The following is a 55,897-nucleotide window of genomic DNA, read 5'->3' on the forward strand; positions in this document are numbered from 1 at the left end:
AGCGATGCACACCCCGTTCGACGTGCATTTCGGCCTCGCCGAACAGCTCCGCGAGATGCGCGCCGACGTCCTGGACGCCGTCTACGCCAAGCATCCCGAACGCTTCGTCCGCAAGGCCCCCGAGCCACCCAAGCTCCCCGGGGCCGCCTGGATCAACAAGCCCGACCAACCCCGACCGGACGAGCAAACAATCCCGGCACAGGGATAGAACCATCTACCTGCCTTGATCACGTTGACAGGTTCCGTGGCGGGTTCGGGCTGGGCTGACACAGCAGAAGCTGGGCTCGGCCACGAACTACGGGCGGTCGTACGTCGCCATGGTCGAGAACGGCGGACGGCTGGGCAGCGAGGAGTTCGCCGCAAGTCTGGACAGGGTCTGCGGTACGCCGGGTCGGTTCGAACGGCTGAGGGAACGGGCGGTCCGGCTCGGCTACCCGGCATGGTTCGTGCCGTATCTGAAAGCCGAGCGCGAGGCGACACAGATCTGCGACTACTCAACTAGCCTGATCATGGGAATGTTGCAGACCGAGGCGTATGCCCGTTCCGTCTTCCGCGCCGCCAATCCGCACGAAGACGAGGAGACCACCCGCAGCCGCATCGCAAGGCGCTTCCGGCGACGCCAAGTCATGGGGCGCGAGAACCCTCCGCTGCTGCGGGAGATCCTTCACGAGGCCTGCCTACATACGGTGGTGGGCGGCCCCGCAGACATGCGGGAACAGCTCGCTCACCTCCTTGAGGTGGCGCAGTCACCGCACGTTGTGATTCAGGTGATCCCCTTCAGCGCGGGCGCTGTCGCGACAGATCAGCCGTTCGTCGTGCTTGCAATCGGTGAAGCATCGTCGATTGTCTACTCGGAAGCCCTGAATGCTGGACGAGTGGACGAGTCGACGGCAGCTGTGGCAGAGGCGGCGGAGACCTATGATCGACTGCGGGCCGCCGCGCTGTCGCCGAACGACTCGCTGGTGCTGATTCGCAAGTTGATGGAGGAGTACACCCATGGAAACCGCCCCTGATCTCGCGCCAGTGAAGTGGGTCAAGTCCAGCCACAGCGGCGGCAACGACGGTAACTGCGTCGAGTTCAGCCGCACCCTCGCCCCGTCCGGCATGGTCCCCATACGCGACAGTAAGGGCCCAGAAGGTCCCGCCCTCGCCGTCTCCGCCCCGTCCTGGAGCGCCTTCGTGGACGCCGTCAAGGGCGGGAACTTTCCGGCGCTCTGAAGCGCGAGCAGGTGCCGTCGGCTGCCCGGTCAGGCGGTGGCAGGCCGCCGGAACACGTTGGCATTGCGCGCGCACCAGTCCGCGAAAGTCTGCGGCCTGCGCCCGAGTAGCCGCTCCACGGTGTCGGTCCGGAACCCGACGGTGTCGGCGCGCATGAGCGTGAAGCCCTCCGTGATGGCATCGGCGAGCGCCCGGGGCGCCCCGTGGGGGAAGCGGGACCGGACTGCCTCGGCCGGGGTGGCCGCTTCGCGGACCTCGATGTCGCGGCCGATCGACTCGGCGATGATCCGGACCTGTTCGGCGATGGTGAACATCTCGTCGCCGGTGAGGGCGTACTCCTTGCCCTGGTGGCCGTCCTCCGTCAGGGCGAGGGTGGCGACCGCGGCGATGTCCGCGGGGTCGATCGGTGCGTAGCGGCCCGGGCCGACCGGGTCGAGGACATAACCTCCTTCGCGGATGGTGGGCAGCCAGTCGAGGGCGTTGGTCATGAAGCCGCCGGGCCGCAGGAACGTGGCGGGTATGCCGGAGGCGCGGATGATCTCCTCGCGCTCGTGGTGCCAGCGGCCCATGGCGGGGATCGGGTCGAGGAGGACGTGGGAAGAGGACAGGTGCACGATGTGGCTCACCCCGGCGGCCTGAGCGGCGGCGACGGCGTGGATGGTGAAGTCGGTGCCGATGCCCTGCGTGAGCAGGAACAGCTTGTCGACGCCGCCGAAGGCGGGCGTCAGTGTCGCGGGCTCGCCCAGGTCGCCGACGGAGCGTTCGGCGCGGTCGGGCAGTCCGGCGGCGCGGGCGGGGTCGCGGACGAGGACGCGTAACTTGGCGCCCTTCGCGTCGAGTTCGCGGGCGAGTTCGCGGCCGATGTTCCCGGTGGCTCCGGTGACCAGTATCATCAGGACTCCTTAAGTCGTTTGCCGTCTAATGAGTTCCGGAGGGACGTTAGCCGGTAAATGATTAGCCGTCAATCGACTTGCCTGCGGCCTGATCGGCCGGTTCCGCACACCGCCGGAGGCCGTGATGCCCGAGTTCCTGGACCTGCACAGCAGAACGTCGAAGGTGCTCCGAGCCCTGGCTGACGGCGCAATGCGGCGCCATGGACTGCACCTCGGGCAGAACCATCTGCTCGCGGTGCTGTGGGAACGCGACGGCAGTACGCCCGGCGAGGTCGCCGCCGCGGCGAACGTCACGACGCCCACCGTCGTCAAGATGGCCGACCGGATGACCACGGCCGGGCTGCTCACCCGGCGCCGTGACGACCGGGACCACCGCCTCGTCCGGCTCTGGCTCACCGACGCGGGACGCGCACTGCAGGGGCCGGTCGAGGCGGACCGGCGGTTGATGGAGGAGAAGGTCACCGCGGACCTCACCGAGACCGAACGTGAGCACCTCTTGAGCGCGCTGGCGAAGATTCACCGGTCGGCGAGCGACCTGTTGGGCGGCCCCATCGACTACGGCGACCCGGCCACCACCTGACTGGCAGGCGACGCCGCGAACCAGGCCGTCGCCATCAGGAGCATCACCGCGATGCCCAGGCCCACCAGGACGCCCTCGCGGCGGGAGCGCGCTGTCGCTCGCGGAGGCCGTGAGCGACGTCAGCCGGGAGGTCCCGCGGGAATTTCCCCGTGCAAGGGTCTTGAACCGGTGTCTTGTTAACGTTAACGTCCACCGCAACACCCCAGAAACAAAGGGAACGATCTCCAAGTGATGCTCTGTGATGCCCTATGACGTCGTCCACTGACAGGGCCGGGCGCCCTGCGGTCCTCGGCGACGTGGCGCGGCTGGCGCAGGTCTCGGTGATGACCGTCTCGCGGGTGCTCAACGAGCACCACGGAGTCAAGGCCAGCACCCGGGCCCGGGTCCTCGCGGCGGTGACGGAGCTGGGCTACCGGCCCAACAGCGCGGCACGGGCGCTGGTGACCGGCAGGTCACGCGTGCTCGGCGTGGTCGGCTTCGACACCAGGCTGTACGGCCCCGCGACCACCCTGTTCAGCATCGAGCAGGCGGCCCGCGACGCCGGCTACACCGTGCGGGTCACCACGCTGGAGTCCACCGGCCAGAACTCCGGCGAAGAGGTGATGCGCAATCTGATGTCGGAGTCGCTCGCCGGCGTCATCCTCGCCGCTCCGCACGACTGGGCGGCGGAAGCCCTGCGGCATCTGACCAAGGGGACGCCCGTGGTCGTGGTGGACGTGGACATCGAGCAGGAGTCCGCCCCGGTGGTCGGCATCGCCCAGTACGCCGGGGCCCGGCAGGCCACGGAGCACCTGCTGTCCCTCGGCCACCAGACCGTCTGGCACGTCGCCGGTCCGGTGGACTGGCCGTCGGCGCAGGCCCGCGAAGCGGCCTGGCGCACGACGCTCACCGAGGCCGGACGGAAGGCGCCGCCCCCGCTGCGCGGGGACTGGACGGCACGGTCGGGCTACGAGCAGGGCCGGCGGCTCATCCGGCGGGGGAACGTCACCGCGGTCTTCGCCGCCAACGACCAGATGGCCCTCGGCGTGCTCCTCGCGCTGCGCGAGGCAGGCCTGGACGTGCCCGGCGATGTGAGCCTGGTCGGCTTTGACGACATCCCGGAGGCCGCGTACTTCTGGCCGCCGCTGACGACGGTGCGCCAGGACTTCGACGAGGCGGGACGGCTCGCCCTCGACCTGCTGGTGGAACAGATAGAGGGCACGGCGGAGCGGGACGGGCTGACCGTGGTCGAGCCCGAACTGGTCGTACGCAGCAGCACGGGCCTGGCGGCCCGGCACTGACATGGGGGAACCGATCGCATGAGCACGTCGCGGCAGCCGCACTCGCAGTCCAAGAATGTTAACGTTACCAACTTTCCCGGCCGGATCCTCTTCGGAGCCGCCTACTACGCCGAGTACCAGCCCTACGAACGCCTCACCACCGATCTCGACCTGATGGCACAGGCCGGATTCTCGGTGATCCGGGTCGGCGAGTCCGTGTGGTCGACCTGGGAGCCCGAAGACGGCCGGTTCGCCCTCGACTGGCTCCAGCCGGTCCTCGACGAGGCCCACGCCAGGGACATCTCGGTCATCATCGGAACGCCGACCTACGCCGTCCCGCCGTGGCTGCGCCGCAAGTACCCGGAGACGGCGGCGCAACGGGCCCCCGGACAAGCCATCCCCTACGGCGGCCGGCAGGACGCGGACTTCACCCACCCGGCCTTCCGGCATCTCGCTGAACGGGTCGTCAGGAAGATCGTCGCGCGCTACGCCGGACATCCGGCGGTCATCGGCTGGCAGGTCGACAACGAACCCGGCATCGAACTGCTGCACAACCCCGCCGTGTTCCAGGGCTTCGTGGACCATCTGCGTACGACCTACGGCGACGTCGAGACCCTCAACGACCGCTGGGGGCTGACCTACTGGTCCCATCGCATCGCCGACTGGTCGCAGCTGTGGACACCGGACGGCAACACCACCCCGTCCTACGACCTGGCGTGGCGCCGCTACCAGGCACAGCTGACCACCGACTTCATCGGCTGGCAGGCCGACATCGTGCGCGAACTCGCCGACCCCGGGCAGTTCGTCACGACCTGCATCGACATGGGCAGGAAGGCCCTCGACGAAGGGGCGCTGGGACAGCGGCTGGACGTCGCCGCCACCAACCTCTACTTCCCGATGCAGGACGGGCTGCGGCACCCGGCCCCCGCGGAGCCGCCGAGGGCGGGCCGCCCCTGGTGGCTGCCCTGGTCCGGAGCCTGGGCGCTGTACCTCAAGTCCGATCTCTCCTACGGGATACGCCGTGAGCCCTTCCTCGTCACCGAGACGCACGCCCAGTCCATCGGCGAGTCGCACGTCAACTACCCGGCCTACGACGGCCAGTGGCGCCAGGCCGTATGGGCGATGGTGGCCCGCGGCGCGGCGGCGGTCGAGTACTGGCACTGGCACACCCTGCACTTCGGCCTGGAGACCCACTGGGGCGGAGTCCTCGGGCACAACCTGGAACCGGGCCGCTGCTACGAGGAGCTGGCTCGCACCGGTGGCGAGCTCCAGCAGGCCGGGGATGTACTGGCCGGCCTGGAACCGGAGGCCGACGTCGCGATCCTGTACTCGCTGGAGAGCAAGTGGGCGCTGGAGTTCCAGCCGCCCATCGCGGCGGGAGCCGGCGGGGATCCGGACCGCGGGGCCTACGACCGCGTCGTCGCCACCCTCCACCAGGGCCTGTTCGACGCCGGCCTCCAGGCCGCCGTACTGAACCCGCGGCAGCTGGGGACGGACCCCGCGGCGCTCGCCGCCCGCTGGCCGGTGCTGGTGGTGCCCGCCCTGTACGTGGCGGGCGACGAACTCCTGAGCTTGCTGGAGCAGTACGCGCACCACGGCGGCCACCTCCTCCTCACGTTCCGCTCCGGGTACGCGGACGAAGACGCCAGGCCGCGCCCCCGGGTCATGCCCGGAGTCCTGCGGGAGGCCGTCGGGGCGCACTACCTGGAGTACACCAACCTCGCCGAGCCGGTGCCCGTCACAGGACTGGACGGGCGCGCGACGGCCTGGGCGGACGCCCTCGTGCCGGACACCGCCACGCCGCTGGCCTGGTACGAGCACCCGCACGTGGGGCGCTGGCCCGCCGTCGTCACGAACGAGCACGGAGCCGGCCGCGTCACCTATCTCGGCACCCTGCCCGACCCGGCCATGGCGCGGGGACTGGCCCGCTGGGTGGCGGAGACGACCCTGCCCGACGACCCGTGGGGCGACAGACCCGGCTCGGTGACTGTGACCGGGGCCCGCACGGCCGACGGACGCCGGCTGCGGTTCGTCAGCAACTGGTCGTGGGAGACGGCGCCACTGCGCCTGCCCGTGCCCGTCATGGATCTGCTGTCCGGCGAAACGCTCGACGCCGGAACGGAGTTTTCGCTCGGACCGTGGGATGTCCGGGTGCTCATCGAGCGAAACACCCAGAACGCCTAGAACGCCCAGAACACAAAAATATAGGAGGAGAGACGATGAGGTCTCCCATAACGGGAAGGCGTTCGCGCCTGCTCACCGCGGTCGCCGGCGGGCTCGCCCTGCTCACGCTGACCGCCGCCTGCTCCGGCGGCTCGTCGTCCGGGGCCGGGGCCGGCGGCACCACAAAGACCGTCGACATGGCCGCCGAGCTGAAGAAGCCGGCCACCATCGAGTTCTGGAGCTGGGTGGACGGCATCCAGTCCGAGGTCGCGCTCTTCGAGAAGAAGTACCCCAACATCAAGGTCAAGGTGGTCAACGCCGGCCAGCCCACCGCCGAGTACCCCAAACTCCGTACCGCCCTCAAGGCCGGCAGCGGGGCCCCCGACGTCGTCCAGCTCGAAGCCCACGAGGTCTCCTCCTTCACCATCACCAAGAGCCTGCTCGACCTGGCCCCGTACGGAGCCAATACGATCAAGAGCAAGTTCCAGCCATGGGTCTGGGGCCAGGTCGCGCAGGGCTCCTCCGTCTACGCCATCCCGCAGGACACCGGCCCGATGGGAATGCTGTACCGCAAGGACATCTTCGACAAGCACCACATCAAGGTCCCCACGACCTGGGCGGAGTTCCAGACCGCGGCCGACAAGCTCCACAAGGCCGACCCGGCGGCCTACCTGACCAACATGTCTCCGAGCAACGGCGCGGTCTTCAGCGGTCTGCTCTGGCAGGCGGGATCACGGCCGTTCAAGACCAACTCGGCGACGAGCTTCAACGTGAACATCGCCGACGCGCCCGCCAAGAAGGTGAGCGACTACTGGAGCGGCCTGGTGAAGTCGGGGACGGTCTCGACCGACGCCGACTTCACCGACCAGTGGTATCGCGGCCTGGCCGGCGGTAAGTACGCGACGTGGCTCACCGCCGCCTGGGGCCCGATGTTCCTCCAGGGGACCGCGAAGGGCACCTCCGGCAAGTGGCGCGTCGCCCCGCTTCCCCAGTGGAGCGCGGGGGAGTCCGTATCGGGCAACACCGGCGGCTCCACGAGCGCGGTCGTGCGCAGCAGCAAGTACCCGGCCGCGGCGGCGGCGTTCGCCGAGTTCCTGAACAGCGACCCCACGTCGGCGAAGATGCTGGCCTCCAAGCAGTCCCTCTTCCCCGCCACGACGGCGCTGCTCGACGACAAGACGTTCCTGGACCAGTCGCTGCCCTTCTTCGGCGGACAGAAGGTGAACCAGGTCTTCTCCGACATCTCCAAGACGGTCAAGACGGACTTCACCTGGAGCCCCGTCCAGGACTACGTCTTCAGCGACTTCAACGACACCGTCGGCAAGGCGATGACCAGCAAGGCTGATCTCACCACCGCACTCACCCAGTGGCAGGACTCGGTCACCACATACGCCAAGCAACAGGGCTTCACCGTCGGTGGCAGCTGACCGGAGCACACCGTGCCCCCGCGGACACCGCCTCCGGTGTCCGCGGGGGCAGGGGGAAGGTACGACATGAGCCAGACCATCCCACCGTCGGCGGCCGTACATCCCGGCCAGCCGCCGGCCATCCGCGCGCCCCGCCGCCCGTGGCGGCGCTCCACCCGAGAGGCGCTGACCGCGTACGCGTTCGTCGGCCCCTTCATGATCCTGTTCGCCCTGCTGCTCGTGGTCCCCCTGGGCTACGCCGGCTACCTCAGCCTGTTCCGGTCGCAACTGGTCGGCGGTAACGTCTTCGCCGGCCTGGGCAACTACCGACAGGCGCTGGACGATCCGCTGTTCCGGGAGGGCGTGCTGCGGATGGCGCGCTTCCTGGTCATCCAGGTGCCCGTCATGCTGGTCGCCGCGCTGCTCTTCGCCCTCGCCCTGGACAGCGGCCGGCTGCGCTTCCCGCGTCTCATCCGGCTCGGCATCTTCGTGCCGTACGCGATCCCCAGCGTCATCGCCGCGCTCATGTGGGGCTACCTGTACGGCCCGGACTTCGGCCCGTTCGCCCAACTGGCCAGGGATGTCGGCTTGGGCGCCCCCGGATTCCTCACCCCGCACTGGATTCTCGCCTCCCTCGCCAACATCGTGACCTGGGAGTTCATCGGCTACAACATGATCATCATGTTCGCCGCCCTCCAGTCGGTCTCGCCCACGCTGTACGAGGCGGCGGCCATGGACGGCGCCGGCGCCCTGCGCGTCGCCTGGTACATCAAGATCCCCGCGATCCGGCCGGCGCTGATGCTCAGCGTGATCTTCTCGGTGATCGGCACCTTCCAGCTCTTCAACGAGCCCAAGCTGCTGTCCGCGATCGCGCCGCAGGCCATCAGCACCTCGTACACCCCGAACATGTACGCCTACACGCTCGTCTTCACCAACCAGGAAGTGAACTACTCCTCGGCCGTCTCCTTCCTGCTCGGCGCGGTGATCGTCGTCGTCTCCTACGTCGTTCAACTCGCGTCCCAACGGAAGGCCCGCCGGTCATGACCAGCAAAACCACTCCCGCTCCCACCCCGGCTGCGACCCCCCGCCGCAGCAATCTGCTCACCCTGGTGATGCTGGCGTGCCTGGTGTACTTCCTGCTGCCGCTGTTCTGGCTCTTCGTCTCCGCCACCAAGGACAACGGCTCACTGTTCTCGACGTTCGGGCTGTGGTTCGGCGGCGGCTTCCACCTCTTCGGCAACCTCCACGACGTATTCACCTACGACGGTGGCATCTACGGCCGGTGGCTCCTCAACACCGCGCTCTACGCCGGGGTCAGCTCGGTCGGGTCGGCCCTGCTGGCGGCGCTGGGCGGCTACGCCTTCGCCAAGTTCCGCTTCCCGGGCCGCAATCTGCTCTTCTCCATCGTGCTGGGCTCGATCATGGTGCCCAGCACCGTGCTGACCATTCCGACGTATCTGCTGTTCAGCAAGATCGGCCTGGTCAACACTCCCTTCGCGGTCATCATCCCGATGCTGCTGAGTCCCTTCGGCATCTACCTGATGCGGGTGTACGCCGACGGCGCGGTACCGGACAGCCTCATCGACGCCGCACGGATGGACGGAGCCGGCGCGTTCCGCACCTTCCGGCAGGTGGGGTTCCGTCTGATGATGCCGGGATTCGTCACTGTCCTGCTCTTCCAGCTCGTGGGCAGCTGGAACAATTACTTCCTGCCACTGATCATGCTCAACGACCCGAAGCTGTACCCCGTGACCATCGGGCTCGCCCAGTGGCAGGCCCAGGCGAGCGGCCTTGGCGGCGCACAGGCCCTCTTCTCGATCGTCCTCACCGGATCACTCGTCTCGATCCTCCCGCTGATCGCGGCCTTCCTCCTTCTGCAGCGCTACTGGCAGGGCGGACTAGCCACCGGCTCCGTCAAGGACTGACCGTGCGCTCTGCCGGTCCCGGATCACGCGTCGCCTCCTTGGGCGGCGTCGGGTCAGCGGTCGGTCGGCAGGATGCGAAACGCGGTGAGCCCAGGGGTCAGGGGGATGATCGCGCGGTAGTCGCGCTGGTCAAGGGTGAAGATGCGGTTGGTCTTGTACCTGTCTGCGAGGACTACGCCGACTGCGTCCGCCAGGTCCAGCCGCAATCCTTCGTACTTCCTGCGCACGTCGTGAGCCACGACGAGGTCTGCGGGTTTCAGCTCTGCCAGTTTGTACTGGCCGTCTGCCATGCGAGAGTTCAGCGCTTCCATGACTTGCATCGCTGCCGGGAAGCCGAGATCTCTGTGCACCAGGTGGTCCAACTCGGTGAGGACCAGTGGGGAGATCGCGAGGATTTCTCGCTCGATGATCTCTGCGGCATCGCGGTGAACATGCTGTGCGGCGTCGAAGGCGGCGTAGAGGGCGGAAGTGTCGGCAACGATGATCAACGGCGGGCCGCGCGCTCTTTGATGTGCTCGTACAGCATGTCGTCCATTGCCTCGGCGGTGAGCGCGCGCCCGCTGTTGAAGACGGGCAACTGGTGGCTCTGCTTGGGCCGCGCCGAATTTTCGAGCAGCATCGCGATGCCCCGCCGTATGAGTTCAGCTTTGCTGACGCCTGTGGCGGAAGACTCGGCGTCCAAGCGCAGCTCGAGCTCTTCCGGAAGGTACACAGTCGTCTTTATCATGAACGTAGGGTACCACCTGCCATACATCTGCGCGGTTCCGTGCTGCTGCCGCTGGGCGGCGCGGGGGCCACAGGGCCGGGGCGCCCGGCACGGTCAGCGTGGTGATGCGTTGGGCGCCGTCGGCGGCCCCCGGGCTTGCCGAGGAGTTCTGGTGCCGGTAGAGCTGTGCGCCAGGTTCGGGATCAGCTGACCAGACATGCCGCCAGGAACGCCGCGAACTCCAGGTAGAACAGCTTCCAGATCAGCATGTAATAGCGCTTCACCGCCCGCTGGTCAGTGCCGTCCACACGGACGCCCACGATCCACAGTGCCAGCAGGGCCGCCGCATGGCACGCGGTGAAGACGGCGGGGTTCACGCCCCCCACACCGAGCCACACCGCTGCCGGCGCCCCCAGATAGCACAGGGTCAGGATGATCCGGCACAGGGTGAGGGTCCTGGCAGGGCCGAGCCTGATCGCGATGGTCGAGATGTCGTTCGTGCGGTCGCCGGCGACGTCGGGGATGTCCTTCATAAGCGCGATGACGACAACGAAACCGATCATGAACAGGACGAAGAGGACGAGGGAGCCCGGTAGCCGCGGGTGGCCCGTCAGGGCCGCGGAGAAGGTGAGCTGGATCCCGATGTTGCCCACGATCGCGCGGGCGATGATGATCGAGGAGGCCGCGTAGGAGGGGAACCGCTTCAGGCGGACGGGCGGCAGCGAATAGCAGGTTCCGATGACGAAGATCGTGGCGATCGTCGCGAACAGATAGGGACCCTGCAGGGCGGATGCGACGAGTGCCAGGGTGCCGGAGACGGTCACGATCAGGACCGCGGTGCGGTAGCGCATGCTGCCCGCCGCGAGCGGCAGGTAGGGCTTGTTGATCTGGTCGATCTCGATATCGGTGAGCTGGTTGAGACCGACGATGTAGAGGTTGACGGCCAGGCTCGCGAAGAGCGCGGTAGCCAGGACCGGCCAGCTCTGACGTCCCGCGCTGTGGGCCGCGAGGAGATACAGGACGCATACGGCGAGCGAGGTGCCGATGATGGTGTGGGGGCGGGTGAATTCCCACCAGGCCCGCAGGGTGGCCGGTGGTGCGTCAGCGGTGACGGATGAGGAGTCCGGGGTGACGAAGGATCTACGGTTCATCGGTGTCGTGCTCCTCCGCGGGTAGGACGCCGGCCTCCGGACTCCGCGGTGCTTGCACTGGAGGCGGCTGACGTGGTGTGAGTCTCCTCTGTCCTACCCGGAAGAGGAGCACCTTCACCCGGACGGGGTGTCAGGCCGCGCCCTGGACGTCTTCGTGCAGATGCACGATGAGCCATCCGTCGCCGCCGCGCCGCAGGACGGCCGTGTTGCGCACCAGCTCCGGCGGGAGGGCGTGGTAATCGACCCTCAGCCAGTACCGGGCCACGGCCAGGGCGCCGAAGACGTCGATGATGTGGCCGTACGGCGTCAGCCCGGATTCCCGGCGGCCCCCGTCGGCGGTGGGACGGTTGTCGCGGACGTGGTCCAGTTCGGCCTTCCCCTGCAGCAGTGCGGGGGTCGCGGAGTCCCAGATGGTGGACTCGGGGTCCAGGAAGAAGTCGATGCGCTCACGATCGCCTGTCGGGTAGGCCTGGTACATGCCGGTGATCACCGCCCAGACGGCCGCGAGGTCGGCGGGAGCGCCCCCCGGACGGGCGCCCTTGGGTACGGATGCGGCGCTGCTGGACGGTGAAGTGGGCATGACTGAGTCCTTGTTCATGGGTGCGGGGGGCGTGAGGGACGTCAGGCGCGTCAGGGGAGGAGGGGGAGTGCGGCCAGTCCGCGGGAGGTGCGGTTGAGCCGCTCACCGCCGTCCTCGGTACAGATCACGATGTCCTCGATCCGGGCCCCGTACCGGCCGGGGAGATAGATGCCCGGCTCGACGGAGAAGGCCATGCCCGGCTCCAGGGGCAGGCTGGATCCGGCGACGATGTACGGCTCCTCGTGGGTTTCCAGGCCGATTCCGTGGCCGGTGCGGTGGATGAAGTACGGGCCGTAGCCGGCGTCGCTGATGATGTCCCGGCCGATGGCGTCCAGGTCCGAGGCGGTGATGCCGGGCCGCACGGCATCGGTCTGGGCGATCTGGGCGCCCAGCAGCACCTTGTGCAGACGGCTGAACTCCTCCGGCGGCGTGCCCAGGGTGTAGACGCGGGTGGAGTCGGAGCAGTAGCCGTCCCGGGTGGTGCCGCCGATGTCGACGACGACGGGGTCGCCGGGGCGGATCACCCGGTCGGACAGCTCGTGGTGCGGGCTGGCGCTGTTGGGCCCGGAGCCGACGATCACGAAGTCGGCGCGGACATGACCCTCCGCGATCATCGCGTCGGCGATGTCGCGTCCGACCTCGCGCTCGGTGCGTCCGGCCCGCAGCCATTCGCCCATGCGCGAGTGCACCCGGTCGATGGCCGCCCCGGCCAGCCGCAGAGCCTGGATCTCCTGCGGGGTCTTGCGGATCCGCAGCTCATTCAGCACGCTTCCGGCGAGCTCCTGCCGGGCGCCCGGCAGAGCGTCGCGGAAGGTGAGCGACTTCTCGGCCCACATGTGGTTGTCGACGCCGACGCGGGCGAGCGAGGAGGGCAGCCGGGCGGCGACGACGGCGTAGGGGTCCTCGGTCTCGCTCCAGCCGGTGATCTCAAGGCCCAGACCGCCGGCCGGGGACGCCTGGGCGGCGGGCTGTTCCAGGGCGGGTACGAGCAGGAAGGGCTCCCCTTCGGCAGGCACAACCAGGCAGGTGAGCCGTTCCAGTGGGAGCGCGTCGTAGCCGGTCAGATAGCGCAGGTCGGCGCCCGGCGAGATCAGCAGGGCGTCGAGCCCTGCAGCGGCCGCGGCCTCGCGGGCCCGGCCGAGGCGGCCGTCCGGGGGCGGGGGAAAGGGATCGGTCATAGCACTGTTGTACGGGTGAGTGATCACCCAGGCAAGGGCGACCCCGACCCGCCCGGTTCCCCCGGCCCGGAAGGCCGACGGTCGTCGCGGGCATCCGGCTCGGCGCATGCTGACGCCCGGATTCCGGGGCGAGGCGGTCGCGTACGGCCTACGAGCCCCTCGGTCACGCCGTTACCGGTAGCAGCGGGACACCGAAGCCCTTGTACGCCTCAGGCCTGGTGGTGGCGATTTCCCATCCCGTTGCGAGCGACGCTGTCACCGCATGGAGTACCGGCCAGCCTTCCGGGGGCCACAGGGTTTGGGCGATCCGGCCCGCCGTGTCCGCTCCGATTTGGTCGAGCGCCTGCACCTCCATCGCTGCCAGTTGCGCGACATGGGTGGAGACGGCAGGGCGCTGCCTCGCCGCCTCGGCCAGGCATACGGCGGGGACGACGATGACGAAGAGCGGGTCCTGGTGTGCGTGGACGACGTAGCCGGAGAGAGCTCGGTGCCCTGCTCCGACTGCGGCGAGGGCATGGTGGTCGAAGATGATTCCGACGCTCACGCGGCGGCTCCTCGACGGGCGGCGGCCCTCGCTTTGGTTGCCGCGATCATGCCTGCGGCCTCTTCCCACTCCGCTTCGGTGAAGTCCTCACCGCCGAGGATGTTCTCCACCACGTAAGCCCGCGCCCGCTCGGCTGCCTTCTCGCGCTCCATGCGGCTGCGCAGGGTTTCGTTGATTATTGCCGAGACCGATGCGGCACCTCCCCGTTCCACGAGCGACTGCACCTCGGACAGCAGGTCGGGGTCAAGGGTGACGGAGATCGGCTTCTTCGCGGCAGTCATGATGCGATGCTATCGCATGGCAATGCCATGGAATGTGATTGGCGCCCGATCAGGCAGGATCGGCCGCGGCCGGTGGTTGAGAGCAGGGGATCGGACGCGAAGATCGGCATCACCGTCCGCCCGAGTTTGTCGTCGCTGGGCAGGCAGGCCCTCGATTCGCCGGACGGCGTGTGGAGACCGAGGTGGCGCGGGCGGGTCTATTCGGGTGTTCGTCGTCCGCCGGGCGCTCGGCCGCCTGGGTCGCGTTCTTCGTTGTCGAGGTCGCGGAGGCGTTGCAGTGCCGGGATCGCGGCGGCCAGCGCGGCGGCTTCGTCGGCGGGGAGCTTGCCGATCAGCTGCGCGAATGCTTCAGCCCCTGCTCGCCGCCGGTTCTGAAGGTAGTCCAGGCCGTCGGGGGTGAGTGCGACGAGCGCGACGCGCTTGTCGGTGGGGTCGCTTTGTCGTTCGACGAGGCCGCTGCGTTCCAGAGCGGTGACGAGTGCGGTCACTGACGGTTGGGTGACGCCTTCGATCGCGGCCAGGTCGGTGATCCGCCGGGGGCCGGTGCGGTCCAGGGTGGACAGGGTCGAGAGCGAGGTCAGGCTCATGTCACGCGGTACTCGTCGCAGCATCGAGCCGAGCAGCTCATAGACCGCCGAGGCGGAGTCGGTCGCGCTGTCGGGGCGTTGGATCCTTCGCGGCGAGGCGGGCTGACTGCTCATATATGGAGCATAGCCGCGTCTATATGGATCTTCTATGTACTTGGCCGGCCGCCGGTCGCCGGACCAGCGGTTGGTGGTTACATCTATAGTGCATTGACGGTCTATATAAACAGTCAATACGGTAGGGGCATCAGCGAGCGCTGTGCGCATCGATCGACAGGTTGAACGCACTCAGTGCGCGCCCGATGGCAGAGGAGGAACTGTGAGGCGTATCGGATCTCTGCGGCACTGCCGCGCCACTGCCCGCAGGGGCGGTGGCTCATGAGTCATACCCACAGCGCTCATCCGGGGCATGCGGATACGCCGAGCCCGTTCCGTCAGCCGAAGGCGGTCTGGGCGGTCGCCTTCGCCTGCGTGATCTCCTTCATGGGCATCGGGCTCGTCGATCCGATCCTGCCGTCGCTGGCCAGCAAGCTGAAGGCCAGCCCGAGCCAGGTGGAGTTGCTGTTCACCAGCTATCTGGTGGTCACCGCGGTCGCGATGCTTGTCACCGGCTGGGTCTCCAGCCTGCTTGGGGCCAAGCGCACGCTGCTCACCGGCCTGGTCCTGATAGTGGTCTTCTCCACGATCGCCGGCACCAGTGGCAGCATCGGGGAGATCGTCGGATTCCGGGCCGGCTGGGGTCTGGGGAACGCGTTGTTCATCGCGACGTCGTTGGCGGTGATCGTCGGCTCGGCCAGCGGCGGCTTCGGCGGCGCGATCGTGCTCTACGAAACAGCACTCGGCATAGGGATTGCCTGCGGGCCTCTGCTGGGCGGGCTGCTGGGCAATGTGAGCTGGCGCGGACCGTTCTTCGGCGTGGCCGTCCTCATGCTGATCGCGCTGGTCGCTACCGCGGCCCTGGTCCCCGCGACCCCGAAGCCTGAGCAGCGCTCTTCGATCACCGAACCCCTCAAGGCGCTGCGGCACCGCAGCCTGGCCACCACCAGCGTCACCGGCCTGCTGTACAACTGGGCCTTCTTCACCATCCTCGGCTACGCCCCGTTCCTGATGAATCTGTCACCGCTCAAGCTCGGTGGCGTGTTCTGCGCCTGGGGTGTACTGGTCGCGCTCTTCGCCGTCTTCGGCGCCCCCGCGCTCAAGGCCCGCTTCGGCACGCCCCGCACGCTGTACGCGAACCTGGTGCTGATGGCGGTCGATTCGCTGGTGATCGGCATCTTTCCCGACCACCGCTCGGTCGTCATCGGGGCGACGATCGTCTCCGGCATCTTCATCGGCGTCAACAACACCCTGGTCACCACCGCGGTCATGATCATCGCGCCGGTGCCACGGCCCGTCGCCTCGGCCACCTACGGGTTTGTCCGGTTCATCGGCGGCGGCCTCGCCCCTTACGTGGCGGGCAAGCTGGTCGAGCGCTACAACACCCACGTCCCGTTCATCCTCGGTGCGGTCACCCTCGCGGCCGGCGCCGTAGTGCTCAGCACCGTGCACCGAGCCTTGGACGAGGCTGACGCCGAGGAGGCCCAGCCGGGGCCCTCCCATGAACGTGTCGACGCCGAACAGGCCGCGCGGGACATACCCGGGCTCCCTGAGGAGGCCGTCCTCGCCGAAGAGGCATTGACCGAAGACCGCACCCGCAATGACGCCGCCCTGAACGACCGAATCGTGCCGTGAGCTGAGCCGAACATGAATAGCAAGGCCTTCGAGTTCGGCTATGACGAGCCGTCAGTCTTCGTCGTGGGCGTGAATGGCTCGGACACCTCCTGGCGGGCGCTGTACTACGCCTTCGGACTGGGCCGCCGACAACACTGCACCGTGATCGCCGTCTTCGCCATGACCCACCCGGCCGCGCAGGACACAACGATGGTTGGCGGGTACGAAGCGAACTCCGGGCTGGCGGCCGAACTCAAACCCGCGATCCAGGCCCTGGCCACCGACTACCAAGTCAAAACCCGGTTCATGTGCCTCCCAGGCGATCCCGTCTCCACCCTCATTGACATCGCGGCAGAACACCGCGCCGACGGCATCTTTGTCGGAGCCAGCCAGGGATTCGGTCGCCGTCTGTTCGGATCCAACGCCGTGCGCACCGTACGGCGCGGCCACTGCCCGGTCACCGTCGTCCCCTGACGGGTCCGAATGAGCTCTCGCGCCGACGTGGCGGGATCACCGATGAGGCGATCCCGCCGATCGTCGGCTCAGGATGTGCCGATCGCCGGGTCGCTCATGCTGGGGCGGCCGGTTTCGACGTGGCCCGCGAGACGGCGGAGGAAAGTGCCGTCCTGGTCGGAGACGACCGACAGGTCGTACCAGCCGTGGCTGCGCGCCGGGTTGGCGGTGTGGACGGCGCGGGCGCCGGGCCGGAGATGATAGGCGGCCGGGTGCGACTTGCCGTAGGCGTCCGTGATGGTGAGCCGGACGGCGGTGGCGCCCTTGTTGGTGAGGATCAGCCGGACCTGTCCGTTGTCGCCGTTGTGGCGTGCGGTTATCTCGGGGCCGGCGCTGCCGGGGAGGCCCTTGAACTGCCGGAGGAAGCCGTTGGGGCCGTGCACCGAGAAGTCGTAGGCGCTGTGGCTGCCGGAGGCGATGCTCCAGCTGTCGGCCAACTGCCGCCCGGCCTCGACGGTGTAGGTCCAGGGGCCGTCCGGGTTGGTCGTTGAGGTTACGTAGAAGTTGGCACCGGCCTTGCCGTGGTTGGCGAAGTCGATGCCGAGGCGGCTGTCGGCGGCGGTGGCACGGCCGTCGGCGGCGAGGTCGTACGGGAGCGGCAGGGCGGGGCGCAGCCCGGATTCCTGCTTGGGGAGGGCGGGGTTGGCCGGGGGAGTGGGCACGTAGTCGGGGTGCCGGTTCCGGTCGGGCGGGGTGTAGCCGCTGGTGTCCGGGAGGGCGGGCACGGTGGAGCTGGCGTGGGTGAAGTCGAACGCCGTGGTGAGGTCACCGGCGACCGTCCGGCGCCAGGGCGAGATGTTCGGCTCGTGGACCTGGAAGCGGCGCTCGATGAACTGGATGATGGAGGTGTGGTCGAACACCTGGGAGCAGACCCGGCCGCCCTTGCTCCAGGGGGAGACCACGAGCATCGGGACGCGCTGTCCGAGGCCGTAGGGACCGGCGGCACTCTGGTCGGAGCCCGAAGGGCTGAAGAGCTCGCCTGTGAGGTCGGCGGTCGACTTGCCCTGCGCCGCGGAGGAGGGCGGGTACGGCGGCACGACGTGGTCGAAGAAGCCGTCGTTCTCGTCGTAGGTGATGAAGAGGGCCGTCTTGCTCCACACCTCGGGGTCGGCGGTCAGCGCGTCCAGGACCTGGGCGATGTACCAGGCGCCGTAGTTGACGGGCCAGTTGGGGTGCTCGGTGAAGGCCTCGGGTGCGACGATCCAGGACACCTCGGGGAGCTTGCCGGCCTTGACGTCGGACTTGAGGATGTCGAAGAAGCCGTCGCCGTTCTTGGCGTCGGTGCCGGTGCGGGCCCTGTCGTAGAGCGGGTCGCCCGGCTTGGCGTCGCGGTACTGGTTGAAGTACAGCAGCGAGTTGTCGCCGTAGTTGCCCCGGTAGGCGTCCTGGATCCAGCCCCAGCCGCCGGGCCCGTCGAGGCCGTCGCCGATGTCCTGGTAGATCTTCCAGGAGACTCCGGCCTTCTCCAGCCGCTCGGGGTAGGTCGTCCAGGAGTAGCCGGCCTCGGCGTTGGAGATGACGGGGCCGCCGCCGGTGCCGTCGTTGCCGACGTAACCCGTCCACATGTAGTAGCGGTTCGGGTCGGTGGGGCCGATCAGCGAGCAGTGGTAAGCGTCGCAGACCGTGAACGTGTCGGCCAGCGCGTAGTGGAACGGGATGTCCTCGCGGGTGAGGTAGGCCATCGTCGTGGCGGTCTTGGCCGGTACCCACTTGTCGTACTTGCCCTGGTTCCAGGCGGCATGGCTGCCGTTCCAGCTGTGGTCGAGGTCCTGGAGGAACTGCAGGCCGAGATCGCTCGCGTCCGGGTGGAACGGCAGGACGTCCTTCGTGCCGTCGGACTGGTGCCAGACGGGCTTGCCGCTGGGGAGGACCACGGGCCGCGGATCACCGAATCCGCGGACGCCGCGCAGCGTGCCGAAGTAGTGGTCGAAAGAACGATTCTCCTGCATCAGGACGACGATGTGCTCCACGTCCCGCAGGGTGCCGGTACGGCGATTCGCCGGAATTCCCGCCGCGCGGGCGATGCTGGTCGAGAGTGCGGACGCGGCGGCTGTGCCACCGGCCAGCTGTATGAACCTTCGGCGGTTGATGTCGGTCATGAGAAGCCAGTCTCCTGGGTCGCCCGGGCGGAGCGGATGCGGGGGCCAGTGTGGTCAGGCCATCGCGAACTTCCTGCGGCGGACGGGGAAAGCCGGGGGAAAGCCTCCGCTAACGCCAGTCGTCCATGGCGGCCCCGGGCACACTGGCAGGGGCCGCCGGGGTCGCCATGGACGACTGGCGGCCGAACCGACTTCTATCCGGCGGACGCGGTGAAGATGTCCACCCGGTTGGCGCTGCTGTTCGCCACGGCGATGTCCTTCGTACCGTCGCCGTTGAGGTCGGTGGCGGCGGCGTCGTAGGCGCCGGTGGCGGTCAGTTCGGTGAGCTGTGAGACGGTGCCGCCGGCCGCGCCCTGGAAGAGCGTGACGGAGTTGCCGTTGAGGGAGGACACCAGGATGTCGGCGTTTCCGTCGCCGTCCAGGTCGGCGGCGCTCACGGCGACCGGCAGGGCCGGGGTGGGGTAGGCGGTCGCGGCGCCGAAGGTGCCGTCGCCGTTGCCGAGCAGGACGTCCAGGGTGTCGGAGCCGTTGCTGACGGCGGCGAGGTCGAGGGTGCCGTCCCCGTTGAAGTCCCCGGCGGCGATGGAGTAGAGGCGGCCGGCGCCCGCGTAGCCGACCGCGGTGGCGAGGCCGCCGGTGCCGTCGCCGAGCAGGACGCTGACGCCGCCGCTGCCGACGCTGGCGGTGGCGACATCCGGTGAGCCGTCGCCGTTGAAGTCGGCGACGACGACGCCGTGCGGGGTGGGGACGGCGGCGGTGGTGCCGGTGGTGAAGGTCCCGTCGCCGTTGCCGAGCAGGACGCGTACGAGGCCGGTCTCCTGCTCCGCCACGACGAGGTCCACGAAGCCGGAGTACTCGCCGAGCGCGTCACAGTGCCACAGCTCCACCAGGGCGTCGGCCAGCGGCGCGCAGCCGTTCGCCTCGTCGACGACGCAGAAGGTGTACTTGACCTCGACGCCTTCCTTGCCCTCGCGGATGTCGCGGCGGACCAGGGCGCCGGCCAGCGAGTACGGGCCCTCGGTGACCTCGGAGGTCAGCGAGCAGACGCCGGTGCTGGAGGTGGCGGTGGCGGTGGCGGAAGTGGTGGCAGAGGCATCCGCTGTGGTGCTGTCAGTGGTCGCGGCCGAGGCGAGACCGGCGAGCCCCAGCCCGGCAGCGGCCGCGGTGGTGCTGCCGCCGATGACCACGCGGCGGCGGCTGACCGGGGAGCTGGCTTTGTGCTTCGGTGAATCTGTCATGCACCGGACACTAAGGGCGGCGCCTGTTACCCAGGTGTCAATGACCTGTGGTTAAGGCATGGTGACGGTCCTGTGGACGGTCGGTGACGCCGGATCGACGGCACCGCGCCGGCTGCCCTGCCGTCAGCCCCGGTACGTCTCCAGCAGCCGCAGCCAGATCTCACTGATCGTCGGATACGACGGCACCGCGTGCCAGAGCCGCTCCAGCGGCACCTCGCCCGCCACCGCGATCGTCGCCGAGTGCAGCAGCTCGGCGGTGCCCCGGCCGACGAAAGTCGCGCCGATCAGGTGCCCGCGGTCGAGGTCGACGACGATGCGGGCGCGGCCCCGGTAGCCGTCGGCGTACAGGGAAGCGCCCGCGACCTGCCCCAGGTCGTAGTCGACCGCCCGGACGCGGCGGCCCGCGCGCTCCGCCTCCTGCGCGGTCGGGCCGACCGCGCAGGCCTCCGGGTCGGTGAAGACGACCTGCGGTACGGCGGCGGTGTCGGCGGTCGCGGCGTGCGCGCCCCAGGGGGCGGTGTCCAGGGCGCGGCCCTCGGCGCGGGCGCCGATCGCGGCGCCCGCGATCCGGGCCTGGTACTTGCCCTGGTGGGTGAGGAGCGACCGGTGGTTCACATCCCCGGCGGCGTAGAGCCACTCGCCGTCGATGCCGCGCACCCGCAGGGTGTCGTCGACGTCCAGCCAGCCGCCGGGGGAGAGGCCGACCGTGTCCAGGCCGAGGTCGTCGGTGCGCGGTGCGCGGCCGGTGGCGAAGAGGATCTCATCGGACTCCAGCCGGCCGCCGTCCGACAGCACCGCGGTGACCGGCTCCGACTCCGCGGCCCGCCGCAGCTCCGTGACGGACACGCCGGTGCGGACCGAGACCCCGGCCGCGGTCAGCCCCTCCGCGACCAGCTCCCCGGCGAACGGCTCCATCCGGGGCAGCAGCCCCGAGCCCCGGACCAGCAGGGTAACTGTCGAACCGAGCGCGGCCCACGCCGTCGCCATCTCGACCCCCACCACCCCGCCGCCGACCACGGTCAGCCGCCCCGGCACCGTCGGGGAACTCGTCGCCTCCCGGCTCGTCCACGGATGCGCGTCCGCGATCCCCGGCAGCTCGGGCAGCATCGCCCGGGTCCCCGTGCACACCGCCACCGCGTGCCGGGCGGTCAGCGTCCGCCGCCCGCCGTCCGGCGTCTCCACCACCACCCGCCGCGGCCCGTCCAGCCGCCCCTGCCCGCGTACGAGATCGACCCCCACCGACTCCAGCCAACTCACCTGCCCGGCGTCCTTCCAGTGCGACGCGAACTCGTCCCGCCGCGCCAGCACCGCCGCCGCGTCCAGCTTTCCGGTGACCGCCTCCCGCGATCCCGCCACCGCCCGCGCGTCCGCCAGCGCCGCCACCGGCCGCAGCAGCGCTTTGCTGGGCATGCACGCCCAGTACGAGCACTCGCCGCCCACCAGCTCGCTCTCCACCACCGCCGTGGTCAGCCCGGCTGCCCGCGTCCGGTCCGCGAGATTCTCCCCGGTCGGTCCGGCGCCGATGACGATCACGTCATACGTATCGGGCAGGGCCTTCGGGGCGGTGGCGGTGGTCATACGTGGCTCCTCATGAAATGACGATCCGAAACTCCCACCGTAGACACCCCCCGCGCCCCCGGCACCCCGAACGTGCGCTCTACCGTCCGGGCGGGACGGTCAGGCCGCCGGCAGACGCACCGTGAACACTGCGCCGCCCGGGACGCCCCCGGACAGGCCCTGGGCCCTGGCCGGGCGGCGCGGGCCATCTGCCATTGCGCGCCACCCAGTTCGGAGCGTCCGGTTCGGTCGCATCACGGTGGCCTCTGATGGAGACTGGAGATCCGTTATCGCTTTTGGAACAGCTGTACACAGGAGGAACCCATATGGCCACCACGCGCATCGCCCGCACCGGGTGGGAAGGCAACCTGCTGGAGGGGAAGGGTGTTGTCACCCTCGCCACCTCCGGGGTTGGCGAGTTCCCGGTCTCCTGGGCGTCGCGAGCCGAGCAGGCGAACGGGAAGACCAGCCCGGAGGAGCTGATCGCGGCCGCGCACTCCAGCTGCTTCTCGATGGCGCTCTCGCACGGTCTCAGCCAGGCCGGCACCCCGCCGACCCGCCTCGACACGCAGGCCGAGGTCACCTTCCAGCCGGGTGAGGGCATCACCGGTATCCACCTCACCGTCAAGGGCGAGGTGCCGGGGCTGGACGAAGCCGACTTCGTGAAGGCGGCGGAGGATGCCAAGGCGAACTGCCCGGTGAGCCAGGCCCTCTCGGGCACGACGATCACACTGACGGCGGGTCTCGCCTGAAGAAGTTGAGAACGGTCACCCGGGGGGCCCGCGCGGTGGCAGTACGGCTGGTCGGCGTCGGCGCCGCAGCCGCACAGCACCGCGCGGGCCCTTGGCGCGGGCCTTCGGGCTCCGCTCAGTCCGCGACCCGGCTGCGGGGTTGGTACTCCAGGTCCTGGTAGTCGGGGTGGTGGGCGATCCAGCCCGCGAAGAAGGGGCAGGCGGCGAGGACTTTGCGGCCGCTGGCCCGGGCGTCGTCCAGACCGCGGCGGGCGAGGGCGGAGCCGATGCCCTTGCCCTCGTACTCGGGCTCCACCTCGGTGTGGATGAAGGCGACCATGTCGGGCGTCCGCAGATACACGGCGAGGCCGGCCAAGTGGCCGTCGACCTTGGCTTCGTAGCGCCTGGCGTTCGGGACGTCGGTCACGATCGTCGTCGTCATGACATCCACTCTAGGAAGACTGTTCGGTTAACGCGATCGAAACGCTTGCGTTTCGATGTGAGGCAGCGTAACGTCTCGGGTACGAAACGGTTCTGTATCGCAGAAGCCCTACTCGACTGGAGTACGTCCCCATGTCCCAGACCACTGAGACCACCCCTGTCGGGGCGCCGGTCGAGGAGCACGAACGGCACCCGCGCCGTTGGTGGATCCTCGCCGTCGTCGCCCTCGCGCAACTCATGGTCGTGCTCGACGCGACCATCGTGAACATCGCACTGCCGTCGGCCCAGAAGGCCCTCGGCTTCTCCAATGGCGACCGGCAGTGGATCGTCACCGCCTACGCCCTCGCCTTCGGCAGTCTGCTGCTGCTCGGCGGACGGATCGCCGACCTCTTCGGCCGCAAGATCGTCTTCCTGATCGGCATCGTCGGCTTCGCCGGGGCCTCGGCACTGGCCGGCGCGGCCGGCAGCTTCGAAGTCCTGGTCGCGGGCCGCGCCCTGCAGGGTCTTTTCGGCGCACTGCTCGCCCCCGCCGCGCTCTCGCTGCTCACCACGACCTTCACCGACGCCAAGGAACGCGCCAGGGGCTTCGCCATCTACGGCGCCGTCGCCGGCTCCGGCGCCGCAGTCGGACTGCTGCTGGGCGGCCTGCTCACCGAGTACTTCAACTGGCGCTGGACGCTGTACGTCAACCTGGTCATCGCCGTGCCCGCCTTCATCGGCGGACTGCTGCTCCTGGACCGCCAGAAGAAGGCCGCCGACCGGCCGAGGATCGACATCCCCGGCACCATCCTGGTCACGACCGGTCTGTTCAGCGTCGTCTACGGCTTCTCCAACGCCAACACCTACAACTGGGGCTCCCCGATGGCCTGGGGCTTCCTCGCCGCGAGCGCCGTGCTGCTGGTCGCCTTCACCTGGTGGCAGACCAAGGCCGCGCACCCGCTGCTGCCGCTGCGTGTGCTCCTGGACCGCAACCGCGGCGCGTCCTACCTCGCCATGCTGGTCGCCAGCGTCGGAATGTTCGGCGTCTTCCTCTTCCTCACCTACTATCTGCAGCTCACTCTCAGCTTCAGTCCCGTCAAGACCGGCCTCGCCTTCCTTCCGATGGTCCTCGCCCTCATGGTTTCCGCGCAGCTCTCCACGACCATGCTCGTGCCGCGCTTCGGCCCCAGGCCGGTCGTACCGGCAGGCTTCGGGCTGGCCGCGGCCGGCCTGGTCTGGATGACCGCTCTCGGGCTGGACAGCACATACGCCGCCAACGTGCTGCCGCCGCTCATCGTCATCGGCATCGGCCTCGGCGCGGTGATGCCGGCGGCGATGTCCCTGGCCACCGCGGGCGTCGCGGCCGACGACGCGGGTGTCGCGTCCGCCGCCGTCAACGCCATGCAGCAGATCGGCGGCTCGATCGGTACGGCACTGATCAACACCCTGGCCGCCAGTGCCGCCACCGGCTACCTGGTCGGCAAGGACCCCACCAACAAGCTGGTGCAGGCCGAGGCACTGATACACAGCTACTCCACCGCCTACTGGTGGTCGGCCGGGTTCTTCACCGCCGGCCTTGTGCTCGCCGCGCTGCTGTACCGGAGCGGTGTCCCGCAGCAGGACCCGGAAGCGGCGCCCGCGGTCCACATGTGATGCGGAAGACGCATGTGACCTCGCATGCGACCTGTTGAGCTGGGGCCGCCTTGAGCGGAGGACGCGGCCCCGAACGCGCCGACTCGTGGGGACGGGGTGCGGCGCGGAGAATGGGCCCGGTGGGGCTTCCCGGCGAGGGAGCCACCCCACCGGGCCCATTCGCGTGCGACGTACATCACATAAAGGAACCAATCGTAGGTTAATGTGCGTACCTGGAGGCGTGGGGGCACGTAATGGAAAGGGTCCCGCGTGAACCTGCTCGACCTGCTGCTGGTCCTCGTCGCGCTCGGATACGCCGCCGCCGGATACCGCCGCGGACTGATCGCGGGCTGCGTGTCCTTCGCCGGATTCCTCGGCGGCGCGGTCATCGGCGTATGGGCGCTGCCGAACGTGCTCGACCACTTCCAGACCGGAAGCAGGACCGCCACCCTCGTGGCGATCCTCACCGTGCTGCTCCCGGCCGCCGCCGGGCACGCGCTCGCCTCCGGGCTTGCCTTCAGGGCGCGCAAGCGCCTCAACTGGGGCCCGGTCCGATGGGCTGACGGCGTCGGCGGGGCCGTCGTGAACTCGATCGCGGTGCTGCTGGTCGCCTGGGTGGCGGCGTGCGTGCTCGTCTCGTCGTCCTCGACGATGATCTCCCGGGCCATCCGCGGTTCCGCGGTGCTCGGCGCCGTGCAGGGCGCGATGCCGGCGCAGGCGCCCACCTGGTTCAACCGGGCCACCGGCGCGCTCACCGCCGCCGGGTTCCCGCAGGTCTTCAACCCCTTCGAGAGCGAGCCGGTCAACGGCGTCGCCGCGCCCTCCAGTGACAACGTCACCGCGGCCGCGACGGCCGCCGCCAAACGGTCCACCGTCAAGATCGAGGGTGTCGCCGACGTCAACGGCGGCCACCGGGGCCAGGAGGGCAGCGGCTTCGTCTACGCCGCCGGACACATCATGACCAACGCCCATGTCGTTGCCGGTGTCACCGAACCCACCGTCCAGCTCGGCGGTGCCGGACCCCAGTACATCGCCCGCGTCGTCCTCTTCGACCCGGCCAAGGATGTCGCCGTCCTCGATGTCCCCGGCCTGTCCGCCCCCGTGCTCAACTTCGCCGGCCCCGCTGCCCGGGGCGCGGCCTCCGTCGTCGCCGGCTACCCCGAGAACGGCGTCCTGGACCTGCGGGCCGCCACCGTCGCCGGCCGCATCCAAGCCCACGGCCAGGACATCTACGGCGACGGCGCCGTCACCCGCGACATCTACCAGATCCGCTCCACGGTGCGGCCGGGGAACTCCGGCGGCCCCCTCCTCACGAAGTCCGGTGCCGTCTACGGTGTCGTCTTCGCCCGCTCCACCACCGACACCACGACCGGCTACGCCCTCACCTCCGAGGAGGTCACCGCCGACGCCGCCCGCGCCGCGACCGCCACCACGCCGGTTGACACCGGCACCCGCGCGGCGCTCTGACCCGCGCCGCCGGGATCAGTCGAGCAGGCCGTCGTAGTCGGGCAGTTTGAAAGTGCGCTCCGCGTGGCCGCCGACGAGGTCGGTGGCGCTGTTGCCGATCTTGGCGATGATGGTGTAGCCGCTGGCCTCGATCTTCGCGCGTTGGGCCGTCTTGTAGGTGCCGAGGTCGGTGAAGAGATCCGAGAGGGACCGGGTGTAGAGCCCGGCGACGGAGTAGCCGACGTTCTCGAGGTTGTAGCGGGTCGTCAGGTCGAGGATCTCGGGCCGGGCGCTGACGAAGAAGATGTCGACGCCGCGGGCGTGCGCGTCCTTGGTGAGGGCGAGGACGGACTGGACGGCGGGGGTGGGATAGCCGCCGGTGTAGTACGTCTCCAGCGAGGTGTTGTCGATGTCGAGGACGATCGCGAGCTTCCCGCCGGAGGCGGCGCGCTGTGTGACGTAGGCCTGCGCCTGGTCGGTGACGGCCGCGACATCCTGGAGCCAGGTGGCGTACGTGGGGGCGGTGGCCGCCGGGGTGGCGGTGAGGGCCGGTGCCGCCGTCGAGGCGTGTGCGGGGGCGGCGATGCCGAGGCCTGCGGCACTGGTGGCGAGGACGAGGGCTGCCGCTGCTAAACCGCGTCGCGTTCTGGATGTGTACATGCGGAATATGTACACCAGTTCGGGTGGACGGCAACAGTGCGTGGGATTACCGATGGGTAATTATTTGCCGTACCTATTCGGCGCCGTTCACGGGCTCGTCGGGGAGGCTGTCCCAGGCGTCGCCGTGCCGGAGCAGGTCGTAGCCGTGTTCGGCGGCGATCGCCTCGGCGTGCTGGCGGCTGCGGATGCGGACCTCGTAGCGGTGGCTGGTGACCTGGGGGTGGACGCCGTCGGCATCCTGGAAGACCTCGATGGCGTGGGTCTCGTAGACGATGTGACCCTGGGTGTCCTGGAGCCGGACCAGATGCATGCTTGCGGACATAGGACTCACTCTCCGCGGGAAGAGCCCCCTGCTCACAGGATCTCATGAAGGCGCCCGACACCGCTGTGCGCGCCGGCGACGCCCCGTCAGGGGTGCCGGGCGCCTAAGAGGCCGCGCGAATAGGGTGGGGCGGCGTCGCGTGCCGAGCTGTGACATCAGCCGACTCCGTCGGCGGGGGCGCCTGGAAGTGTTGCCGTCGGTGTCGGTCGACGACTCTCCCCCAGACTCCGTCCGGGAGGTGCCCCCGCCAAGCTCTCGGCTCCGCTCGAGCAGGGGGCACCCCCATCGAGGACATCCCCGGCGCCTTGGAATCGCACGCACCAGACCGCGTCCGCTCTCCGATCGAAGGTCACCCGACAGGCTCTAAGACCTGTCCGCGGCCCCGCCGCGCACCGCCTTGTCGATCTCCTCGCGCATGCGGCGGTCCATGGCCAGGGCCAGCTCCGCCTCGACGACGGTCTTGACCAGCGGCCGTAGCCGGGCCACGACATCCATGATGGCGGTGGTGTCGCCCGCCTTCAGATCGGCCTCGGCCTCGGCGAGTATGTGGGTGTGGGCCAGCTCGACAAAGACCTCGGCGAGGGAGTCGAGCCCGCTGCGCATGGTGCGGCTGGCGGCCAGCACCGAGGCGAGGGGGATGCCTTCCTGTACGAGGGCGGCCGAGGCCTCCAGCAGGCGGCGGCTGATGTGCACGACGTCGTCGCCGTCGACGGCGAGGTAGCCGATCTCCAGCGCGGTGGCGAGATTCTCGGCGGTGGCGTGGTCGCCGTAGTGGTCGGCCAGCTCCTCGGGGGCGAGCCGGACGGGGGTCTCCTCGGACCAGGGGGTGGCTATGGCGCTGTCGAGACCGAGCAGCTCGCCGACGCCCCGGCCGCTCTCCCACGCCGCGGTCAGCTCGGCGATTCCGCCCAGGGTGTGGCCACGGCTGAGCAGCCCCGCGATGGCGCGGAGGCGGGCGAGGTGGTGGTCGTTGTACCAGGCGATACGGCCGTCCCGGCGCGGAGGCGGGAGAAGTCTGCGCTCACGGTAGAAGCGGACGGTACGGACGGGGATGCCGGCGGCAGCCGCTAGCTCGGCCATCCGGTATTCGCTCACCTGTTCGTTGCCTTCGTCCACGGGGTCAAGCGTAACCAGCCGCGTATGACCAGGATCTCCCGCGCACAACCTCTACCCGCGGTAACCCGCGTGCTCTACGCTGCGAACCACGCCAGTGATTGCTGGCGGAGTCTGATGGCGGCGAGAGGCGGGCGGTATGGCCGAGCACGTCAGGGTGGCGGTGATCGGAACCGGGTTCGGCGGGCTCGGCGCGGCTGTGCGGCTGCGCCGCGAGGGGATCACCGACTTCGCCGTACTGGAGCGGGCCGACGCGGTCGGCGGGACATGGCGCGACAACAGCTACCCCGGCTGTGCCTGCGACGTGCCCTCGCACCTGTACTCCTTCTCCTTCGCGCCGAACCCGGAATGGCCCCGGGCCTTCTCCGGGCAGCCGCACATCCGCGCCTACCTGGAGTGGGTGACCGACACCTACGGACTGCGCCCGCACATCCGCTTCAACACCGAGGTGGAGCAGGCACGCTGGGACGGGGACAGCAACCACTGGCACCTCCGTACCAGCCGGGGGGAGCTGACGGCCGACGTCGTCATCTCCGCCACCGGCCCGCTCTCCGACCCGAAGCTGCCCGACGTACCGGGGCTCGCGCAGTTCCCCGGGCGGGTCTTCCACTCCTCGCGCTGGGACCACGACTACGAGCTCAAGGGCAAGCGCGTCGCCATGATCGGCACCGGCGCGTCCGCCATCCAGATCGTGCCGGCGATCCAGCCGGAGGTGGCGAGGCTGACGGTGGTTCAGCGCACCCCGCCGTGGGTGCTGCCACGCGTGGACCGGGGGATCGCCAGGGGCGAGCAGTGGCTGCACGGCAGGATCCCGGCGACGGCGAGGGCGCGGCGCGGGCTGCTGTGGCTGATCAGGGAATTCCAGGTCGGGGCGTTTGTGAAACACCCGAAGCTGATGAAGACCGTCGAACAGCTGGCCAGGGCCCATATGCGGCGGGCCGTCAGAGACCCGGCGCTCCGCACCAAGCTCACCCCCGACTACACGATCGGCTGCAAGCGCATCCTGCTGTCGAACGCCTACTATCCGGCGCTCGCCCGGCCCAACACCGAGGTCGTCGCCTCCGCGCTGAAGGAGGTGCGCGGGTCGACCGTCGTCATGGCCGACGGCACCGAGCGCGAGGTCGACGCGATCATCTTCGGCACCGGCTTCCATGTCACCGACATGCCCATCGGCGACCGAGTCATCGGCGCCGACGGGCGCACCCTCGCCGAGCACTGGAAGGACGGCATGGCCGCCCTGCGCGGCTGCACGGTCGACGGCTTTCCGAACCTGATCTTCATCATCGGGCCCAACAGCGGCCTCGGGAACAGCTCGATGATCCTGATCGCCGAAGCCGCGGTCAACTACGCCGCCGACTACCTGCGCACCCTCAAACAGACCGGCGCCGCCGCGCTCGACGCCAAACCCGCCGCCGTACGCGCCTGGAATGCCGAGATGCAGCGCCGCATGGCCCGTACGGTATGGAACACCGGCGGCTGCACCAGCTGGTACCTGGACTCCGAGGGCCGCAACACCACCGCCTGGCCCGGCACGACCGCCGAGTACCGGCGTGCGACGCGCCGGCTCAGAATCGAGGAGTACGACGTGTTGCTCACCGCCGCGGCCCCCGCCCTCGCCCCCGTGGAGGCCGCCATATGAGCCGGTACGCACTCGTACCCCCGGGCCGCGAGCTCACCGTCCGCTCGGCGGACGGCACCGCCATCCACGTCGAGGAGTACGGCGCCGGGGCCGGGACGGCGGCGCCGGTCGTCGTCCTCATCCACGGCTGGACGTGCTCCACGCACCTCTGGGCGCCGGTCGTCCGTGAGCTCGGGGACGGGCTCCGGGTCATCGCCTACGACCAGCGCGGCCACGGCCGCAGCGCCGTCCCCGCCCGGGGCGGCTACAGCACAGCCGCACTCGCCGACGACCTGGCCGCCGTCCTGGACGCGGTGCTCGCCGAAGGGGAGCGGGCGGTGCTCGCCGGCCACTCCCTGGGCGGCATGACGGTGCTGGCGGCGAGCGACCGGCCCGAGATCCAGGCCCGTACGGCCGCGGTGTTGCTCGCGAGCACCGGCAGCGCACGGCTGGTCGCGGGTGCCATGGTGCTGCCGGCCCGGGTGCGCTCGCGGCGCGTGCGGGACGCGTTCGCGCGGCTGATGCTTCTCTCGTCCCTCCCGCTCGGACCGGTCACCCCGCTGAGCCGGGCCGCCCTCAAATACGCCGTGATGGCGCCCGGCGCCACCCCTGAGCAGGCCGCCGCCACCGCCCGCATCGTCCACGCCTGCGGACGGCGGCCCCGCGCCGCCTGGGGACGCGTGCTCGCCGGGCTCGACCTCGACCCGGGCGTGACGGCGCTGCGCGCACCCACCGCCGTCCTCGTCGGCACCGCCGACAAGCTGACCCCGCCGGTGCACGCCCAAGACATCGTCGCCCGGCTGCCCCACTGCGTCGGGCTCACCGAACTCCCCGGCCTCGGCCACATGACCCCTCTGGAGGACCCGGACGCCGTCGCCGGCCTCATCCGGCGCCTCGCCCAGGACCACCTGCGAGTACCAGCCGGAGGCACCGCATGAACGGCAAGGTCGTTGTAGTCACCGGCGCCGCCCGTGGCATCGGAGCACAGCTCGCCCGCAAACTCGCCGCCCGCGGCGCCCGGCTGGCGCTGATCGGCCTGGAGCCGGACGAGTTGAAGGCCGTCGCCGAGTCCATCGGCCCCGACGCCGGCCACTGGACGGCGGACGTCACCGACCGGGACGCGATGGCGCGCGTCGCCGCCGAAGTGGTCGCCCGGTTCGGCCGCGTGGACGTCGTCGTCACCAACGCGGGCGTCGGGACCGGCGGCCCCTTCCTCGACTCCGACCCCGCCGACTTCGAGCGTGTCATCCAGGTCAACCTGCTCGGCAGCGCCGGCACCGCCCGCGCCTTCCTGCCCGCCCTCCTCGCATCGCGCGGCTACCTCCTGCAGATCGCCTCCCTCGCCGCGATCGCCCCCGCGCCGATGATGACCGCCTACTGCGCAAGCAAGGCGGGCGTCGAGGCCTTCGCCCACTGCCTGCGGGCGGAAGTCGGCCACAAGGGCGTCAAGGTCGGCGTCGGCTACCTCAGTTGGACCGACACGGACATGGTGCGCGGCGCCGACGAGGACCCCGTCATGCGGGCGGCCCGGTCGCGGCTGCCCTGGCCCGCCAACCGCACGTACCCCCTGGAACCCGCGGTGGACCGGATCGTCGCCGGCATCGGGCGACGATCGGCCCACGTCTACGCCCAATGGTGGGTGCGCGGAATGCAGCCCCTGCGCGGCTACTTGCCGTCCCTCCTCGGCGGCGCGCTCGGCCAACGCGAGATCCGACGCCTCGAGGCCCAACTCGCCGCCACCCCCGGCCCCCGCCCCGGCCTGATCGGCCCAGGCGGCGCTGCGGCACGCGGCCTTTAGCCAGGCCGGCTGGCCAATACGGCACCGGGCGCCTCCGGCGCCCAAGTGCCGGTGGCGATGGCGCATGACGTCCCGGGTCCTGGCACACAGTCGTGGGGGCATCTCCCAGCGGTAGCTGGGGGCGAGTCACCCCGGAGGCGACCCCGACCCAAGAACCGGCAGACGCTCCCGCAAACGGCGCAGGGCACCAAAATCGAGCCCCTCCGGCGTTTGAGGACGGATCGGCGACCACCGCAGACGAAGCGGGAGGGACACCGGGCACGCCCTGACCTGCGCTTTGTGCCCGAAATGCGACCTTTCGGTACTCGTGTCAGTCTGGTCGAGGCCCATCCGAAACATCACGAAGGAGTGATCATGGGCAAGTCCGACGACATGGGCGGTAAGGCCAATCCGGAGCGTGACCAGGCCCGTAAAACGGCCAAGGAGCGCGGCCAGCAGGCGGCCCAGCAGCCCGGGCAGCAGCCCGGCCGGCAGGCGGGCCAGCAGCCCGGCCAGCAGCCCGGCCGGCAGACCGGGGAAGCGATGCGCGAGCAGCAGTCGCAGCAGTCGCAGCGGGCCCGCAAGGCCGGCAAGCCCGGTGAGAAGCAGCGCGAGGACCTCCGGGACAGCGTCCCGGACGAGCTCAACGACGCTTCCCACACGGAGCGCGAGAGCTGGGACACCTGAGCCTCCCGCCCCTGAGCGATGAGCTCATCGCTCACAAGCACCAAAGCATCAAGCCCATCCGAATCGCCATGAAGGAGTGACCATGGGCAAGCGAGACCAGTCCAAGAAGCCCAAGCAGCAGGTTCGCGGCAAGGCAGCGGACAAGCAGCCGAGCGGCGCCGTGGGCGCCACGAGCGTCATGGACCACACGGGTGCCATGGACGGGGTGTCGGTCCCGGTCGAGGGCGACAGCAGGCACATCAGCGCGGACGAGCGACGAAAGCGTAATCGCTAGTCAGGACGCGTAACCGTAAACCGTAAGGGGCGTGCTCCCGGGAGCACGCCCCTTACCCACGCCCGTCACCACTGCCGCGGCGGCAGCCCGGGACGCCGCCGGTCCGGCCGGTCGGAAAGGTCGGGCGGGGTCGACGCGGGGTGCTGCTCCAGCAGATTCAGTGCCGTACGGACCGCCACCGCAAGCTGCGTGTTGCGGCCTTCCGCCCAGTCCAACGGCGTGCGAAGAGATGGGATGTCGGGGTCGACGCCGTGGTTCTCGACGCCCCAGCCGTACTCATTGAACCAGGCCGCGTTCATCGGCACCGTAATGACGGAGCCGTCGCCGAGCCGGTGACGGCCGGTCATGCCGACAACGCCGCCCCAGGTGCGCGATCCCACCACCGGCCCGAGGCCGAGGAGTTTGAAGGCCGCGGCGATCATGTCCCCGTCCGAGGAGGTCGCTTCGTCCGCGAGGGCGACGAGCGGCCCGCGCGGTGCGTCGCTGGCGTAGGAGACGGGCTGGGCGTTGCGGGTATGGTCCCACCCCAGAATCGTGCGGCTGAGCTTCTCGATGACGAGTTCGCTGATGTTGCCGCCCGCGTTGCCCCGTACATCCACGATGAGCGCCTCGTATGTGACCTCCATCCGCAGGTCGCGGTTGAACTGGGCCCAGCCGGAGCCGCCCATGTCCGGGATGTGCAGATAGCCGCACCGGTGGCGGCTCAACTCCCTTACGACGGAGCGCCGCTTGGCGACCCAGTCCTGGTAGCGCAGCGGCCGCTCGTCGATCAGCGGCACCACCGCCACCCGGCGCGGCGGGCCCTGGCCCCCCGGAGGGAGGAAGGTCAGCTCGACGGTCGTGCCGCCGGCACCGGCGAGCAGCGGGTACGGGCCTGTCACGGGGTCCACCCGGCGGCCGTCGACATGGGTGAGGACCGCGCCCTCGCGGATGCCGGTGCCGGCCAGCGGCGAGCGGGCCTTGGAGTCGGAGGACTCGCCGGGCAGGACCCGCCGCACGATCCAGGTGCCCTCTTGGGTGCGGACGAAGTTGGTGCCGAGCAGCCCGATCGGCCGCTGGTAGTGCGGTGGGCCCTCATTGCGGCGGGCCGGGGCGACATACGCGTGCGAGGTGCCGAGTTCGCCGAGCACTTCACGCAGCAGGTCCGCGAACTCGTCCGGGGACGCGACCCGTTCGACCAGCGGCCGGTACTGGTCGAGGACGGCGTCCCAGTCGATGCCGCACAGGTCCGGCGCCCAGAAGTAGTCACGGATGATGCGGCCGGCCTCGGCGTAGGACTGCCGCCACTCGGCGGCCGGGTCCGCCTCGTGGAGGACGCGTCGCATGTCGACGTAGACCGTCGAATCGGCGTCGCCGGGCTCGGTGGCGGGGACCACCGTCAGATCGCCGTCGTCGAAGACGACCAGACGGGCGCCGTTGCCGCTGACCGCGTACCAGTCCATGTGGTGGATCAGCTCGGTCTCCTTGGCCTTGGCGAGGTTGAAGTATTCGAGCGACGGGCGGGAGGACGGGTCGGTCGGATTGGCGAACGTCTCGCCCAGCGCCCCCGCGATCGGCCACCGCAGCCACACCAGCCCGCCGCGCACCGGCTCCAGCGAGGAGTACTTCGACGCCGGTACGGGGAACGCGGTGACCCGGCTCGCCAGCCCCTCGGCCTCGACGACCACCGGCCCTTCCCCCAGGCCGTCCGCGTCGAATCCGCCGGCCGCCGGGCGGCCCTCGACGGGCAGCGCGAAGGGCGAGGGGGTCGCGGAGTTGAGCGGTACGAGATAGGGACGGCAGCCCAGCGGGAAGGAGAGGTCGCCGGTGTGGACGTCGTACACCGGGTCGAAGCCGCGCCAGGAGAGGAAGGCGAGATAGCGGCCGTCGTCGGTGAAGACCGGCTGCTCGTCCTCGAACCGGCCGTTGGTTATGTCGATGATCGTTCCGTCCGCCAGCTTCGCGATCTTGATCTGCCGCAACGACCGCCCGATCCATGGATGCGACCACGCGATCCACGCCGAGTCCGGAGAGAACGACAGGTCCCGCACCGGCCCGTTGATCGAAATGATCAGCTCGGTGACCGTGCCCGCCGCGTCCGGCTCGGTGTTCACCAGCAACAGCCGCCCGTCGTTCGCGGCCACCGCCAGCGTCGCGCCGTCCGGCGACGAGACCAGCTCATGCACCCGGCCCAGCTCGCCGCAGGCCAGCCGCCGCCCGCCGCTGCCGCACGGCGGACGCGGCTGCGGTGCGGCGTCCGCAACGGCGTCGGCGTCCAGTGCCTGGGGCTGGGCCTGTCCCAGGGGACGGCCCGGGAGATCGGCGATCTCGATCGCGTCCTCGCCCTCGGCGTCCGTGACGAAGGCGATACGGCCCGTCGTGCCCAGCATCGTCGGCAGCCGCACCCGTGCCCCCGGCTCGTCGGCGATCGTACGGGCCGGGCCGTCCCGGTGCGTCAGCCAGTACAGGCTGCCGCGTACGCAGACCGCGCTGGCCCGCCCCGTGAGGTCGCAGGCCAGCGAGTCGAGATGGGACGCCGCAGGCACCTGGTACGGGCGGCGGCCGGTACGCGGGCCGGCCAGGCGGACGTCGAGGCGGCGCGGCCCGGCGGCGAAGTCGGCGAGCCGGTCGTGCAGCCACACTTCGCCGGCGCACTGGTAGACGACCCGGGCGCCGTCCGTCGCGGCGTTGCGGGCGTAGAAATCGGCATGGTCGGTATGGCGCCGCAGATCCTTGCCGTCCGGCAGACAGGAGTACAGATTCCCGATGCCCTCGTGGTCGGACAGGAACGCGATCCGCTCGTCCACGAACATCGGCGACTCCAGATGCCCGTTCAGCTCCGGCAGCAGTCTCTCCCAGCCGCCGGCATCGCCGTGCAGCCACAGCCGCCCCGTCGCCCCGCCCCGGTACCGCTTCCACGCGTGCGGCTCGTGCGGCGGCGTCCCGGTGAGCAGCAACGTACGGCGCACCCCCTCGGCACTGTCCCGCACAGCGATGTCGGAGGCCGGCCCCCACGGCAACCGCCGGCCCGGGCCGCCCTCCGCCGGGACGCTGTACGCGTGCGCGTAGTGCGAGAACGGCTGCCCGTGCGAGGACACCGCCAGGATCTGCCCGTCCGGACTCCACGAGCGGACCCGCGCGTCCGGGCTGCCCCAGTACGTCAGCCGCCGCGCCGGGCCGCCTTCCACCGGGGCCAGGTAGATCTCCGGATCGAGGCTGCGCCACCCCGTGAACGCGATCGCCGTCCCGTCCGGCGAAAACCGCGGCTGCCCCACCTTGGTCCGGTCGGCGGTCAGCCGCCACGCCCGGCCCGGCCCGAGCGGCGCCACCCACACGTCGTCCTCGGCGACGAAGGACACCAGATCGCCGTGGAGGTGCGGATACCGGAGGTATGCCTCGCGTGCGTCGCTCACTCCTCCCATGCTTCGGGGCGTGGCGGGCACGGGCAACTTTTAGCGCCGGAAGCCCAAGTGGCTGATGAGGATGCCGCCGTCGACAGGGAGCGTGACGCCGGTGATCCACGAGGCGTCGGCGGAGGCGAGGAAGAGCACAGCGGCGGCGATGTCCTCGGGCTCGCCGACGCGGCCGAGGGGGTAGAGGGGGGCGATATGGCCGAGGTCGTCCTCGCGACCGGCCCAGGCGGCGGTACGGACCGTGCCCGGGGCGATCAGGTTGACGCGGACGCCACGGGGGGCGGCATGGACGGCGAGCGTGCGGGTGAGAGACGCGAGGCCGGCCTTCGCGGCGCTGTAGGCGTGGCAGCCGAAGTCGTGCTCGCCGTTGACGGAGCCGATGTTGACGATGGCGCCCCGGCGGTCGGGAGCGACGGCCAGATGGGGCAGCGCGGCGCGGGCGCATCGCATGGCGCCGGTGAGGGTGATGTCGATGTCCTGGTGCCAGAGGTCGTCGGGCTGGTCCTCGAAGAGCGGGGCGTCGGCGTGGCATGAATAGGCGTTGTTGACCAGGACGTCGAGGGAGCCGAAGCGGTCGGCGGCGTGGGCGACGGCGGCCTCGACCGCCGCCCGGTCGCCGATGTCGCAGGCCAGCCCCTCGGCGTTGCCGCCGGTGCCGCGAATTTCGGCGGCGGTCCGCTCCGCGTGGTCCCCGTCGAGGTCGGTGACGAGGACCGCGGCGCCCTCGGCCGCGAAGCGGCGGGCGGTGGCGGCGCCGATGCCCTGCGCGGCGCCGGTGATGAGCACTCCGTATCCGTCGAACCGTCGCATCGTTCTCCCGGTACTCTCGCCTACCTACCGGTCAGTACCGTAGCGTGCCCCTCACTCGCCGCTGAAGAGAAGGGCACCTCTATGGCGCTGGACGCAGACGTCATCGTCGTCGGAGCAGGACTCGCCGGGCTGGTCGCCACGGCCGAGCTGGCCGACGCGGGCCGCAAGGTGATCCTGCTGGACCAGGAGCCGGAGGCATCGCTCGGCGGGCAGGCGTTCTGGTCGTTCGGCGGTCTGTTCCTCGTCAACTCGCCCGAGCAGCGGCGGATGCGTATCAAGGACAGCCATGACCTCGCCCTCCAGGACTGGATGGGCACCGCGGGCTTCGACCGCGAGGAGGACAAGTGGCCGCGCCGCTGGGCCGAGGCGTACGTCGACTTCGCCACGGGCGAGAAGCGCGGCTGGCTGCACGCCCAGGGCATCCGCTTCTTCCCCGTTGTCGGCTGGGCGGAGCGCGGCGGCTTCCTCGCCACCGGCCCCGGCAACTCCGTGCCGCGCTTCCACATCACCTGGGGTACCGGCCCCGGCGTCATAGCCCCGTTCGTCCGCCGGGTCCGCGAGGCCGTGGCGCGCGGGCGGGTGGAGCTGCGCTTCCGGCACCGGGTGACCGGCCTGGTGGCGACCGGCGACACGGTCGAGGGCGTGGCGGGCGAGGTACTGGTGCCCAGCGACGCCCAGCGGGGGCAGGCGAGTTCGCGGGAGATCGCCTCGGAGTTCCAGCTCACCGCCCAAGCGGTAGTCATCACCTCCGGCGGCATCGGCGGCAACCACGACCTCGTACGGAAGCAGTGGCCGCAGCGCCTGGGCAAGGCCCCGGAGAAGCTGCTCTCCGGCGTTCCGGCGCATGTGGACGGCCTGATGCTCGGGGTCGCCGAGCGGGCGGGCGCCAACCTGATCAACGGCGACCGGATGTGGCACTACACCGAGGGCATCGAGAACTGGAACCCGATCTGGGCCAGGCACGGCATCCGGATCCTGCCCGGCCCGTCCTCGCTCTGGCTGGACGCCACCGGAAAGCGGCTGCCGGTGCCGCTCTTCCCCGGGTTCGACACCCTCGGCACGCTTGAGCACATCCTGACGACCGGGTACGAGTACACCTGGTTCGTCCTCACCCAGAAGATCATCGAGAAGGAGTTCGCGCTCTCCGGCTCCGAGCAGAACCCGGACCTCACCGGCAAGAGCGTCCGCGAGGTCCTCAAGCGCGCGCTGCCGGGCGCGCCCGGCCCGGTGGAGGCCTTCAAGGAGCACGGCGCTGACTTCGTGGTCGAACGGGACCTCTCCGCGCTTGTGCGCGGCATGAACGCCATCACCAAGGACGCCCTCATCGACGAGACCGCCCTGCGCCGCGAGATCGAGGCCCGCGACCGCGAGATCGCGAATACCTTCACGAAGGATCTGCAGGTCACCGCCATTCGCGGGGCCCGCAACTTCATCGGCGACAAGCTCATCCGCACCGCCGCCCCGCACCGCGTCCTGGACCCGAAGGCGGGCCCGCTCATCGCCGTACGGCTGAACATCCTGACCCGCAAATCGCTCGGGGGACTGGAGACCGATCTGGACGCGCGGGTGCTGCGGGCCGGCGGAGAGCCGCTGGCCGGGGTATACGCGGCGGGGGAGGCGGCCGGGTTCGGCGGCGGCGGGGTGCATGGATACCGGTCGCTGGAGGGCACGTTCCTCGGCGGCTGCATCTTCTCCGGCCGCACGGCGGGGCGTGCGGCGGCGGCGGCCACGGCGTAGGGGGTCGCCTGCGGCGGGCTTCAGGGCTGCTGCGGGGCCCTAGGCCCGGGTAAACCCAAGGCGAAGCCCCGGCAACCACCCAGCCCGTCCGGCGTTTGAAAACCTGGGGTCTGGGGCCTGGGGCAAAGCCCCAGTTTCGGAAGGGGCGGGGAGGGGAAAGCGCGCCGCAGGCGTCAGAGGCAAGACCGCACCGCCCTGACCAGGGCCTGGGCCCGCGGGTCCGCGGTGACGTTCTTCTGCATACCGTTGGTGACGTAGCCGAAGCCAATGCCCGACTCGGGATCGGCGAAGCCGAGAGAACCGCCGCGCCCGGGGTGCCCGAAGGAACCCGGAGCCAGGAACGGCGAGGACGGGCTGTGGAGCATGTAGCCGAGGCCGAAGCGGGTCGTGACGACCAGCACCCGGTCCGGGCCCTCCGATTCGACGGTGCGGGCCGCCGTGAGCGTGGCAGGGGCGAAAAGCTTCCGCCCGGGGCCCTCCACGTCGCCGACCAGCGCCGCGTAGAAGCGGGCGAGTGAGCGGGCCGAGGCGATTCCGGCGGCGGCGGGCAACTGGGCGGCGCGGTAGGCCGGGGAGTTCTCGTCGGGGTGCGGGGTGATCGCCGCGAAGGCGCGCCGGGTGAGTGACCCTTGGTCGGCGTAAGCGGCGGTGACGGAACGCTTGGGGCGGGCGCGTGGTCCATGGGCGGACGCACCGGCAGGGGCGACCGGGGGTTCCACGGGGGCGATGCGGCCGGTGCGGTGGGCCTGGTCGGCGGGGATGCCGACCCAGAGGTCGAGGCCGCCGAGGGGGCGGGCAATCTCCTCGGCGATGTAACGCCCGACGGTGCGGCCGGTGGCGCGCAGCACAAGCTCCGCGATCAGCCAGCTGTACGTATGGGCGTGGTAGCCGTGGCCGTCACCGGGGGTCCAGAAGGGGGCCTGGACGGCGAGCGCGTGGGGACCGGAGACGCCGTCGACGGCCTCGGCGGGGGTGAGGGGGGTGTCGAGGGCGGGGACGGCTGCGCGGTGGGCGAGAGCGTGCCGCAGGGTGGCGCGTTCCTTGCCGTTGGCCTTGAACTCGGGCCAGTAATGGGCGATGGGAGCGTCCAGATCCAGCTGGCCGCGCTGGTGCAGGAGGAGCAGGCAGGCGGCGGCGACGCCTTTGGTGGCGGAGCGCACGATCTGCACGGTGTCCTCGGCCCAGGCCGGGCCGGACGGCGCGTCGGCGTCGCGGGCGCCGCCCCACAGGTCGACGACCTTGCGGCCGTGACGGTACAGCGCGACCGCCGCGCCCAGCTCTACCCGCTCGTCGAAGTTGCGCCGGAACGCGTCCCGGACCGGCTCGAAGCCGTCCTCTACCGTGCCGTGGACGTCCACCACTGGTCGTACTCCCCCCGCACTGCCCGCATCCGTCACACCATGGTGCACCGGTCGCCCACGGTGACGTCTCCGGGGGCCGTGACGTCTGCGTAAACCCTGCCCTCGCCGGGCCGGCCGGGGCGGCGCCGGGTGCTTTTGGTGCCCTGCGCCGTTGTGCGGGGGCGTCTGTTCGGTGGGTGGGTCGGTGTCGCCTCCGGGGTGACTCTCCCCCAACCTTCGGCCGGGAGGTGCCCCCCCGACAGTGTTGCCAGCACCCCCTGTACCATGCGCCATCGCCACCGGCATACGGCGACAAAGTCTGCGGGGACACCCCTGCACCGCCCCCTCCGGCCGGTAGGGCGACTACGGTGCGTGGTTCCTTGGGTCCAAACCACCGGGTGCGGGGCGTTGGTTTTACGGTCTCCGCCACGAGCGGCCGTAACGCGCCCATGCGGCCGGGAGGGGACGCGCCGGGGTGTCCCCGCAGGGGACGAGCGCATGCACCCCGGGTGAGTCTGTTGCGGACCCGCACGCGCGAGCTCCGAGGAGATCACCCCACAGCGGCCCCGACCCCGACCACGGATATGGCGTGGCGGCACGCACGACCACCCAGCCCGTCCGGCGTTTGAGGACGCGCGGCAACCCTGGCAGACGGAACGCAACCGTGCCGGCACGCACGACAACCCAGCCTGTCCGGCGCTTGAGGACGGAGCGGCAACCATCGCAGAGGGGGCGGAACCGGCACCCCCGGCAGACGGGGCGGAACCGGCACCCCGGCAGACGGGCAACCCTGCCGTGCCGGTCCGGCCGGACAAACGTCAGCTCCGGGGGGATTGAATGTGGTTGGGGTGGACGCGATGGTAGCCGCGCTTGTCGTAGAAGCGGGTGATGCCGAATCCCAGGACCAGGGCGACCGCCAATCCCACCCCGAGCATGATCCAGGCACGCTGAAGGCCCGCGTCGGCCCGCGCGTCGAAGTAGATGATCGCGCGCGTGCCCCCGCCGATCTGCCGCATGGGCTCGAACAGGGCCAGCACCCGGTAGAAGCCGGGCAGCGCCTCCAGGGGGACCGTGGCACCGGCCGAGGGGATGGACAGCGCGACGAAGAAGAACATGCTGATCACCTGGCCCAAGCCGCCGAAAGCAGCCAGGATGGTCTGCGCGCTGATGCCCACCACCGCGCTGGCGCAGACCGCGAACACCCACAGCTGGAGCAGGTGCGGCAGGTCCAGTCTGATGATCACGGCCGTGGCCAGCACGATGGCGCTGGAGGTGACCATGGACAGGGCCGCCGACATCACCATCTTGATGACCAGTGTCTGGGTCCGGTTGATCAGCAACGGCGACCTCATGCGCCTCTTGGGCCCCAGCTCGCTCGGGGCGTAGCCCAGAGCAGCGTCCACGCTGTTGCTGACGATGTTCGCGCCCAGGAAGCCGGACAGCACGAACAGCAGCGTCAAGTAGAAGGCCGTGAGCCCCAGGCCGGTGCGCGCACCGATGCGGTGTCCCGGCGCGGTGGTCGAGGCGATCGGGTTGCCGAGCAGCATCAGCTGCGCAGGGGTGGGTTGCGCGCCCGTGGCCCGCAACTGCGCCTTGAGGTCCGCGCCGACCTTCTGCGAGGAGACGCGCAGGGCCTGCTGCTCGACGCCCGTGGCCAGGGAAGAGGCCAGACTCCCCGCGCCCGGATTCGTCAGCAGCGTCACCTGGGGGTGGCGGACGCCCGTGGCGGCGGCTGCCCGCGCCGGGGTGGCGATGATGGCCTGCAGGGACGAGGAGAAGTCCCGGGGGACATCGATGCCGCCGTAAACCCGGCCCGAGTCGAAGGCGTCCTTGGCCGCGGCGGGACTCATGATCCGCCAGGACACGCGCCGGCCGGGATCCGGCGCTGTGGCGACGGCCTGGACGAATTGCTTTCCCCATGGCCCGGTGTCGTGGTTGATCAGCGCGATCGGCAGGTGACGCATCGAGCCCTGGGGGTCGGCGATCCCCCCGGTATAGACGAGTGAGAGAACGAAGGAGACCAGAGTCACCAGCACCGAGGGGAACACCCACACCGGCCACTTGCCCAGGATCTGCCGCGCAGTGATCCTGCGGGGATCTTGCTGGGTGCTCTGCTCGCCGGACATGCGTCCATGCAAGCACGCGAGTGGGACGAATGCCCTGATTCTGGCGGCGTCGCACCGTGGGGCGCCCTGCCGGGCGGGCTCTCAGGAAGTGGCCTCAGCGGGCGTGGGGACGACGACCGCCCCCTGCGCCGGGGCGGCCGCCGCGCGGGCGGTGCGGCAGGTACCGGAGGTGAGGAGGGCGGTGGTGAGGGCGGCGGCGGATGCGGCGTCCTTGGCGAGAAAGGCGCAGGTGGGGCCGGAGCCGGAGACGAGCGCGGCGAGCGCCCCGGCGTGGGTGCCGGCGTCGAGGGTTTCCCGCAGCGAGGGCCGGAGGGAGAGGGCGGCGGGCTGGAGGTCATTGGTGAGGGCGGCGGCGAGTGCGGTGGTGTCGCCGGTGCGCAGGGCGTCCAGAAGGACGGGAGCGGGCTCGGGGGCGGCGATGACGGCGGCGCCGCGCAGCCGGTCGCACTCGCGGTAGACGGCGGGGGTGGAGAGGCCGCCGTCCGCCACGGCGAAGACCCAGTGGAACGTGCCGCCGACCGGCACCGGGGTGAGCAGCTCCCCCCGGCCCTGGCCGAGGGCCGCGCCGCCGATCAGGCTGAATGGCACGTCGCTGCCCAACTCCGCGCACAGTGCGAGGAGTTCCGGCTGGGACGCGCCGGTTCCCCACAGTGTGTCGCACGCCAGCAACGCCGCTGCGGCGTCGGCGCTGCCGCCCGCCATGCCTCCGGCGACCGGAATGTCCTTGATGATGTGGATGTGGACATCCGGCGCCAGGCCGTGCCGCTCCGCGAGGGCGATGGCGGCGCGGGCCGCCAGGTTGGTGGCGTCCAGCGGGATCTGGTCGGTGCCCGGTCCGGACGCGGTGACGCGGAGCGTGTCGGCGGGCGTGACGGTGACCTCGTCGTACAGGCCCACCGCGAGGAAGACGTTGGCCAGGTCATGAAAGCCGTCCGGCCTCGGGCCGCCGACCGCGAGCTGGACGTTGACCTTCGCGGGTACGCGGACGGTGACGCTGCGGCTCACGGTTCTCCTAGCGGGCGGTGCGTTCGGGCGGGCCGCGTCCATTGTCCCCCGGCCTGCCGGGGTCCTTGCCTGCGGCGCGGGGTCGTCGAGGCATACCCCGGCGCCACCACCGGCTCAGGCGCCCCGGGGCGCTGCGGCTGACCTTGCGGTTCCGGGTAATGGGCGGCTGGGTGGGCATGCCCACCCAGCCGCAGACAGCAGGGGCGCTCGGCCCAGCGCAGCGGCGCCGCAGGCGCGGTACCGCTCACCGGGCGGCCGGGTCGGAGCGAGCCGCCCGTCCGGGCATCGCGACTGTCTCGGGCGAGCCCGCCCCTCGTGGACCGTGCGCCGTTCCGGGTAATGGGCGGGTGGGTGGGCATGCCCTGCGCCGCAGGCGCTGGAACCGCCCAACCGGCCGCCGGGCGGGCGGCTCGCAGTCAGCCGGAACCCCCGCCGGAGGCGGGCCCGTGCTCGGCGATGGCGGCGAACTCCTCGACCGTGATCGCCTCCCCGCGGGCCTGCGGGGACACCCCCGCCGCCACAAGCGCGGCCTCTGCCGCAGCCGCCGACCCGGCCCAGCCCGCGAGCGCGGCGCGCAGCGTCTTGCGGCGCTGCGCGAAAGCGGCGTCGACGACGGCGAAGACCTGGGCGCGTGAGGCGGTCGTCTTCACCGGCTCGGGCCGCCGCACCAGCGAGACCAGGCCGGAGTCGACGTTCGGTGCGGGCCAGAAGACGTTGCGGCCGATCGCCCCGGCCCGCTTGACGTCGGCGTACCAGGCCGCCTTGACCGAAGGCACACCGTAGATCTTCGAGCCTGGAGCGGCGGCGAGCCGGTCGGCGACCTCCGCCTGCACCATGACCAGGGTGCGCTCGATGCTGGGGAAGGAGGCGAGCATGTGCAGCAGCACGGGGACCGCGACGTTGTACGGGAGGTTGGCGACCATCGCGGTGGGCGGCGGCCCGGGCAGCTCGGCGATCCGCATCGCGTCGGAGTGCACCAGCGCGAACCGCTCCGCGCGGGCGGGCGGCAGGCGGGCGGCGACGGTGGACGGCAGGGCCGCCGCCAGCACGTCGTCGATCTCGACCGCGGTGACGCGGTCGGCGGCCTCCAGCAGGGCGAGGGTGAGCGAGCCGAGCCCCGGGCCGACCTCGACGACGACGTCGTCCGGGCGGACCCCCGCGGTGCGGACGATCCGGCGCACGGTGTTCGCGTCGATGACGAAGTTCTGGCCGCGCTGCTTGGTGGGGCGTACCCCGAGCGCGGCGGCGAGTTCGCGGATGTCGGCGGGGCCGAGGAGCGGGCCGGGGAGAGGGTCGCGATCAGTGGTGCTCACCGAAACAGCCTACGGCCGCAGACCGGCCACGGAGTCGCCCCCCTGGTGACGTAGAGCTTCTTCGCGCGGTACGTCTGCTCCTCCGCCGGAGCGTCCTGCGGCCGCCCTTTGCCGCCGATGGCATGCCAGGTGCCGACGTCGAACTGGTACAGCCCGCCGTACGTCCCGGAGGCGTCGACGGCGTCCGGCCGCCCGCCGGCCTCGCAGCGGCCGAGCGCGTCCCAGTTGAGCCCGTCGGCCCCTGCCACCGACTCCGGCAGCGGCTTCGTACCGACCCGCAGCACCTGGGGGACGGGCTCGCGCACCAGCTCGGAGCCGAGCGCTCTCGGCTTCTGCTTGACGCCGTTGACGGTGCGGTACGCGTACGTCACCCGCCGCAGCCCGGGCCGGCCAGGGGCGTCGACGACTGTCGTGCCCCGGAAAAGGCTGCCGTCCCCGTGCCTGACGATCGCGTACGGGACCGGCTCCTCGTGGACCTCCTCGCGCCCCCGGATCCGCAGTACCGACACCGTCTGGCCGTCGCGGGGGAAGCTGTCGGGGTCGACGGAGGTGGTGTCCTGGCCATGCAGGACGATCCCGGCCCGCTCGACGGCTTCGCGTACGGTCGCGGCGTTGGTGGTGACGGTGCGCTCCCGGCCGTCGATGAGGAAGGTGAGGGTCCGCTCGGTGCGTACGTCGAGATCGAGGCCGCTCCGGCCGATCTCCGAGCCGCGCGAGGTCGACAGATACGCCCCGTCGGCGCGCACGCCGAGCTGGCGCAGCGCCTCGTCGACGGTGCGGGCGGTGGTCCAGACCCGGCGTCGGCGGCCGTCGAGGGTGAGGGAGACCGGGCGTCCGTGGCGGACGGCGACCTCGTCGCCATTGCGCAGTCCGGCGTTCCGGCCGGGGGCGACGATGTCGTGGCTGCCGGTCCGGACTCCTTGCAGGCGAAGCAGTTCCTCGACGTCGTTGGCGAAGGTGTGCAGGTTGCGCGGCTCGCCGTCGACGCTCAGCCTGACGGCCTTGTCGTTGGCCAGGAAGGCGGACGTTCCGCCGGCCAGGAACGCCAGGACCAGCGCGCGGGGGAGCAACTGACGCAGGGCGTCAGGCCTCTCCGCCTTCCTGGCGGCCTGCCCTCCGCGCACTCCGCGATGACTGCGCTGCGAATGATTCACGACGACTCCAGTACGTCCGGCACGCCGTACGGCCGATTACGACCCGATTCGGAACCGGGACCATAGCGGAGTTTTCGTCACGCTCCAAAGTCGGATGAACACGTTGCGTCATCGGTGGAGGTTGCTCGGAAGTTGCTCGGAAGTCCAGCGGCCACTCAGTATCCGAACGCCCGGGCCGTGTTGGCCCCGATCGCCGCCGCGAGCCGGTCCTCCGTAACGCCCTTGGCCGCCGCCATCGCGCGCAGGGTGACCGGAACGAGGTACGGCGCGTTGGGCCGTCCTCGGTACGGCACCGGCGTGAGGAACGGTGCGTCGGTCTCGACCAGCAGCAGTTCCAGCGGGGCGACCCCGACCGCGTCGCGCAGATCCTGCGCCGACTTGTACGTCACGTTGCCGGCGAAGGACATGTAGTAGCCCTTGTCCGCGCAGAGCTTGGCCATGCCGGCGTCGCCGGAGTAGCAGTGGAAGACCACGGTGTCCGGCGCGCCCTCCTCGTCGAGTATCCGCAGCACATCGGCGTGGGCCTCGCGGTCGTGGATGACCAGGGCCTTGTCGTGCCGTTTGGCCATGTCGAGGTGCCGGCGGAAGGAGTACTGCTGGGCCTCGACGCCCTCCGGCCCCGTACGGAAGTAGTCGAGCCCCGTCTCGCCGACGCCGCGCACCTGGGGCAGTGCGGCGAGGGCGTCGATCGCGTCGAGCGCCGCGTCCAGGGCGGCCTGCCCGCCGGGCTGCCGGGCCCCTTGCCGCGACCGGCCGTCGGGGTCGCCGTGGACGATCCGGGGAGCCTCGTTCGGGTGCAGGGCGACGGTGGCCCAGATGTTCTCGTACCGCTCGGCGGTATCGGCCGCCCAGCGGGATCCGTCCAGGTCGCAGCCGACCTGGACCAGGGTCGTCACACCGACCGAGGCGGCCTTGGCCACGGCCGCCTGGACGGTGCCCTCCTGCATGTCCAGATGGGTGTGCGAGTCCGCTACGGGGACGGCGAGCGGCTCGGGCAGGGGCGGGGCTTCGGTGCTCTTCGACGGCATGCCCCGAGTTTACGAACCCCCGCGACTACGACCCGTGCGGCCCCTGCGGCCCCTGCGGCCGCGAACCCTTGCGGTGCAGCAGATGCAGCAGATGCCAGTCGTGCGTGCGGTGCACCACGCGTTCGCTGCTTCCGCTCACCCATGTGGAGGCCACTTCCGACACCTGGCCGGACCGCATGATGCGCACCCGGTGGCCGTCACAGTTCAGGCAGCTCGGACGGGTCAGCGGGGAGGGGGCGTGGTGTCCGTCCTCGGTCGTGTAGGTCACGAAGGGCTTCCCCTTCACATCGACGTGGTGTTCGATGTCGTACGACTGCTCCCAGCCGTACCCGCAGTTCATGCAGGCGAAGGCGTACGCCTCGCGGACTATGCCCTCGGTGCCGACGGTCTCGCTCATCGCAGCTCCTGTTGCCCTCCGGACACCCCGTCCGGAGCGGGACTTCCCGTACCAGCGAACGCCTTTCGCGGCAGTCGCGCAAAGGGGGTTCCGTACTCTTGGGTCACTTTTAGGCCGTATGTTGAGAAGATACCTTTCTCCTACGATAGGACTTTTGCCGCACTCTGTGTTTAGCCATACCCACAGCCTGCCCAGGCCCACGCCGGCCGGTTCACCCCGGTGGTTCAGCCCGGTGGTTCACCCCGGTGTTTAGCCTTGCGCCGCAGCGCCCCGTTTCGCGGCCACCACCGCGTCGAAGACCTCCCGCTTCGGAAGCCCCACCGCCGCCGCGACCGCCGCGATCGCCTCCTTACGGTGCTCCCCCGCCGCCTCCCGCTCCGCGACCAGACCAGCCAGCTCCCCAGGCGTCAGATCCGCCGGCCCCGGCTCCGGGGCCCCTTCCACGACGATCGTGATCTCGCCCCGTACGCCGCCCTCCGCCGCCCACGCCGCCAGCTCCTTCAGCGGGCCGCGCTTCACTTCCTCGTACGTCTTCGTCAGCTCCCGGCACACCGCCGCCCGCCGCTCCGCCCCGAAGACCTCCGCCATCGCCGCCAGCGTGTCGTCCAACCGGTGCGGCGCCTCGAAATACACCAGCGTCCGCCGCTCCCCGGCCACCTCAGCCAGCCGCGACCGCCGCTCGCCCGCCTTCCGGGGCAGGAAACCCTCGAAGCAGAACCGGTCCACCGGCAGACCCGACAACGCCAGCGCCGTCAGCACCGCCGACGGCCCCGGCACCGCCGTCACCCTGATCCCGCGCTCCACCGCCGCCGCCACCAGCCGGTACCCCGGATCCGACACCGACGGCATCCCCGCATCCGTCACCAGCAGCACCCGCGCCCCGCCCACCAGCGCGTCCACCAGCTCCGGCGTCCGCGCCGACTCGTTCCCCTCGAAATACGACACCACCCTGCCCGCCGGCTGCACCCCCAGCCCCTGCGTCAGCCGCCGCAGCCGCCGCGTGTCCTCCGCAGCGATCACATCCGCCGCCACCAGCTCCGTCCCCAGCCGCGCCGGGGCGTCCGTGATGTCGCCGATGGGTGTTCCTGCCAATACCAGTACGCCTTTCACCCAGACATCCTCCCACCCCGCCTCCCGCCCGCCCGAAAGCCGCAAGGTGCGGGCAACGTGCAGGCAAACACGCCGCTCCTTACCGATTGCTCATCCGGTGTCTCTACGATGGCCCGGTGACGAGTGACACCGCGACGCAAGCGCAGGCGCACGCCCAACGGAATGACGCCCCCGCCCCCGAGGCGGAGCCGACCCCGTGGCAGCGGCGGCTGCGCCGCTTCGGCTACGCAGACCGGCCGCGCGCCACCACGGCCGAACGCCTGATCGCACCCTTCCCTGAGCCCGGCACCCGCCTGTGGGCCGCCCTCGGCCTGGGACCGGGCACAGCGGACCGGCTGGTCCGCTGGTCAGGCTGGGGCGGCCCGCTGCTCGTGGCCCTCGTCGCCGGGCTGCTGCGCTTCTGGAACCTCAAGAGCCCGAACGCGGTGATATTCGACGAGACGTACTACGCCAAGGACGCCTGGTCGCTTCTCCAGTACGGCTACGAGGGCACCTGGACCGACAAGGCCAACAACGCGATCCTCGCCCCCCACCAGACGATCCCGCTCTCCTCCGACCCCTCCTATGTGGTGCACCCGCCGGTCGGCAAATGGATGATCGGCATCGGTGAATGGCTGTTCGGGCTCAACCCCTTCGGCTGGCGCTTCATGGTCGCCGTCCTCGGCACCCTCTCCGTCCTCATGCTCTGCCGCATCGGCCGCCGCCTCTTCCGCTCCACCGCCCTCGGCTGCCTCGCCGGCGGACTCATGACGGTCGACGGACTGCAATTTGTCATGAGCCGCACCGCCCTCCTCGACCTCGTCGTCATGTTCTGGGTGCTCGCCGCCTTCGGCGCCCTCCTCATAGACCGCGACAAGGCCCGCGCCCGCCTCGCCGCCGCCCTCCCCGACACCCACGCCGGCCTCGGCGCCCGTCCCTGGCGCATCGCCGCCGGCGTCTTCCTCGGCCTCGCCACCGCCACCAAATGGAACGGCCTCTACATCCTGCTGGCCTTCCTGGTGATGACCGTCCTCTGGGACGCCGGCGCCCGCCGCACCGCCGGCGCCAGGCACCCCCACCGCACCGCGCTGCGCAAGGACGCGGGCTGGTCCTTCCTGGCCCTCGTCCCCGTCGCCATCGCCACCTACCTGCTCAGCTGGACCGGCTGGTTCCTCACCAAGAAGGGCTACGACCGCGACTGGGCCGCCCACCGCCAGGGCCTCTCCCCGGACCACATCCTCGGCATCCCGCTGCCGCAGATCAACATGACCTGGGTCCCCGCCGCCCTCCGCAGCCTCTGGCACTACGAGTCCCAGGTCTACGACTTCCACGTCAACCTGGTCTCACCCCACACCTACCAGTCCAACCCCTGGAGCTGGCTCGTCCTCGGCCGCCCCGTCTCCTACTTCTACGAGTCCCCCAAACTCGGCCAGAACGGCTGCACCGCCGCCGCCGGCTGCGCCCGCGAAGTCCTCGGCATCGGCACCCCCCTCCTCTGGTGGTCCGCCTGCTTCGCGCTCCTCTACGCCCTCTACCGCTGGATCTTCCGCCGCGACTGGCGCGCCGGAGCGATCCTCTGCGGAGTCGCCGCCGGCTACCTCCCCTGGTTCATGTACCAGCAGCGCACGATCTTCCTCTTCTACGCCGTCGTCTTCCTCCCCTTCCTCTGCCTCGCCCTCGCCATGATGCTCGGCGCCATACTCGGCCCCCGCCAAGCCACCGAACGCCGCCGCATGTGGGGCGCGGTGGGCGCCGGCACCCTCGTCCTGCTCATCGTCTGGAACTTCATCTACTTCTTCCCGCTCTACACGGGCATGACGATCCCGTACTCCTCCTGGCGCGCCCGAATGTGGCTGGACACCTGGATCTAGCTGGGGCTTTGCGCCTTTGGGCCGTGGGGCAACGACCCGCCGTAGCGGTCATCATTGGTCGTTGCCGGTCACCCTTGGCCCACCCCGGACGGCCCACAGACGGCCCGGGAACGGCCCCGTATGTGCAGGTCAACAGGGCAGGGCTGGACCCCCTCTAGTGGCCGCGCCGAGCCGGGCGGTAGCGTCGCGCACATGATCTCGGGCGACGGAGACACCCCAACCGAAGCGGCGGCATTCACTGCGGAGGGCGCAGGGACGGTGCTCCGCGAAGCCTGCCGGACAGCGGGGCTGGACCCGTCCGGCGCCGAGCTGCTGAGACTCGGCTCGAACGCGGTCTACCGGCTGCACACGGCCCCGGTGATCGTCCGCATCGCCCGCGACCGCGACGGCCTGGCCGAGATGGACCGCGCCGTTCGCGTCGCCCGCTGGCTGGCGGAACAGGACTTCCCTGCCACGCGCGTCCTGCCCGGTGTCGAGCAGCCGCTCACAGTCGGGGGCAGGGTCGTCACGTTCTGGGAGAGCGCCCAGGAGAGCGAGGAGTACGCGAGCCTGAATGAGCTGGCGGACCTGCTGCGGCGCCTGCACTGGCTTGAGGAGCCACACTCCCTCGGGCTCCCGTACTTCGAACCGTTCCCGAAGCTGCGCGCCTCCCTCGCCGAGCTGAACGGCACGATCCCGGCGGACGACTGGACGTTCCTGGACGAGCGTGCCGGCCGTCTCCACAAGGACTACGACAAGCTGGACTTCGTCCTGCCCTTCGGCGCGATCCACGGCGACGCCAACGTCGGCAACGTCCTGCGGGACCATACGGGCCAAGCCATCCTCATTGACCTCGACGGCTTCTCGCTGGCTCACCGCGAATGGGATCTCATCCTCACCGCGATCTACTACGACCGCTACGGCTGGCACTCCCGCACCCAGTACGAGGGGTTCGTCCACCACTATGGCTTCGACATCATGAACTGGCCCGGCTACCCCGTCCTCGCCGACCTGCGCGAGCTGATGATGACGCTGTGGATGGGCCAGCAGTCCCTCACCAACCCCAAGGCCGCCGAGGAGTTCACCCGGCGCGTCAAGGCCATCAAGGCTGGCGGCGGCCGCAAGGACTGGCGCCCGTTCTGAGCTTCGCCTTTGCAGGCGTCTAGAGAGTTCTCTCTGCGGGTGTTACGGCGGCTGTGGGTCGAGTCCGGTCTTCGCGAGAAGTCCGGCGAGTAACTCCGGCCGGTACTGCAGTCGTCGGCGTAGCCTGAGCCGCGGAAGAAGCTGCCTCCCAGGCCCTCGAAACTTGACCCTTACAAGCCCGCCATTGGTGGCACGGGTGCGGGTTCCGCCCACACGACCGATGAGTTCCGCCTCGCCGCGTCGTCTGCATGTTGGGAACGTCCCCCTTCCGCGCCTGCGGGAGGCCAGAGATGAGATGACAAGGAGCGTGCACACCGTGGACCAGGAGAACGTGAGCGCCACCCTGACTGTCGCCGTGCCCGCCGCGAGGGTGTTCGCGGTGCTGGCGGACCCGACGACCCATTCTGCGATCGATGGCACCGGCTGGGTTCAGGAATCTGTCGACCGGGCGCCGCTGACCGAGGTGGGGCAGATTTTCCGGATGGACATGTACCACGCCAACCATCCAAACGGTGACTACCAGGTGGTCAACAAGGTCCAGGTGCTCGACCCGCCGCGCGCCATTGGCTGGCTGACGGGGCAGGAGAAGGGCGACGGTCACCTGGAGTTCGGCGGCTGGATCTGGCATTACGACCTTGCGCCGCTCGGTCCGTCCGAGACTGAGGTCACGCTCACCTACGACTGGTCGGCGGTGCCGCAGTTCATCCGGGATCGCGGCATCCAGTTCCCGCCGTTCGGCCCTGAGCATCTCACCAACTCGCTGCACCACCTGGCCGAGCTTGCCGAGCTTGCCGCACCGACGTCCCGGGCCTGGACGCCCGGGGGCTCGATCTAGCTGAGGCTGTCCTGCTGCCAGGCGCGCGGCCAGTTCCCCGACGTTGGAAGCGGCCCTGGGATTCCGAGATCACGGCGTGCGCACATGTAGAAAGTGTCACGCGCCTGGCCCATCCGCCGTTCTGCGCGCTCCCATCCGGCAGGGTCGTTCCTCAGACCCCGCGCGTACAGTTCGACATTCCAGACGGCCTCATGCCACGCCCGCGCCGCTGCAACCGTCTCAGCATCCCCGATGAGCAGAACAGATTCCCACTCGGCCGCACGGCGAGACTCGGCCTCGGCAAGCAGCCCCATGCCTTCGCCCAGTTCCAGAGGATCTGCAACGTTGGCGAAACCCCGTGTGGCGCCGAGGCGTTGTGCGATGCGTATCTGGGCTTTAAGGGTATTCGCGTAGCCAGCGTAGGTAAGGAACCTCTTCTCCTCCCACGCTTCAGCCCTGGCACGTCGCCAGCGGGTCCGCTCTGTGACGCTTGCCGCTGCGTACGAGCCGACGGCTCCGACTACGACACCAATCAAGGCTGGTAGCTGATCCCAGAACGCCATTCGTCCCCCCTGCGCTGGTCCAACATTGTCGTGTAGAGACGTTCAGGGGTAGACGGCACCCTTACGAACGGCGCCCTTCCCCGTTGCGGATCGAGGCAAGCCATGAGCCTCCTCGGCGGCCTTCACACAGCCGTGTTCTCAGCGGTTGCGATCCAGAGCCGGTGTTCCGCAGCTTGTTCGCAGAAGTCTCGTACGGGATCGGCGTCACGGAAATGCGCAAGATGCTGGCGGAACTCGGCGAGGTACGCCACGCAGCGTGCGGACTTGAGCTGTTCGCCAAGGTCCAGCGCGTCCAGCGCGACGCGGCACGCCTCCGTAGGTCCATCGGCCCGAAGGTGCGCGTCGGCGAGGACCATGGTCGCGAAGAAGTCACTGCGGACGTGGCTGCCGCTCATGGCGTTCTCCGCGTGCGCGACGGCCTGGCGGGCGAGGTTCACGTCTCGGAAGCAGTGCGCGGCCTCGGCCGCCAGCTCGGCTTCATCGAAGTAGGAAATCCACTCCGGCTCGTCGTCGCTGTTGCGGCTGTCCAACGCCTTGGCAGCCTCCGCCAGGGCGCGTTCGCACGCGCGGATGTCGCCTGTACGCGCCAGGGCGCGCGCCTCCATAGCGTGGAACTGAGCCCGCAGCGTCGGGGTGGCCACATCGGAGATGCCCATGAGCGCGGCGCGGGCGAGGGTCGCGGCCTCGGTGTAGTGGCCGAGGAAGGTTGCCTGGTGGCTCATCGCGGAGAGGATGCTTCCGGCAAGGCGGCGGTCGTTGGCGTCCTGGGCGAGGCGAAGAGCCTGGAGGAAGTACCTCTGAGCCAGCCCGTGATGGCAGGAGTCGTACGACATCCACCCGGCAAGCAGCGTCGATTCCGCGACGGTCGAGAACAGCACGCGCCCAACAGCCTCCGTGTATTGCCCGCTGAGCAGCGGAGCCACATCACGGCTGAGGTACTGGATCACTGAGTGCCGGGCGTGGTCCCCGCCGAACCGGTCGTCGAGCTGGGCGAACATGTCGCTGGTGGACTTCACCGTTGCCACGTCGGCCAAGCCGACACGCGGACCCCTGGCATTCGCAGTATCCGGAAACGACGGCTCCGGAGCGACAAGCCAACGCAGCGACGCCTCATTCCACGCGGGCTCGGACGGCTCGGCCGTGATCAACGGCTCGTACCCGTTGAGGTCAGCCCGCCACAGACGGTCAACTGCAGTAATAGCAGCCTCCGGACTCGCCGGATAACCGGCGTCCAGCAGCGCGGCGTCCTGCCCCCTGAAGTGGCTCAGCCCGAGCTCTGCCGCGCTGAGCCCGAACGCCTCACACAACAGCGGCCCATAGAAGTCGTCCGGATCGCTGTGCCCGTTCTCCCAGCTCGCGATCCGGCGCTTCACGCTCGGGTCCGCCGGCAACTGGTGTCCGTGGCGGGCGGCGATACCGCGCAGCACGTTGACCAATCGAGGCTGGCTCCACCCCCGGGTCTTGCGGGCTTCGCGGAGAAGGGCTGCGCCGGGCTGCTCCACGTTGACCTCTCCCTTTCTTACGAATGTACGGCCGCAAGGGCCGCCTTGTCGGCGGTAGTTGAGGATCGTAGACCGGTCCTGTCCGGTGACGGGGGATGACGCGGTTGGACTGGACTCGTCATCCCCCATCACCTCTCGTCATCTGCCCAGCTCAGGGCCCTGCGGGCGAGTCTGGTCACCCGGCGACGATCGGCCGCCGGAAACGACCTACCGGGGTGAGATGACGTGCAGACGATGACGCGGCGAGGCATCGAGTGGCTCTCCAGCGCCGCCGACAACCCAGACAAGTGCCGGTCTCAGTGGGCGTCGGATCCCCGACACCCGTACGCGCTGCCGACCGGCCGCCTCTTCGACGTCGTGGTGGTCGGCCAGCGCCTCGGTATGGAGACCTTCGACCAACTCCTCCGGCACGACATGCCGCTCGGCCCGGTCGCCGTCGACCAGGCCGCCAAGAAGATCAGCTTTTTCCTCGAACCCGAGCTCCGGCGGCGCTTCACCAACTACCTCGACGCCGAGACGGCCGACCCGCCCCATCACACCTACCTGGACGAGGGCTCAGTCGTCGTCGCCCCAGGCCCCATGCCCCTGTCCAGCGACCGCTACCAGTGGCTCCGCGCCCCCGCCCGGCCCCTGACGGGCCACCACCTCCGCGCCGCCGGCCTGGCCGTGATGCTCGTCGCAGCCGCCGCCCTCATCGAGAGGGTCGACAAGTACGACGAGGACTGCTCGGCCGCAGCCGTGGACCCACTCCCCAAGGCCGCCAGTCATGAACACTGACGCGGACGGCGCCCGCTGGTCGCCCATCGACACCGACGAGTGGTACGCCGCCCGCAACGCCACCACCGCCCTCCGCGATGTCCTCACCGCCGCCGGCATGGCCCGCGATTTCCCCTACCTCCGCGCCGAACTCAACGCTTTCGGCCAAGGCCTCATCGAACTCGGCCGCGTCTCGCCCGAGACGGCCGAACGGATGGCGGAACTGCTTCGCCTCTCGTTGCAGAGCCAGCACGACCGCGGGGCCACCGAGAGCACCTGCGGCCCGGCAACGGATTGACCCACCCCAGAGGAGTGCCCGCCCCATGGACCCCCGCCGCGTAACCGCCCAGCGTGCCGAAGGCCTCGCCCCCGCCGTGCCCTACGTACGCGGCTGGGCCACCGCCAAACGCGCCGCCGACACCCTCGCCGCCCAACTCCGCGTCCTCGGCTTCGAACCCGACTTCCTCGGCCTCAAAGCCGACGTAAGCGTCTTCGGCGACGGCCTCGTCTGCCTGGGTCCCGTCCGCCCCGAAGCGATCCAACTCCTCGCCGAAGCCTTGGCTACCGGCCTCACCGCCGAGATGGCGTCCGCCGCCGGCACCACCGAGCTCCCGGACGCCTCAGCGGCCTGAGCTCCGTCCCCCAGTCCCCAGCTGCCCAGGTTCGGAGGTCCCCCTACCGGCAGCTGGACCCTCGGCCCCGCACGCCACCACGGTGAACCCCTACTCACGCCGGTCTGCTGCGGGGCCGGGGCACGTGACGTTCCGCGCCGGTCACGGTCGGGCTCGACAGCCGCGCTGCCCACGCGGAGCGATACCACCACGATGCGAACTACGGGCGGGACGGTCGCCAAGGTCTGCTGGGCTGGTCAGCCGGTCGTCTGAGGTTGGTGACGGTCACCTGTGGTCGGCGTAGTTGCTGTACTCCGCTGCTGTACAGCAGGATCGGAAGATGTCCCGATCAGTAGGCGCGCACACTGCCGACCCGTGCCCTCGGTGCTTCGTCGAGGCGGTGCGTCTGGGCAAGCCGATGTCTGTTGGGGGACGCGATGCGGTCGGCTACGTCTGCGACCACTGTGCGAATGCGTGGTCTCGACCGGTCGGGGACGACCTGGAGATCTATGACGTCGTCAGGGTGGACCTCCCCGACACCACGCTCTACGGCACCGTCTGGCAGGTGGAAGGTGACCGCGTCCAGGTGCGCGGCACGGGCGGTACGTGTGGTGAGTGGCTGCTGTGGGTCGAGCGCTGGAGAGTCATCATGTACTGAAGCCTCTCCATACCCGTGCCCAACGGGCCCTGAGCTTGGGAATCACAGAGCACTAGACCCGCCATAAGTGGGCTGATCTGCGGAAACGCTCGCTGCTCGGGACCCTGATGTGGTTCGTTGAGCACCGTGTTTGACCGCGGTTTACCGCTCGATCGGGCACGCATCGGGCACGGGCGGCGTGGCCCTGGATGACGTGAGTGCGGAGCTGGGACGGCCGGTGAGGGCAGTCCCCAACACGCTTTCCAACTCTGCACGTCGTGGTTCAGGGCGGTTCAGCACAGTTCAGAATCCTGGTCGGGTCGATCTGGTGTGTCCCCCTGAACGGTCCTGAACATCGGCGGACG

At 70.2% G+C, this 55,897-nt stretch carries 53 protein-coding genes and 2 pseudogenes; 28 read left to right on the forward strand and 27 right to left on the reverse strand.

The features are described 5' to 3' along the window. From FCI23_RS35760 to FCI23_RS35770, 4 genes and pseudogenes are all read left to right on the forward strand, one after another. Positions 1–208 (forward strand): annotated as a pseudogene (locus tag FCI23_RS35760) (hypothetical protein); the annotation flags it as partial. A 49-nt stretch (positions 209–257) separates the two neighbouring features. After that, positions 258–380: pseudogene (locus FCI23_RS62565) on the forward strand (helix-turn-helix domain-containing protein); the annotation flags it as partial. Positions 381–446: 66 nt separating this feature from the next. Next, positions 447–1,013: a DUF5753 domain-containing protein gene (locus FCI23_RS35765; RefSeq protein WP_265737791.1), complete on the forward strand. Its 567-nt coding sequence runs from the start codon at positions 447–449 to the stop codon at positions 1,011–1,013. Next, the gene (locus FCI23_RS35770) at positions 997–1,218 is read left to right on the forward strand and encodes a DUF397 domain-containing protein (protein ID WP_136728342.1); all 222 of its coding nucleotides are present in this window, start codon (positions 997–999) and stop codon (positions 1,216–1,218) included. The genes FCI23_RS35765 and FCI23_RS35770 overlap by 17 nt, the downstream gene beginning before the upstream one ends. Positions 1,219–1,247: 29 nt before the next feature. Here the strand turns inward: FCI23_RS35770 and FCI23_RS35775 are convergent, their stop codons facing one another. After that, positions 1,248–2,111: an NAD(P)H-binding protein gene (locus tag FCI23_RS35775; RefSeq protein WP_136728343.1), complete on the reverse strand. Its 864-nt coding sequence runs from the start codon at positions 2,109–2,111 to the stop codon at positions 1,248–1,250. 124 nt (positions 2,112–2,235) lie between these two features. Between FCI23_RS35775 and FCI23_RS35780 the strand changes: the two genes are divergently transcribed. From FCI23_RS35780 to FCI23_RS35805, 6 genes are all read left to right on the forward strand, one after another. Continuing rightward, positions 2,236–2,691 (forward strand): MarR family winged helix-turn-helix transcriptional regulator, encoded by a 456-nt coding sequence (locus tag FCI23_RS35780; RefSeq protein ID WP_136728344.1) that lies wholly within the window; start codon positions 2,236–2,238, stop codon positions 2,689–2,691. Positions 2,692–2,939: 248 nt separating this feature from the next. Further along, positions 2,940–3,971 carry a LacI family DNA-binding transcriptional regulator gene (locus tag FCI23_RS35785; protein WP_136728345.1) on the forward strand — a complete coding sequence of 344 codons (1,032 nt, stop codon included), beginning with the start codon at positions 2,940–2,942 and terminating at the stop codon, positions 3,969–3,971. An 18-nt stretch (positions 3,972–3,989) separates the two neighbouring features. After that, entirely contained in the window at positions 3,990–6,134 is a 2,145-nt protein-coding gene (locus FCI23_RS35790) for a beta-galactosidase (protein WP_136728346.1), read from the forward strand. Positions 6,135–6,169: 35 nt separating this feature from the next. Further along, positions 6,170–7,540, forward strand: coding sequence for an ABC transporter substrate-binding protein (locus FCI23_RS35795; protein WP_136728347.1), 1,371 nt, complete (start codon positions 6,170–6,172; stop codon positions 7,538–7,540). A 66-nt stretch (positions 7,541–7,606) separates the two neighbouring features. Further along, positions 7,607–8,563 carry a carbohydrate ABC transporter permease gene (locus FCI23_RS35800; RefSeq protein WP_136728348.1) on the forward strand — a complete coding sequence of 319 codons (957 nt, stop codon included), beginning with the start codon at positions 7,607–7,609 and terminating at the stop codon, positions 8,561–8,563. After that, complete coding sequence (locus FCI23_RS35805; protein ID WP_136728349.1) at positions 8,560–9,444, forward strand: carbohydrate ABC transporter permease; 885 nt, start codon at positions 8,560–8,562, stop codon at positions 9,442–9,444. Before FCI23_RS35800 ends, FCI23_RS35805 begins: the two co-directional genes overlap by 4 nt. Before the next feature lie 53 nt (positions 9,445–9,497). Here the strand turns inward: FCI23_RS35805 and FCI23_RS35810 are convergent, their stop codons facing one another. From FCI23_RS35810 to FCI23_RS35845, 8 genes are all read right to left on the reverse strand, one after another. Beyond that, positions 9,498–9,932: a PIN domain-containing protein gene (locus FCI23_RS35810; RefSeq protein WP_136728350.1), complete on the reverse strand. Its 435-nt coding sequence runs from the start codon at positions 9,930–9,932 to the stop codon at positions 9,498–9,500. Then, a complete protein-coding gene (locus FCI23_RS35815) occupies positions 9,929–10,171 on the reverse strand; it encodes a ribbon-helix-helix domain-containing protein (RefSeq protein ID WP_136728351.1) in 243 nt (80 codons plus the stop codon). The genes FCI23_RS35810 and FCI23_RS35815 overlap by 4 nt, the downstream gene beginning before the upstream one ends. Before the next feature lie 182 nt (positions 10,172–10,353). After that, a complete protein-coding gene (locus FCI23_RS35820; protein WP_136728352.1) occupies positions 10,354–11,301 on the reverse strand; it encodes a homogentisate phytyltransferase in 948 nt (315 codons plus the stop codon). Between the two features lie 130 nt (positions 11,302–11,431). Beyond that, the gene (locus FCI23_RS35825; RefSeq protein ID WP_136728353.1) at positions 11,432–11,881 is read right to left on the reverse strand and encodes a nuclear transport factor 2 family protein; all 450 of its coding nucleotides are present in this window, start codon (positions 11,879–11,881) and stop codon (positions 11,432–11,434) included. Between the two features lie 50 nt (positions 11,882–11,931). Then, a complete protein-coding gene (locus FCI23_RS35830) occupies positions 11,932–13,059 on the reverse strand; it encodes a M24 family metallopeptidase (RefSeq protein ID WP_136728354.1) in 1,128 nt (375 codons plus the stop codon). A 163-nt stretch (positions 13,060–13,222) separates the two neighbouring features. Then, positions 13,223–13,603: a PIN domain-containing protein gene (locus FCI23_RS35835; RefSeq protein ID WP_136728355.1), complete on the reverse strand. Its 381-nt coding sequence runs from the start codon at positions 13,601–13,603 to the stop codon at positions 13,223–13,225. Continuing rightward, entirely contained in the window at positions 13,600–13,884 is a 285-nt protein-coding gene (locus tag FCI23_RS35840; protein WP_136728356.1) for a ribbon-helix-helix domain-containing protein, read from the reverse strand. Before FCI23_RS35840 ends, FCI23_RS35835 begins: the two co-directional genes overlap by 4 nt. 197 nt (positions 13,885–14,081) lie before the next feature. Continuing rightward, positions 14,082–14,585: a MarR family winged helix-turn-helix transcriptional regulator gene (locus tag FCI23_RS35845; RefSeq protein WP_246144385.1), complete on the reverse strand. Its 504-nt coding sequence runs from the start codon at positions 14,583–14,585 to the stop codon at positions 14,082–14,084. 261 nt (positions 14,586–14,846) lie between these two features. Between FCI23_RS35845 and FCI23_RS35850 the strand changes: the two genes are divergently transcribed. Continuing rightward, positions 14,847–16,199, forward strand: a complete 1,353-nt coding sequence (locus FCI23_RS35850; protein ID WP_136728357.1) for an MFS transporter — start codon at positions 14,847–14,849, stop codon at positions 16,197–16,199. A gap of 12 nt (positions 16,200–16,211) precedes the next feature. Then, the gene (locus FCI23_RS35855; RefSeq protein WP_136728358.1) at positions 16,212–16,652 is read left to right on the forward strand and encodes a universal stress protein; all 441 of its coding nucleotides are present in this window, start codon (positions 16,212–16,214) and stop codon (positions 16,650–16,652) included. 68 nt (positions 16,653–16,720) lie between these two features. Here FCI23_RS35855 and FCI23_RS35860 read toward each other — a convergent pair whose 3' ends face one another. The 3 genes from FCI23_RS35860 to FCI23_RS35870 form a co-directional block, all read right to left on the reverse strand. Beyond that, a complete protein-coding gene (locus FCI23_RS35860) occupies positions 16,721–18,790 on the reverse strand; it encodes a phosphocholine-specific phospholipase C (protein ID WP_136728359.1) in 2,070 nt (689 codons plus the stop codon). Positions 18,791–18,984: 194 nt separating this feature from the next. After that, a complete protein-coding gene (locus FCI23_RS35865) occupies positions 18,985–20,028 on the reverse strand; it encodes an FG-GAP-like repeat-containing protein (protein ID WP_136728360.1) in 1,044 nt (347 codons plus the stop codon). 123 nt (positions 20,029–20,151) lie between these two features. Beyond that, complete coding sequence (locus FCI23_RS35870; RefSeq protein ID WP_211265587.1) at positions 20,152–21,606, reverse strand: dihydrolipoyl dehydrogenase family protein; 1,455 nt, start codon at positions 21,604–21,606, stop codon at positions 20,152–20,154. 305 nt (positions 21,607–21,911) lie between these two features. Between FCI23_RS35870 and FCI23_RS35875 the strand changes: the two genes are divergently transcribed. Continuing rightward, positions 21,912–22,337 carry an OsmC family protein gene (locus FCI23_RS35875; RefSeq protein ID WP_136728361.1) on the forward strand — a complete coding sequence of 142 codons (426 nt, stop codon included), beginning with the start codon at positions 21,912–21,914 and terminating at the stop codon, positions 22,335–22,337. 115 nt (positions 22,338–22,452) lie between these two features. Here the strand turns inward: FCI23_RS35875 and FCI23_RS35880 are convergent, their stop codons facing one another. After that, entirely contained in the window at positions 22,453–22,758 is a 306-nt protein-coding gene (locus FCI23_RS35880; protein WP_136728362.1) for a GNAT family N-acetyltransferase, read from the reverse strand. 131 nt (positions 22,759–22,889) lie between these two features. On the opposite strand from FCI23_RS35880, the gene FCI23_RS35885 reads away from it, so the two are divergent. Next, entirely contained in the window at positions 22,890–24,389 is a 1,500-nt protein-coding gene (locus FCI23_RS35885) for an MFS transporter (protein ID WP_136728363.1), read from the forward strand. Between the two features lie 249 nt (positions 24,390–24,638). Next, positions 24,639–25,835, forward strand: coding sequence for a MarP family serine protease (locus tag FCI23_RS35890; RefSeq protein WP_136728364.1), 1,197 nt, complete (start codon positions 24,639–24,641; stop codon positions 25,833–25,835). Positions 25,836–25,850: 15 nt separating this feature from the next. On the opposite strand, the gene FCI23_RS35895 is transcribed toward FCI23_RS35890, so the two are convergent. The 3 genes from FCI23_RS35895 to FCI23_RS35905 all read right to left on the reverse strand — a co-directional run bounded on the left by FCI23_RS35895 (position 25,851) and on the right by FCI23_RS35905 (position 27,876). Continuing rightward, on the reverse strand, positions 25,851–26,474 hold the full coding sequence (locus FCI23_RS35895) for an HAD family acid phosphatase (RefSeq protein ID WP_136728365.1): 624 nt from the start codon (positions 26,472–26,474) through the stop codon (positions 25,851–25,853). A 73-nt stretch (positions 26,475–26,547) separates the two neighbouring features. Beyond that, positions 26,548–26,796: a hypothetical protein gene (locus FCI23_RS35900; RefSeq protein ID WP_136728366.1), complete on the reverse strand. Its 249-nt coding sequence runs from the start codon at positions 26,794–26,796 to the stop codon at positions 26,548–26,550. Positions 26,797–27,159: 363 nt separating this feature from the next. Further along, positions 27,160–27,876: a MerR family transcriptional regulator gene (locus FCI23_RS35905; protein ID WP_136728394.1), complete on the reverse strand. Its 717-nt coding sequence runs from the start codon at positions 27,874–27,876 to the stop codon at positions 27,160–27,162. Between the two features lie 172 nt (positions 27,877–28,048). Between FCI23_RS35905 and FCI23_RS35910 the strand changes: the two genes are divergently transcribed. The 5 genes from FCI23_RS35910 to FCI23_RS35930 all read left to right on the forward strand — a co-directional run bounded on the left by FCI23_RS35910 (position 28,049) and on the right by FCI23_RS35930 (position 32,265). Further along, positions 28,049–29,548 carry a flavin-containing monooxygenase gene (locus FCI23_RS35910; protein ID WP_136728367.1) on the forward strand — a complete coding sequence of 500 codons (1,500 nt, stop codon included), beginning with the start codon at positions 28,049–28,051 and terminating at the stop codon, positions 29,546–29,548. Beyond that, the gene (locus FCI23_RS35915; protein ID WP_136728368.1) at positions 29,545–30,465 is read left to right on the forward strand and encodes an alpha/beta fold hydrolase; all 921 of its coding nucleotides are present in this window, start codon (positions 29,545–29,547) and stop codon (positions 30,463–30,465) included. The genes FCI23_RS35910 and FCI23_RS35915 overlap by 4 nt, the downstream gene beginning before the upstream one ends. Next, complete coding sequence (locus FCI23_RS35920) at positions 30,462–31,325, forward strand: SDR family oxidoreductase (protein ID WP_136728369.1); 864 nt, start codon at positions 30,462–30,464, stop codon at positions 31,323–31,325. The genes FCI23_RS35915 and FCI23_RS35920 overlap by 4 nt, the downstream gene beginning before the upstream one ends. A 354-nt stretch (positions 31,326–31,679) precedes the next feature. Continuing rightward, entirely contained in the window at positions 31,680–31,991 is a 312-nt protein-coding gene (locus tag FCI23_RS57000; RefSeq protein ID WP_169317085.1) for a hypothetical protein, read from the forward strand. 82 nt (positions 31,992–32,073) lie between these two features. Next, a complete protein-coding gene (locus FCI23_RS35930; protein ID WP_136728371.1) occupies positions 32,074–32,265 on the forward strand; it encodes a hypothetical protein in 192 nt (63 codons plus the stop codon). A gap of 65 nt (positions 32,266–32,330) precedes the next feature. Here FCI23_RS35930 and FCI23_RS35935 read toward each other — a convergent pair whose 3' ends face one another. Together FCI23_RS35935 and FCI23_RS35940 are read right to left on the reverse strand one after the other, a co-directional pair. After that, positions 32,331–35,666, reverse strand: a complete 3,336-nt coding sequence (locus FCI23_RS35935; protein ID WP_407646073.1) for a S41 family peptidase — start codon at positions 35,664–35,666, stop codon at positions 32,331–32,333. A 30-nt stretch (positions 35,667–35,696) separates the two neighbouring features. Then, positions 35,697–36,467 (reverse strand): SDR family NAD(P)-dependent oxidoreductase, encoded by a 771-nt coding sequence (locus FCI23_RS35940; RefSeq protein WP_136728373.1) that lies wholly within the window; start codon positions 36,465–36,467, stop codon positions 35,697–35,699. An 81-nt stretch (positions 36,468–36,548) separates the two neighbouring features. Here FCI23_RS35940 and FCI23_RS35945 point away from each other — a divergent pair, with 81 nt between their 5' ends. Beyond that, positions 36,549–38,204, forward strand: coding sequence for an FAD-binding dehydrogenase (locus tag FCI23_RS35945; protein ID WP_136728374.1), 1,656 nt, complete (start codon positions 36,549–36,551; stop codon positions 38,202–38,204). 173 nt (positions 38,205–38,377) lie between these two features. Here the strand turns inward: FCI23_RS35945 and FCI23_RS35950 are convergent, their stop codons facing one another. The 8 genes from FCI23_RS35950 to rsmI all read right to left on the reverse strand — a co-directional run bounded on the left by FCI23_RS35950 (position 38,378) and on the right by rsmI (position 47,677). After that, positions 38,378–39,562: a serine hydrolase domain-containing protein gene (locus FCI23_RS35950; RefSeq protein WP_246144391.1), complete on the reverse strand. Its 1,185-nt coding sequence runs from the start codon at positions 39,560–39,562 to the stop codon at positions 38,378–38,380. An 800-nt stretch (positions 39,563–40,362) separates the two neighbouring features. Next, positions 40,363–41,670, reverse strand: a complete 1,308-nt coding sequence (locus FCI23_RS35955; RefSeq protein WP_136728376.1) for a YhgE/Pip domain-containing protein — start codon at positions 41,668–41,670, stop codon at positions 40,363–40,365. Positions 41,671–41,751: 81 nt separating this feature from the next. Further along, positions 41,752–42,675 carry a 4-(cytidine 5'-diphospho)-2-C-methyl-D-erythritol kinase gene (locus FCI23_RS35960; protein ID WP_246144388.1) on the reverse strand — a complete coding sequence of 308 codons (924 nt, stop codon included), beginning with the start codon at positions 42,673–42,675 and terminating at the stop codon, positions 41,752–41,754. Between the two features lie 416 nt (positions 42,676–43,091). Further along, a complete protein-coding gene (gene rsmA / locus FCI23_RS35965) occupies positions 43,092–43,988 on the reverse strand; it encodes a 16S rRNA (adenine(1518)-N(6)/adenine(1519)-N(6))-dimethyltransferase RsmA (protein ID WP_136728378.1) in 897 nt (298 codons plus the stop codon). After that, on the reverse strand, positions 43,985–45,142 hold the full coding sequence (locus FCI23_RS35970) for a resuscitation-promoting factor (protein ID WP_136728379.1): 1,158 nt from the start codon (positions 45,140–45,142) through the stop codon (positions 43,985–43,987). The genes rsmA and FCI23_RS35970 overlap by 4 nt, the downstream gene beginning before the upstream one ends. 155 nt (positions 45,143–45,297) lie before the next feature. After that, positions 45,298–46,170, reverse strand: coding sequence for a TatD family hydrolase (locus tag FCI23_RS35975; protein WP_136728380.1), 873 nt, complete (start codon positions 46,168–46,170; stop codon positions 45,298–45,300). 25 nt (positions 46,171–46,195) lie between these two features. Continuing rightward, positions 46,196–46,567, reverse strand: coding sequence for a hypothetical protein (locus FCI23_RS35980; protein ID WP_136728381.1), 372 nt, complete (start codon positions 46,565–46,567; stop codon positions 46,196–46,198). A 249-nt stretch (positions 46,568–46,816) separates the two neighbouring features. Next, a complete protein-coding gene (rsmI, locus tag FCI23_RS35985; RefSeq protein WP_136728382.1) occupies positions 46,817–47,677 on the reverse strand; it encodes a 16S rRNA (cytidine(1402)-2'-O)-methyltransferase in 861 nt (286 codons plus the stop codon). A 116-nt stretch (positions 47,678–47,793) separates the two neighbouring features. Between rsmI and FCI23_RS35990 the strand changes: the two genes are divergently transcribed. The 3 genes from FCI23_RS35990 (at position 47,794) to FCI23_RS36000 (ending at position 51,484) form a co-directional block, all read left to right on the forward strand. Then, positions 47,794–49,527, forward strand: coding sequence for a dolichyl-phosphate-mannose--protein mannosyltransferase (locus tag FCI23_RS35990; protein ID WP_136728383.1), 1,734 nt, complete (start codon positions 47,794–47,796; stop codon positions 49,525–49,527). Positions 49,528–49,719: 192 nt separating this feature from the next. Further along, positions 49,720–50,649: a phosphotransferase enzyme family protein gene (locus FCI23_RS35995; protein WP_136728384.1), complete on the forward strand. Its 930-nt coding sequence runs from the start codon at positions 49,720–49,722 to the stop codon at positions 50,647–50,649. A 316-nt stretch (positions 50,650–50,965) separates the two neighbouring features. Further along, entirely contained in the window at positions 50,966–51,484 is a 519-nt protein-coding gene (locus FCI23_RS36000; protein WP_211265588.1) for an SRPBCC family protein, read from the forward strand. A 664-nt stretch (positions 51,485–52,148) separates the two neighbouring features. Here FCI23_RS36000 and FCI23_RS36010 read toward each other — a convergent pair. Continuing rightward, positions 52,149–53,399, reverse strand: coding sequence for a hypothetical protein (locus tag FCI23_RS36010; protein WP_211265592.1), 1,251 nt, complete (start codon positions 53,397–53,399; stop codon positions 52,149–52,151). A gap of 363 nt (positions 53,400–53,762) precedes the next feature. Here FCI23_RS36010 and FCI23_RS36015 point away from each other — a divergent pair, with 363 nt between their 5' ends. The 4 genes from FCI23_RS36015 (at position 53,763) to FCI23_RS36030 (ending at position 55,553) form a co-directional block, all read left to right on the forward strand. Next, a complete protein-coding gene (locus tag FCI23_RS36015) occupies positions 53,763–54,305 on the forward strand; it encodes a bifunctional DNA primase/polymerase (protein WP_136728388.1) in 543 nt (180 codons plus the stop codon). Next, on the forward strand, positions 54,295–54,582 hold the full coding sequence (locus FCI23_RS36020; protein WP_136728389.1) for a hypothetical protein: 288 nt from the start codon (positions 54,295–54,297) through the stop codon (positions 54,580–54,582). The genes FCI23_RS36015 and FCI23_RS36020 overlap by 11 nt, the downstream gene beginning before the upstream one ends. Before the next feature lie 25 nt (positions 54,583–54,607). After that, complete coding sequence (locus FCI23_RS36025; RefSeq protein WP_246144389.1) at positions 54,608–54,916, forward strand: hypothetical protein; 309 nt, start codon at positions 54,608–54,610, stop codon at positions 54,914–54,916. Positions 54,917–55,235: 319 nt separating this feature from the next. Continuing rightward, complete coding sequence (locus tag FCI23_RS36030; RefSeq protein WP_211265590.1) at positions 55,236–55,553, forward strand: hypothetical protein; 318 nt, start codon at positions 55,236–55,238, stop codon at positions 55,551–55,553. The last annotated feature ends 344 nt before the right edge of the window (positions 55,554–55,897 follow it).

Source organism: Actinacidiphila oryziradicis (assembly GCF_005047355.1).
Classification (GTDB): Bacteria; Actinomycetota; Actinomycetes; order Streptomycetales; family Streptomycetaceae; genus Actinacidiphila; species Actinacidiphila oryziradicis.

Bases quoted from the DNA above. Each gene is read 5' to 3' on its own strand.
- FCI23_RS35770 (WP_136728342.1), top strand. From the start codon at position 997: ATGGAAACCGCCCCTGATCTCGCGCCAGTGAAGTGGGTCAAGTCCAGC.
- FCI23_RS35775 (WP_136728343.1), bottom strand. From the start codon at position 2,111: ATGATACTGGTCACCGGAGCCACCGGGAACATCGGCCGCGAACTCGCC.
- FCI23_RS35780 (WP_136728344.1), top strand. From the start codon at position 2,236: ATGCCCGAGTTCCTGGACCTGCACAGCAGAACGTCGAAGGTGCTCCGA.
- FCI23_RS35785 (WP_136728345.1), top strand. From the start codon at position 2,940: ATGACGTCGTCCACTGACAGGGCCGGGCGCCCTGCGGTCCTCGGCGAC.
- FCI23_RS35790 (WP_136728346.1), top strand. From the start codon at position 3,990: ATGAGCACGTCGCGGCAGCCGCACTCGCAGTCCAAGAATGTTAACGTT.
- FCI23_RS35795 (WP_136728347.1), top strand. From the start codon at position 6,170: ATGAGGTCTCCCATAACGGGAAGGCGTTCGCGCCTGCTCACCGCGGTC.
- FCI23_RS35800 (WP_136728348.1), top strand. From the start codon at position 7,607: ATGAGCCAGACCATCCCACCGTCGGCGGCCGTACATCCCGGCCAGCCG.
- FCI23_RS35805 (WP_136728349.1), top strand. From the start codon at position 8,560: ATGACCAGCAAAACCACTCCCGCTCCCACCCCGGCTGCGACCCCCCGC.
- FCI23_RS35815 (WP_136728351.1), bottom strand. From the start codon at position 10,171: ATGATAAAGACGACTGTGTACCTTCCGGAAGAGCTCGAGCTGCGCTTG.
- FCI23_RS35820 (WP_136728352.1), bottom strand. From the start codon at position 11,301: ATGAACCGTAGATCCTTCGTCACCCCGGACTCCTCATCCGTCACCGCT.
- FCI23_RS35825 (WP_136728353.1), bottom strand. From the start codon at position 11,881: ATGCCCACTTCACCGTCCAGCAGCGCCGCATCCGTACCCAAGGGCGCC.
- FCI23_RS35830 (WP_136728354.1), bottom strand. From the start codon at position 13,059: ATGACCGATCCCTTTCCCCCGCCCCCGGACGGCCGCCTCGGCCGGGCC.
- FCI23_RS35840 (WP_136728356.1), bottom strand. From the start codon at position 13,884: ATGACTGCCGCGAAGAAGCCGATCTCCGTCACCCTTGACCCCGACCTG.
- FCI23_RS35845 (WP_246144385.1), bottom strand. From the start codon at position 14,585: ATGAGCAGTCAGCCCGCCTCGCCGCGAAGGATCCAACGCCCCGACAGC.
- FCI23_RS35850 (WP_136728357.1), top strand. From the start codon at position 14,847: ATGAGTCATACCCACAGCGCTCATCCGGGGCATGCGGATACGCCGAGC.
- FCI23_RS35855 (WP_136728358.1), top strand. From the start codon at position 16,212: ATGAATAGCAAGGCCTTCGAGTTCGGCTATGACGAGCCGTCAGTCTTC.
- FCI23_RS35860 (WP_136728359.1), bottom strand. From the start codon at position 18,790: ATGACCGACATCAACCGCCGAAGGTTCATACAGCTGGCCGGTGGCACA.
- FCI23_RS35865 (WP_136728360.1), bottom strand. From the start codon at position 20,028: ATGACAGATTCACCGAAGCACAAAGCCAGCTCCCCGGTCAGCCGCCGC.
- FCI23_RS35870 (WP_211265587.1), bottom strand. From the start codon at position 21,606: ATGACCACCGCCACCGCCCCGAAGGCCCTGCCCGATACGTATGACGTG.
- FCI23_RS35875 (WP_136728361.1), top strand. From the start codon at position 21,912: ATGGCCACCACGCGCATCGCCCGCACCGGGTGGGAAGGCAACCTGCTG.
- FCI23_RS35880 (WP_136728362.1), bottom strand. From the start codon at position 22,758: ATGACGACGACGATCGTGACCGACGTCCCGAACGCCAGGCGCTACGAA.
- FCI23_RS35885 (WP_136728363.1), top strand. From the start codon at position 22,890: ATGTCCCAGACCACTGAGACCACCCCTGTCGGGGCGCCGGTCGAGGAG.
- FCI23_RS35895 (WP_136728365.1), bottom strand. From the start codon at position 26,474: ATGTACACATCCAGAACGCGACGCGGTTTAGCAGCGGCAGCCCTCGTC.
- FCI23_RS35900 (WP_136728366.1), bottom strand. From the start codon at position 26,796: ATGTCCGCAAGCATGCATCTGGTCCGGCTCCAGGACACCCAGGGTCAC.
- FCI23_RS35905 (WP_136728394.1), bottom strand. From the start codon at position 27,876: ATGGCCGAGCTAGCGGCTGCCGCCGGCATCCCCGTCCGTACCGTCCGC.
- FCI23_RS35910 (WP_136728367.1), top strand. From the start codon at position 28,049: ATGGCCGAGCACGTCAGGGTGGCGGTGATCGGAACCGGGTTCGGCGGG.
- FCI23_RS35915 (WP_136728368.1), top strand. From the start codon at position 29,545: ATGAGCCGGTACGCACTCGTACCCCCGGGCCGCGAGCTCACCGTCCGC.
- FCI23_RS35920 (WP_136728369.1), top strand. From the start codon at position 30,462: ATGAACGGCAAGGTCGTTGTAGTCACCGGCGCCGCCCGTGGCATCGGA.
- FCI23_RS57000 (WP_169317085.1), top strand. From the start codon at position 31,680: ATGGGCAAGTCCGACGACATGGGCGGTAAGGCCAATCCGGAGCGTGAC.
- FCI23_RS35930 (WP_136728371.1), top strand. From the start codon at position 32,074: ATGGGCAAGCGAGACCAGTCCAAGAAGCCCAAGCAGCAGGTTCGCGGC.
- FCI23_RS35935 (WP_407646073.1), bottom strand. From the start codon at position 35,666: ATGGGAGGAGTGAGCGACGCACGCGAGGCATACCTCCGGTATCCGCAC.
- FCI23_RS35940 (WP_136728373.1), bottom strand. From the start codon at position 36,467: ATGCGACGGTTCGACGGATACGGAGTGCTCATCACCGGCGCCGCGCAG.
- FCI23_RS35945 (WP_136728374.1), top strand. From the start codon at position 36,549: ATGGCGCTGGACGCAGACGTCATCGTCGTCGGAGCAGGACTCGCCGGG.
- FCI23_RS35955 (WP_136728376.1), bottom strand. From the start codon at position 41,670: ATGTCCGGCGAGCAGAGCACCCAGCAAGATCCCCGCAGGATCACTGCG.
- FCI23_RS35975 (WP_136728380.1), bottom strand. From the start codon at position 46,170: ATGCCGTCGAAGAGCACCGAAGCCCCGCCCCTGCCCGAGCCGCTCGCC.
- FCI23_RS35980 (WP_136728381.1), bottom strand. From the start codon at position 46,567: ATGAGCGAGACCGTCGGCACCGAGGGCATAGTCCGCGAGGCGTACGCC.
- FCI23_RS35995 (WP_136728384.1), top strand. From the start codon at position 49,720: ATGATCTCGGGCGACGGAGACACCCCAACCGAAGCGGCGGCATTCACT.
- FCI23_RS36015 (WP_136728388.1), top strand. From the start codon at position 53,763: ATGACGCGGCGAGGCATCGAGTGGCTCTCCAGCGCCGCCGACAACCCA.
- FCI23_RS36020 (WP_136728389.1), top strand. From the start codon at position 54,295: ATGAACACTGACGCGGACGGCGCCCGCTGGTCGCCCATCGACACCGAC.
- FCI23_RS36025 (WP_246144389.1), top strand. From the start codon at position 54,608: ATGGACCCCCGCCGCGTAACCGCCCAGCGTGCCGAAGGCCTCGCCCCC.
- FCI23_RS36030 (WP_211265590.1), top strand. From the start codon at position 55,236: ATGTCCCGATCAGTAGGCGCGCACACTGCCGACCCGTGCCCTCGGTGC.